This is a genomic window from Ruegeria sp. HKCCD7559, assembly GCF_013110575.1.
Taxonomy (GTDB): Bacteria; Pseudomonadota; Alphaproteobacteria; order Rhodobacterales; family Rhodobacteraceae; genus Ruegeria.
Genome location: NZ_WVQU01000010.1, coordinates 1 through 57671, shown reverse-complemented (window position 1 = coordinate 57671; position 57671 = coordinate 1). Strand labels below are relative to the sequence as shown.

44 protein-coding genes and 1 pseudogene (1 of these 45 running past the window's edge) are annotated in these 57671 nt (G+C 56.1%); 19 read left to right on the top strand and 26 right to left on the bottom strand.

Translation table 11 applies throughout. The annotated features are described in order from the left end of the window. Window positions 1-25, top strand: the final stretch of a protein-coding gene (locus GS605_RS18875; protein ID WP_171724973.1) for a TrbI/VirB10 family protein. The gene continues 1265 nt to the left of window position 1, outside the view; only the last 25 of its 1290 coding nucleotides appear in the window; its start codon lies off the left edge, out of view; its stop codon occupies window positions 23-25. A 100-nt stretch (window positions 26-125) separates the two neighbouring features. Then, window positions 126-2306, top strand: coding sequence for a type IV secretory system conjugative DNA transfer family protein (locus GS605_RS18870; protein ID WP_171724972.1), 2181 nt, complete (start codon window positions 126-128; stop codon window positions 2304-2306). Window positions 2307-2532: 226 nt separating this feature from the next. Here GS605_RS18870 and GS605_RS18865 read toward each other — a convergent pair whose 3' ends face one another. Next, a complete protein-coding gene (locus GS605_RS18865; RefSeq protein ID WP_170635080.1) occupies window positions 2533-2961 on the bottom strand; it encodes a helix-turn-helix domain-containing protein in 429 nt (142 codons plus the stop codon). 73 nt (window positions 2962-3034) lie between these two features. Here GS605_RS18865 and GS605_RS18860 point away from each other — a divergent pair, with 73 nt between their 5' ends. From GS605_RS18860 to GS605_RS18840, 5 genes and pseudogenes are all read left to right on the top strand, one after another. Continuing rightward, a complete protein-coding gene (locus GS605_RS18860) occupies window positions 3035-3439 on the top strand; it encodes a mercuric transporter MerT family protein (RefSeq protein WP_170635079.1) in 405 nt (134 codons plus the stop codon). 11 nt (window positions 3440-3450) lie between these two features. Next, complete coding sequence (locus GS605_RS18855; protein ID WP_170635078.1) at window positions 3451-3747, top strand: heavy-metal-associated domain-containing protein; 297 nt, start codon at window positions 3451-3453, stop codon at window positions 3745-3747. Between the two features lie 9 nt (window positions 3748-3756). Beyond that, window positions 3757-4026, top strand: coding sequence for a mercury resistance system transport protein MerF (locus GS605_RS21105; RefSeq protein WP_253283353.1), 270 nt, complete (start codon window positions 3757-3759; stop codon window positions 4024-4026). 11 nt (window positions 4027-4037) lie between these two features. Then, entirely contained in the window at window positions 4038-5471 is a 1434-nt protein-coding gene (gene merA / locus GS605_RS18845; RefSeq protein WP_170635077.1) for a mercury(II) reductase, read from the top strand. Window positions 5472-5683: 212 nt separating this feature from the next. After that, window positions 5684-5914: pseudogene (locus GS605_RS18840) on the top strand (copper-transporting ATPase); the annotation flags it as partial. 174 nt (window positions 5915-6088) lie between these two features. Here GS605_RS18840 and GS605_RS18835 read toward each other — a convergent pair. The 4 genes from GS605_RS18835 to GS605_RS18820 all read right to left on the bottom strand — a co-directional run bounded on the left by GS605_RS18835 (window position 6089) and on the right by GS605_RS18820 (window position 8942). Then, window positions 6089-6688 carry a DUF6647 family protein gene (locus GS605_RS18835; RefSeq protein WP_170635076.1) on the bottom strand — a complete coding sequence of 200 codons (600 nt, stop codon included), beginning with the start codon at window positions 6686-6688 and terminating at the stop codon, window positions 6089-6091. A 126-nt stretch (window positions 6689-6814) separates the two neighbouring features. Continuing rightward, a complete protein-coding gene (locus GS605_RS18830; RefSeq protein WP_170635075.1) occupies window positions 6815-7249 on the bottom strand; it encodes a cytochrome c in 435 nt (144 codons plus the stop codon). Window positions 7250-7480: 231 nt separating this feature from the next. Continuing rightward, a complete protein-coding gene (locus GS605_RS18825; protein WP_371807779.1) occupies window positions 7481-8380 on the bottom strand; it encodes a cation diffusion facilitator family transporter in 900 nt (299 codons plus the stop codon). 133 nt (window positions 8381-8513) lie between these two features. After that, entirely contained in the window at window positions 8514-8942 is a 429-nt protein-coding gene (locus GS605_RS18820; RefSeq protein WP_170635073.1) for a helix-turn-helix domain-containing protein, read from the bottom strand. 302 nt (window positions 8943-9244) lie between these two features. Here GS605_RS18820 and GS605_RS18815 point away from each other — a divergent pair, with 302 nt between their 5' ends. Further along, complete coding sequence (locus tag GS605_RS18815; protein ID WP_371807778.1) at window positions 9245-9640, top strand: DUF411 domain-containing protein; 396 nt, start codon at window positions 9245-9247, stop codon at window positions 9638-9640. Window positions 9641-9645: 5 nt separating this feature from the next. Next, window positions 9646-10134, top strand: coding sequence for a signal peptidase II (gene lspA / locus GS605_RS18810; protein WP_170635071.1), 489 nt, complete (start codon window positions 9646-9648; stop codon window positions 10132-10134). Between the two features lie 116 nt (window positions 10135-10250). On the opposite strand, the gene GS605_RS18805 is transcribed toward lspA, so the two are convergent. The 6 genes from GS605_RS18805 to GS605_RS18780 all read right to left on the bottom strand — a co-directional run bounded on the left by GS605_RS18805 (window position 10251) and on the right by GS605_RS18780 (window position 19188). Then, window positions 10251-11591, bottom strand: a complete 1341-nt coding sequence (locus tag GS605_RS18805; protein ID WP_253283352.1) for a TRAP transporter large permease subunit — start codon at window positions 11589-11591, stop codon at window positions 10251-10253. Between the two features lie 16 nt (window positions 11592-11607). Next, the gene (locus GS605_RS18800; protein WP_253283351.1) at window positions 11608-12030 is read right to left on the bottom strand and encodes a TRAP transporter small permease subunit; all 423 of its coding nucleotides are present in this window, start codon (window positions 12028-12030) and stop codon (window positions 11608-11610) included. A 154-nt stretch (window positions 12031-12184) separates the two neighbouring features. After that, window positions 12185-14518 carry a cation-translocating P-type ATPase gene (locus GS605_RS18795; protein ID WP_170635069.1) on the bottom strand — a complete coding sequence of 778 codons (2334 nt, stop codon included), beginning with the start codon at window positions 14516-14518 and terminating at the stop codon, window positions 12185-12187. Window positions 14519-14975: 457 nt separating this feature from the next. Then, a complete protein-coding gene (locus GS605_RS18790; RefSeq protein WP_171724971.1) occupies window positions 14976-15953 on the bottom strand; it encodes an ATPase, T2SS/T4P/T4SS family in 978 nt (325 codons plus the stop codon). After that, window positions 15950-18745 carry a relaxase/mobilization nuclease domain-containing protein gene (locus tag GS605_RS18785; protein WP_171724970.1) on the bottom strand — a complete coding sequence of 932 codons (2796 nt, stop codon included), beginning with the start codon at window positions 18743-18745 and terminating at the stop codon, window positions 15950-15952. The genes GS605_RS18790 and GS605_RS18785 overlap by 4 nt, the downstream gene beginning before the upstream one ends. Beyond that, complete coding sequence (locus GS605_RS18780) at window positions 18742-19188, bottom strand: MobC family plasmid mobilization relaxosome protein (RefSeq protein WP_171724969.1); 447 nt, start codon at window positions 19186-19188, stop codon at window positions 18742-18744. The genes GS605_RS18785 and GS605_RS18780 overlap by 4 nt, the downstream gene beginning before the upstream one ends. 520 nt (window positions 19189-19708) lie before the next feature. Here GS605_RS18780 and GS605_RS18775 point away from each other — a divergent pair. From GS605_RS18775 to GS605_RS18765, 3 genes are read left to right on the top strand one after another with little or no spacing between them, the layout of a single operon-like run. Then, entirely contained in the window at window positions 19709-20485 is a 777-nt protein-coding gene (locus tag GS605_RS18775) for a ParA family protein (RefSeq protein WP_256369031.1), read from the top strand. Then, complete coding sequence (locus GS605_RS18770) at window positions 20472-20924, top strand: hypothetical protein (protein WP_171724967.1); 453 nt, start codon at window positions 20472-20474, stop codon at window positions 20922-20924. The genes GS605_RS18775 and GS605_RS18770 overlap by 14 nt, the downstream gene beginning before the upstream one ends. Next, complete coding sequence (locus tag GS605_RS18765; protein WP_171724966.1) at window positions 20921-21166, top strand: hypothetical protein; 246 nt, start codon at window positions 20921-20923, stop codon at window positions 21164-21166. Before GS605_RS18770 ends, GS605_RS18765 begins: the two co-directional genes overlap by 4 nt. A gap of 255 nt (window positions 21167-21421) precedes the next feature. Here the strand turns inward: GS605_RS18765 and GS605_RS18760 are convergent, their stop codons facing one another. From GS605_RS18760 to GS605_RS18730, 7 genes are all read right to left on the bottom strand, one after another. Beyond that, entirely contained in the window at window positions 21422-22288 is an 867-nt protein-coding gene (locus GS605_RS18760) for a DUF932 domain-containing protein (protein ID WP_171724965.1), read from the bottom strand. An 866-nt stretch (window positions 22289-23154) separates the two neighbouring features. Continuing rightward, window positions 23155-23517: a hypothetical protein gene (locus GS605_RS18755; RefSeq protein ID WP_171724964.1), complete on the bottom strand. Its 363-nt coding sequence runs from the start codon at window positions 23515-23517 to the stop codon at window positions 23155-23157. 460 nt (window positions 23518-23977) lie between these two features. Then, complete coding sequence (locus GS605_RS18750) at window positions 23978-24520, bottom strand: hypothetical protein (protein WP_171724963.1); 543 nt, start codon at window positions 24518-24520, stop codon at window positions 23978-23980. Then, window positions 24517-24909 (bottom strand): type II toxin-antitoxin system VapC family toxin, encoded by a 393-nt coding sequence (locus GS605_RS18745; protein ID WP_171724962.1) that lies wholly within the window; start codon window positions 24907-24909, stop codon window positions 24517-24519. The genes GS605_RS18750 and GS605_RS18745 overlap by 4 nt, the downstream gene beginning before the upstream one ends. Then, window positions 24906-25163, bottom strand: coding sequence for an antitoxin (locus GS605_RS18740; RefSeq protein WP_247744402.1), 258 nt, complete (start codon window positions 25161-25163; stop codon window positions 24906-24908). Before GS605_RS18740 ends, GS605_RS18745 begins: the two co-directional genes overlap by 4 nt. 175 nt (window positions 25164-25338) lie before the next feature. Continuing rightward, complete coding sequence (locus tag GS605_RS18735; RefSeq protein ID WP_171724960.1) at window positions 25339-27201, bottom strand: ParB/RepB/Spo0J family partition protein; 1863 nt, start codon at window positions 27199-27201, stop codon at window positions 25339-25341. Window positions 27202-27452: 251 nt separating this feature from the next. Beyond that, complete coding sequence (locus GS605_RS18730; protein WP_171724959.1) at window positions 27453-27824, bottom strand: DUF3768 domain-containing protein; 372 nt, start codon at window positions 27822-27824, stop codon at window positions 27453-27455. Between the two features lie 759 nt (window positions 27825-28583). Between GS605_RS18730 and GS605_RS18725 the strand changes: the two genes are divergently transcribed. Next, window positions 28584-28988: a hypothetical protein gene (locus tag GS605_RS18725; RefSeq protein WP_171724958.1), complete on the top strand. Its 405-nt coding sequence runs from the start codon at window positions 28584-28586 to the stop codon at window positions 28986-28988. Then, window positions 28981-30255 (top strand): hypothetical protein, encoded by a 1275-nt coding sequence (locus GS605_RS18720; RefSeq protein WP_171724957.1) that lies wholly within the window; start codon window positions 28981-28983, stop codon window positions 30253-30255. The genes GS605_RS18725 and GS605_RS18720 overlap by 8 nt, the downstream gene beginning before the upstream one ends. A gap of 122 nt (window positions 30256-30377) precedes the next feature. Here the strand turns inward: GS605_RS18720 and GS605_RS18715 are convergent, their stop codons facing one another. Then, complete coding sequence (locus GS605_RS18715; protein ID WP_171724956.1) at window positions 30378-31736, bottom strand: hypothetical protein; 1359 nt, start codon at window positions 31734-31736, stop codon at window positions 30378-30380. A 636-nt stretch (window positions 31737-32372) separates the two neighbouring features. Between GS605_RS18715 and GS605_RS18710 the strand changes: the two genes are divergently transcribed. Further along, complete coding sequence (locus GS605_RS18710) at window positions 32373-37985, top strand: RecQ family ATP-dependent DNA helicase (protein ID WP_171724955.1); 5613 nt, start codon at window positions 32373-32375, stop codon at window positions 37983-37985. A gap of 48 nt (window positions 37986-38033) precedes the next feature. Here GS605_RS18710 and GS605_RS18705 read toward each other — a convergent pair whose 3' ends face one another. The 6 genes from GS605_RS18705 to repA form a co-directional block, all read right to left on the bottom strand. Further along, a complete protein-coding gene (locus GS605_RS18705; protein WP_171724954.1) occupies window positions 38034-41468 on the bottom strand; it encodes a YhaN family protein in 3435 nt (1144 codons plus the stop codon). Beyond that, complete coding sequence (locus GS605_RS18700; protein ID WP_171724953.1) at window positions 41468-42691, bottom strand: DNA repair exonuclease; 1224 nt, start codon at window positions 42689-42691, stop codon at window positions 41468-41470. The genes GS605_RS18705 and GS605_RS18700 overlap by 1 nt, the downstream gene beginning before the upstream one ends. Then, on the bottom strand, window positions 42669-48419 hold the full coding sequence (locus GS605_RS18695; protein ID WP_253283350.1) for a DUF3320 domain-containing protein: 5751 nt from the start codon (window positions 48417-48419) through the stop codon (window positions 42669-42671). Before GS605_RS18695 ends, GS605_RS18700 begins: the two co-directional genes overlap by 23 nt. 337 nt (window positions 48420-48756) lie before the next feature. Continuing rightward, window positions 48757-49872 (bottom strand): plasmid replication protein RepC, encoded by a 1116-nt coding sequence (gene repC / locus GS605_RS18690; RefSeq protein WP_171724951.1) that lies wholly within the window; start codon window positions 49870-49872, stop codon window positions 48757-48759. A gap of 177 nt (window positions 49873-50049) precedes the next feature. Beyond that, complete coding sequence (gene repB, locus GS605_RS18685) at window positions 50050-51009, bottom strand: plasmid partitioning protein RepB (RefSeq protein ID WP_171724950.1); 960 nt, start codon at window positions 51007-51009, stop codon at window positions 50050-50052. Next, complete coding sequence (gene repA / locus GS605_RS18680) at window positions 51009-52184, bottom strand: plasmid partitioning protein RepA (RefSeq protein WP_171724949.1); 1176 nt, start codon at window positions 52182-52184, stop codon at window positions 51009-51011. Before repA ends, repB begins: the two co-directional genes overlap by 1 nt. 379 nt (window positions 52185-52563) lie before the next feature. Between repA and GS605_RS18675 the strand changes: the two genes are divergently transcribed. The 3 genes from GS605_RS18675 to GS605_RS18665 all read left to right on the top strand — a co-directional run bounded on the left by GS605_RS18675 (window position 52564) and on the right by GS605_RS18665 (window position 55030). Further along, the gene (locus tag GS605_RS18675) at window positions 52564-52875 is read left to right on the top strand and encodes a helix-turn-helix transcriptional regulator (protein ID WP_253283349.1); all 312 of its coding nucleotides are present in this window, start codon (window positions 52564-52566) and stop codon (window positions 52873-52875) included. After that, window positions 52875-54107, top strand: coding sequence for a type II toxin-antitoxin system HipA family toxin (locus GS605_RS18670; RefSeq protein ID WP_171724947.1), 1233 nt, complete (start codon window positions 52875-52877; stop codon window positions 54105-54107). Before GS605_RS18675 ends, GS605_RS18670 begins: the two co-directional genes overlap by 1 nt. Before the next feature lie 257 nt (window positions 54108-54364). Further along, complete coding sequence (locus tag GS605_RS18665) at window positions 54365-55030, top strand: hypothetical protein (protein ID WP_050605729.1); 666 nt, start codon at window positions 54365-54367, stop codon at window positions 55028-55030. A gap of 4 nt (window positions 55031-55034) precedes the next feature. Here the strand turns inward: GS605_RS18665 and GS605_RS18660 are convergent, their stop codons facing one another. Continuing rightward, window positions 55035-56144 (bottom strand): transporter, encoded by a 1110-nt coding sequence (locus GS605_RS18660; RefSeq protein ID WP_170417865.1) that lies wholly within the window; start codon window positions 56142-56144, stop codon window positions 55035-55037. A gap of 236 nt (window positions 56145-56380) precedes the next feature. On the opposite strand from GS605_RS18660, the gene GS605_RS18655 reads away from it, so the two are divergent. Beyond that, window positions 56381-57671 (top strand): heme lyase CcmF/NrfE family subunit (locus GS605_RS18655; RefSeq protein ID WP_171724946.1); only part of this gene is annotated, 1291 nt, incomplete at its 3' end.

Below are 57671 nucleotides of genomic sequence, written 5' to 3'. Positions count from 1 at the left end.
CGTATCGCGAGACCTCTATATGTGACGGCATGAGCATCATTCCACGCGGGGCGCAACATGGGTTGTGCCCCGCAGCGATTTCGAGCTTTCCACTCCTTAAAACTCTTGTCCTGAAGGAGAATGCCATGAGCACCATACAGGCAAAGACCCACCTTCCTTACACGATTGCCGCTGGCGTCCTCAGCATCCCGCTCTGGGCCGCGCTTTTGATTGCGTGGAAGGTAAATGGCGACATTGAAACATGGCGGCCGTGGCTCCTGCTCAGCCAGCGCAACACGATGCACCAGAAGGATTGGGACCTGGTGCTTTGGGGTGGCATCACGCTCGGGCTGATGACAGGCGCGGGTCTGGCGTATCTCTTTGGCGGGATGGTGTTTGGCGTGACGGCTACTGATGCGCATGGGGACGCACGCTGGGCCACAGCAAAAGAAATCCGCGCGGCGCGTCTGGTCAGTGATTGGGGTCTGTTGCTGGGTAAGCTGGGCAAACCCGAGAAAAAGGCCCCTCACTTGCGCGCCCATACAGATGATCAGGGCACGGTGCTTGTCTCGGGTCCACCGCGTTCCGGTAAAGGTATCGGTATCGTTGTCCCCACCCTGCTCGACTACCCCGGTTCACTGATCGTCTATGACGTCAAAGGCGAGCTTTTCGAAACCACGTCACGGCGGCGGTTGGAAAAGGGTGACAAGGTGCGGGTTCTGTCGCCGTTCGACGTGCAGTTTCCGAACAACCCAGCCTGCTCCCTTGTCGGCCGATCGCACAGCTTCAACCCGCTGGTTGAGATTGCGGCAATGGATGACCTGGAAGACCGACTTGTGCGGATATCTGAAATCAGTGCCGCGCTGCTGGCGCCCAAAAGTTCAACCGGCGCTGAGGCGTCTTTGATGGAAGATGCGCAGGAAATCTTTGAAGCCGCGGCGGCCATCGTCTGCAATGAACCGGAACCTTCCCTCGGGCGCGTCCTGCAGGTGTTGACGCCGGATGTGGCAGGCGATGATGAGATACCGGATTACAAAGGCATGTTTGCCGCCCTCGCGTCGCGCGCGCCTGATCCTGTTTCAAAGGGCGCAATGCTGCGTATGGCAGGACAGGACAATAAGCAGCTGGGGATATACTTGTCGGTCCTGATGGGCGGTGGTCTGAACGCTTGGCGCAATCCTGCGATCGTTCGCACGACAAAGGCCAATGACTTCGACTTTGAATCGATGCGTTGGGAACCTCAAACTTGCTACATCTCGATTCCAGAGGCGCATAAGCAGGTGTCGCGGCCTTTGGTGCGTTTGTTCATCCAATGCGCCATCAATGCGTTGCGTCGTCGTCTCATGGCCTCGGGTGAAGATTTCTTGCCGGTCCTGTTTCTGATCGATGAGTTTCATTCGCTTGGAAAGATGCAAGGTGTCCTCGATGCCGTGACCACCCTGCCCGGGTATGGTGGCCGCTTGTGCCTTATTGTGCAATCGCCGGCCTCGCTGCGTGAACATTATGGGCCAGCTGGAGAGGAAATCCTGACAGAGAGTTCGCATCTGCATGTGTGGCTGACCCCCAATTCAGAGGAGACAAAGCAAAAGCTGTCCAAGGCGCTTGGCAACAAGACTGTGACGCAGAAATCCGTCTCGGGGCGCAACTGGTCGAAAGAGCCCGGCCGGTCTGAAAGCTGGTCTGAAAAAAGCCGGGCACTGCTCACCCCAGAAGAAATTGGCCGCCTCGGCAAGGAAGAGGTCATTATCACTGGCAAAGGTATGTTCCCGATACGGACAAATCGGGTGTCCTATTATAAAGACCATCGGTTCAAAGCGCTGAATGACAGTCAAAAGGGCAAACCCTGGCCGGATGTGCCTGTCGTGAAAGATGGCGTTGTGACTCGGTATGACGAGTTCCTGAAGGATGCGGGCACTTCAAAGTCGGCTGAGGCCGAAGAACAGGAACCTGAGCCGGTTGCAAAGCCGTCCTTGTCGCAGCGTGCGGCTGTTAGCGGCCCACGTGCTTTTGATCCACCCGAGCATGACGGATATCTTGATCAGGGCGTGGCAGGCTACGGGTACTTCGAAGATCCGCGCGAGACTGCCGATGATGAGGAAACAGCCGAGGACCGTCAGCTGACTCAGGCAATCAAAACGGTGAAAGCACCAAGCCTGGCGGTCAATCTCGGCAACCTCTTGAATCTGGCACCGGTCAGCCCGAACAGAGAACCCGAACTTGCCGATCTGGCACAGCGGCTCTCACCTGACGAGCTGGTCAACAGGTTGATGCCGCTGTTCAGCGGCGAAAGCATGATGAGCAGTGGCCATTCGCTGCGTGGGGCATGAACTGGCAAGATGCGGACAAAACCGACCTTGGGTTTTTTGCCTTCGCTGGCGCAGCATCACTTTGCACGTGCGGCGGGTTTTTTGCTGCGTCGCAGTCCAAGTCGCGGAAACGGCCTTTCCCAGCTGGCTTCGAAGACCTGATCCAAACCGCGCTTTCGCTGCATGGTGGTTGGACACGAAAGACGCGGACTAAACCGTCGTTCGTTCAATGCCCGCTTCGGTGAATTCATCCGGTTTCGGATACTTCAAACAAGGTATCCAGTATCGGACAGTCTGGCACATCGCCACGACTGCATTCTGCCGCCATCGCTTCCAGCGCATCTTCCAACCGATGCAGGGACAGTATTTTCTCTGTGACCGACGCAAGGTGATTGACCGTCATGCTGTGAACCTCACCGCAGGTGAAGTCGCGTCGATCCACCATTTCCAGCAACGCTCGGATTTCTTCAATGCTAAACCCGATCTCACGCGAACGCTTGATGAAGGATAGGCGCTTGAGCTGGTCGTGATTATATTGCCGGTTGCCGCCCGCTGTTCTGTCGGGTTTTGGCATGATCCCAATTCGTTCGTAGTATCTGATCGTCTCGATGTTTACGCCCGTGTGCTTCGACATTGCACCGATTGGATAGCCTCGCGCATTCGTGAACTCAGCCATCGAAAACCCCCTTGCTTCTGTAGTTGCTACAGATCGTATCTTGCATCTCGAAACTTGAAAAGCGGGTTCTTGAATGAATGACGTAATTGATGTCGATCTCAAACAGGTCGGCCCCAAAACTAAAAAAGCCCGCATGATTGCGGCCGGTGGTGTCCTTGGTGCTCTCGCAGCATCAACCTGCTGCGTTGTTCCATTGATCTTTTTCAGCCTTGGCATTTCCGGTGCATGGATCGGCAATCTGACAGCACTTGAACCTTATAAGCCGATCTTTATTGCGCTTACACTTGGATTCCTCGGCTATGGCTTCTGGATGGTTTATCGCAAACCCAAGGCCTGCGCGGATGGAGAAGCCTGTGCGCGGCCACTTCCAAATCGGTTGGTCAAATTCGCGCTTTGGGTCTCGACGGTTCTCATCTTGATTGCGTTGTTTTGGAACTGGATTGCGCCCGTCGTTGCACCCATTCTTCTTGGTCTGTGAAAGGAACCATAATGAAACTCCACACTCCCGTCTTAGCCCTCATCGGCCTATTGGCCGCTTCTTCCGTTTTTGCGGGAGAGCAAACCGTGACATTCTCGGTTCCCGGCATGCATTGTCCGAGCTGTCCCTTTATCGTTGAATCAGCGATGGGAAGCGTAGAAGGCGTCACGCAAGTAACGGCGGATGCTGACACGCTGACAGCCGAGGTCGTCTTTGATGACACCGTTGTGAGTGCTGAGGATATTGCTCTCGCATCAGCTGCAGCCGGATATGAAGCTGATCTTGTCGCTGTACCATCCGGTTCCTGATCGCCTCCAATGAAAGACGGATCGGCAGGTGGCATCCTTGCATTTATAGTTGCGGCCCCGGTGGTCGTGATCTGCTGCGGCGGACACGCCGCTGTCCTTGCATCTATGTTGAGCGGGGCTATCGGTACAGCAACCGGCCTTGATATTCTCACCATCCTGTTGATCGCTGTTGGAGTTGGTGTCGGCTATCTCGATTATGTTCTCATGCCTGCTCTGGCGGTGTTTGTCCTCATTACGATCTACGCGCTGATCCGCCGCGCACCAAACACCAATTCCTGAAAGGCTGCTCCATGTCAGATTGCTGCACATCTCCCAATATTGAAACTGACACCTTTGACCTAGTTGTGATCGGCGCGGGTTCTGCCGGTTTCTCCGCCGCTATTACGGCAGCGGATGAAGGCGCGCGTGTCGCCTTGGTTGGATATGGCGCGATTGGCGGCACATGTGTGAACGTCGGCTGTGTGCCTTCCAAGACCATGATCCGCGCCGTAGAAACGCTGCACACTGCAAAGGCGGCCAGTCGTTTTGATGGTATCGAAGCCGCTGGCCAAGTCACCGACTGGAAAGCGATGATTGCACAGAAACAAACGCTGGTTGATGATCTGCGAGCCGCGAAATACGTCGATGTGCTGCCAAGCTACGAGGCCGTGACCTATATCGAAGGTCAGGCCGTCTTTCAGGAAGACGGTTCGATTCAGGTCGGTGAACGTAACCTGAAACCCACAAAGGTCATCATTGCGACCGGATCATCCCAACATGTCCCTGACATTCCTGGTTTGGCTGATCTTGATTGGCTGGACAGCACGTCCGCCTTGCAACTCGATCAGCGGCCTGCGTCGCTAATGGTTATGGGCGGGGGTTATATAGGCGTCGAGATTGCGCAGTTCTTTGCGCGGGCGGGTGCGACAGTCACGATTGTGACCCGTCGCGGGCTGCTGCCCGAAGCTGAGCCCGAAATCAGCGCTGCACTTACGGAAGCCTTTGCAGATGAAGGTATCTCGGTTCTCGATGGGCTGTCCTATGATCGGTTTGAAACCACCGAGACGGGGGTACGTCTACACGCCACTCGAAACGGTCAGCCCCTGACTGTTGATGCAGAAAGGCTAATGCTGGCGACGGGGCGTGTTCCAAACACCAGATCACTGGCGCTTGATGTTGCCGGGATCGCCACGGATGCGCGAGGTGGCGTTGTGGTTGATCCTGCGATGAACAGTTCCCGCGAAGGCGTATATGCTGCTGGCGACGTGACTGGTAATGATCAGTTCGTCTACATGGCGGCCTATGGGGCGAAGCTGGCAGCAAAGAACGCCATGAACGGCAACTCGCTTAACTATGACAATAGCGTCATGCCCTCCGTGGTCTTTTCTGATCCCCAGATCGCCAGTGTCGGAGTAACCGAGGCGCAGGCCACTGCAGATGGCCATGAAGTCGTAACATCTGTGTTAGGTCTTGAACATGTCCCGCGCGCACTCGCGGCTCGTGACACCCGTGGTCTCATCAAGCTGGTGGCAGATAAGCAAAGTAAAAAGCTGCTTGGGGCCCATATTATCGCACCAGAGGGATCAGATACGATCCAGACCGCTGCGATGGCTCTGAAAATGGGCATGACCTACGATGACTTGGGCGACATGATCTTTCCCTACCTCACGACTGTAGAAGGGCTGAAACTGGCAGCGCAGACATTTGAGAAGGACGTGGCAAAGCTGTCTTGCTGCGCCGGATAATGAATCTTTTTGACCGCAGCCCCTACCTGGACTGGTCAGACGTGGCTGACCCCGTCGCGGATGACGCGCTGCGATCCCTCTTGACAGAAGAACGGATGCGTGACCGGTGGTTCGATCTGTCGAAAGAGACACGATCTGTTCACAGGTTAATTCTTGAGAGTTTTGTCCAATGTGCTCGGCCACCAACGCCACAAGAATTGTCAGAGTTGCGGTTGGGTGGTATCGTCCGGGCGCGGCGCCTGTCACTGGCCACGATGCGCAACATTCGCCAGAACCTGTTTTTCGCGATGATCTACAACACGGCCGGTGTGCCGATAGCGGCAGGCATTCTCTACCCATTTTTCGGATTGCTGATCTCGCCAATGTTTGCGGCTGCGGCGATGAGCCTGTCGTCCGTCTCGGTGATTGGCAATGCGCTCAGACTTCGGGGCGTGCAACTCTAGAACGAAGCTGCTCCGCAGCGATGGCGGCAAACAGAGCAAGCGATTGAACTCGGATTTTTGCTGAAAAGCCCCTTACGCCATCTCTGTCAGTGCGTCGATCACAGGATACTCCGGTACGTCGTCGCCTGTACACTGCGCCACCGTGGAAGACAAGACGTGCTTGATGCGCTCGCTTCAAAACCCGCAGTTCGTTAGTACAAATAGAGTAAGCTGGTCGATTTCAAAGCTCTCCTCAAGCGTTTTACCGAATAGCCCCAACCACCTCTCTTGGGCATCATATGCCAAGGCCTCCGCAGCGGCAGGGCAAGCATACGTGAGGTTGGCTTCCGCCTGAAAGTGATGAACCAGTTCATGCACGAACCTTGACAAGCTCAGCGGAGATGGACGCCAAGTTTCGGGAAGTACAATTGTCCCGTTCTTGCGATCATAGAGCGCTTCGATGTCGAGCACATTGCGTCCGGGATTTTGTTTAAGGCCCGGTTGATCACCAAATGCCAGATTAGGCATTGCCGCTTGCTGAATGAAGCGAAAGTTGGATGCTCTACCGGGTTCCGGCAATTCGGTGACGCATTTGACCCAGCACATCAAGGCATCAACGAGCTGCGGGGATGGCCTTTCTTGGCCGTCCAGTAAATCTTTGAACTGGATCACATAACCCGTTCCTGGGACGTCAAATTCTCTTTGTTCAATGGACTGGCCGGTAGCTGGTGACGGCACATAAAAGAGGAACATTTGCAAGACAAACAGAGCGGTGAGTGAACGGCACAGGTGCATTGGTTCTCTCCCTTGGGCATTTGGTGTATTCGGCTCCGCACGTAAGGACTATGGTTTCCCTGAACCGTATGGCCGGGATCGCCAACAAAGGGTGCCTTACGTCAGCGCAAATGGGACCGCGACGATCTACTTCTGGACATCGACCGTGGGAAATCCTGCACGCATGTAAGCCACAATCGTCCAAATCTCATCTGCGCTCAGTACGTCTTTGAATGGTGGCATGTCCGTTCCAAATTGGTTTCCTCCTTCGGAGATTGCCCAAAGCAGGTACTCGTCGCCAGCCATCGGCATCCGCACAAAGCGATTCAGCAATGCCGGAGACGGCACAAGGCTGCGGCCCGCCTCACCGTCGCCGAATCCTTTTGCGCCATGGCAGCTCGCACAGTTATCCATGTAAAGCTCGGCCCCTGTCTCAATCGTGTCTTGTGTGACCGTTACTGTGCTTCGAGCGCCTCGGTAGGCCGAAGGAACACCCTCATTCATGTAGGTCCAATGCCGCTGCATACGTTGGCGTTGTCCTGGGCGCATTCCGTTCCAGTCCCAGTTGTCCGGATCGTGCATGTGCCCTGATCCCATCCAATCAGAGCCCCACCTATCGTTGCAACACGATCCCCCTTGTTGCGCTCCAAGTGTTTGTGGAACCACAAACAGCACCAGAGCGAACAGGCACCTTTTTCTGGTTAATCTTCCGAACATGCCGTTTCTCCTAATCTCAGATTATGGCCTCAAATCGGTGTTCTCTGTTCACCAATCCCGGCCATCTTGCTCATTCATTGTACAATACCGTCGTCCTTACATTCCGTAGGCGTGGCACTCATCTAACTCTCTGTTTGGAGTTTCCAGTTCGAGCGTCGAATGCGCGATGCCAAACTTGCGAATGAGCATTGCTTCGATCCGATCTCTAACCGCCTCAGCATTTTGCCAGCATGTCGTTGAAACGACTATGTGGGCATCGAGAGCTACGCTTTGTGGGTCCAGCAGCCAGAAATGCGCATGGTGAACGCTTTCTACTTCGTCAACAGATTTAATCTGTTGAATTATTTCCTCTGCATCGACTTTTGGACGACCCTCCAACGTCGAAAAGCGGAGTGTTCTAGCAACCTCCCTAACTGAGGCCCACACGACCCTTGAAGCGATGACAATGGCAACAAAAGGGTCAAACCAACGAATGTCATATAGCATCAGCAGCGCGCCCCCACTTACGACTGCAAAGGTTGAAAGCGCAGAACTCAGTTCGCGGGAAGAAATCGAGCGCGCCGTGGCGCTGCCTGTCCCAGACATCCTGGTCAGCCAGTCTACAATCGCGTTAGCCAGCAGCACGATAGCTGCAACTACCACGACGATGCGTCCGTTGGTCGGAGCGGGTTCAATCATCCGAACAAGACTGAAGTAGACTAAGAACAGCCCGATGACAGGTGTCACTGAGCAGCTGACCAGGGCAGCGACTGTCTCAATTCGCCCATAGCTGAAAGATATCTCCTTCGTAGGCGGGTGGCGCGCAAGCCTGCGCCCGGCCAGTACAATCAGATGAGACGTCATCTCAGCGAGACCATTCAGTGCATTGGCTACGAGGGCCGTACTTCCAGAAACAAAACCTCCGACGATCTGAACAACCGAAAGCAACGCCCGTATCCAAGCCGCGGTGCCAGCGAGGCGACGTCCATCATTTTTTTGTGTTACATCGTCAGGAATAGTGCCTCACTCCGCACGCTTTGCTCCGATGGGCCTCGGACGCTCTACGACGTGAGTGTAATTCCTATAGCGGCTATAGCTTCAAGTAAGATTTCTCGTGATGGGCGCATTTCTTCTGGATTCTGACACTTTGCTACACCTTCTCGTTCCCATGATCTGTCAGGCATTCGGAGTGATCTCTTAGAACCTCAAGAATGCGGCACTCAGCGACGCTATCGCCACTGCACTCTGCAATCATGCGTCGAAGCTCGCTACGTAGGGACTTCAAACGGCGTATGCGGGATTCAACATGTTTCAGTTGCCTCCGTGCGATGTGGTCAACATTCGAGCAGGTCAGATGCGGTTGGTCGGAAAGCTCTAGCAACTCCCGTATTGCGCCCAACGGAAATCCAAGCTGGCGTGCGTGCCTAACAAATGACAGGCGGTCAACCGCTTCGTTCCCATAACGCCTCTGGCCACCACTGCTACGCCCGGGTTCAGGCATGATCCCAATCTGTTCGTAGTAGCGGATTGTTTGAACATTTGTTCCGGTACGACGCGCAAGCGCTCCAATTGATAGCATTCAATGCCCCCTAAACCTTCAGCAACTATAGAAATGAAGCCTTCAGGCGACAAGCCTTCGCGGCTTACTCTGGAAAAATACCTTCGCATCCTTATCTGCGAAGATTTTGCTTGAACCTATACCTACTAGAGCATGTAGAGATCATTTTGGGCCACCAATATCAAGCACCTCTGTCAATTCACAATTGATACGCCCTGACAGAAAACCCATGGTCGCGAACAAGACGGAATTTACCCATGCACCCCAGAAAAAGCACATCACTGCTGTTACCACTGATCTGCGCGTTGATCGCGTCCGCGAGCATGGCCAGCGCCTCGTCAATTCATGTGATAAAAACCAGGGGTTGTGGATGTTGCCTTGCATGGATCGAGCATCTGCGAGAAAGCGGCTTTGCTACCACCAGCGAGGACATGTTCGGTGGGCTACTGGTTCGGTTCAAGCTCGACAACGGCGTACCTCAACGAATGGTCTCGTGCCACACGGCACAAGTCGACGGCTATATCATTGAAGGCCATGTACCGGCGGCTGATATTCGCCGCTTGCTTGAAGAACGTCCTGATGCGGTAGGTCTTGCCGTGCCAAAAATGCCGTTAGGATCGCCCGGTATGGACTTTGGAAGTCGTCGTGAACCATATGACGTCATGCTGATCGGCAAGGACGGAAGCTTGGAAGTCTATAACTCATACCCCGCGAGTTGATCCCAATGGTCGGAAGATTGAAGTTGTCCTTGTTTTTTTCCAACAAGGCCCTCTTAGGATGTTTGGCAGTCATCGTCGCATTGATGGCAGATCAGGCATCCAAGGAAGCAGTGCTAGAAAACGCGCACCGCCTGTCTGCCGCTTTGCCGGTTGTGCCCGGCTTCAACTTGGTGTTCACGCGCAACGAAGGGGTCACCTTCGGGCTACTTAGTGGCATGCCGTGGTGGGTATTGACTGTTCTCGCTGTGCTGATTTGTTTGTGGATTTCGAGCGTAATGCTTAGGTCAAACCACAAGGTTGAAGTCGTTGGGTGCGGCCTGATTTTAGGGGGCGCATTGGGCAATATCGCAGATCGTGTCCGACACGGTGGTGTTACGGATTTCTTAGACTTTTATATCGGAAATTACCACTGGCCGTCTTTCAATCTGGCCGATGTAGCGGTTTTGTGCGGTGTATCCCTGTTGATCTTCCACCAGGTTCGCAACCCGGCGTAGCGGCTTCCATTGAAAATACCCGGATCAGATTGTTCAGACACCAAGCTTTTTGGAGGATTGCCGAGCCAAGAAGCTTTTCTGCTGCCGGGGACCAGCGCGGTTAAAGCTAGGTCAGCTCAATCAAAAAGTGGAGTATCAGCAGCGCTCAGTGCCTTTTCAGGGAGCCATGTGATGAGTTCAGGAAACCAGATCAAAGTCGCAATCAGAAGGACTTCCATGACGACCAAGGGAACGGCCCCACGGTAGATGTCAGCAAGACTTACGCCTTTCGGTGCGGCCATCTTCGCAAAGAAAAGCGCATAACCAAATGGTGGTGTCAGGAACGAAGTTTGCAACGACAGCGCAATCAGACCCGCCAACCACATCTTTGCAAAATAAGCGGAGCCCACATGGTCGGCAAAATCGAGTTGCGCGAAAATCGGCATCAGTATCGGCACAAAGACCAGCAGAACTTCGATCCAGTCAAAGACAAACCCAAGAACAATGACGACGCCCAGCAATATCGCGAGCATTTCCCACCGGGTGAGATCGAAGCCTGATATCCAATTGAAAATCACGTCGGGTCCGCCGACCAAATTGAAGCTGAGTGAGAATACCGTTGCGCCAACGACGATGAAGAACACCATTGACGTCATCGTGCTGGTCTGAACCGTCACCGAATTGAACATTGAGAACGACAACCGCCGACGGAACAGCGCGACAACAAGCGCGCCGAACACCCCAACTCCTGCGGCTTCGGAAAGAGTGGCAAGACCTGTAATGATGCTCAACGGGATTGACGCAATCACGACAACAGCAGCAATGACTGATGCGACATCGGCCCAAATCTTTCCATCGGAGACTGCTACGGGCGTTTCCACTTTTTTCCAGAGTGTCGTTGCGAAAAACAGCGAGAACGCGGTCACCATCAGGAATACCGGTACAATCAAAGCCACATACATCAACCCGATCCGCAACTGGAACAGGTTCGCCACGAAAAAGAGCAGCACTGCCGGTGGAAAAACCACGCCGAGCGCGCCGGAGGCTGCCACAGCCGCTCCGGCAGTTCGAGGCGCGTACCCAGACGCCAACATAGGTGCATATGCAACGAGGGCCACGGTAACGACCGACGCACCGATCACCCCGGCCGCAGGGGCAAGAACGAGACCAATCAGGAGTGTCGCGATCGCATAGCGTCCGGGGACACCTGACAAGACCCGCCCCAACAAGCGAAACATGGTTTCGGCAATACCGCTGGCGTTCAGGATCAGCCCCAGAAAAATCAAGAGCGGAACACTGGTAAACTGAACGCCTTCATTTGTTAGCACACCCCTGACCCGAAAATAGATCAGGCCCAGGTGTTGGAAATCTGTCATCCCCGACCATGCCGCTGCTGCAAATCCCAGGAAGCCTGTGCCAGCCAGAATTAGCGCCACCGGGAACCCGCTGAAAACGCCAATAGCCATGGTCAACAGCATCGCGATGGTCAGAATCTCACTCGCCATCGTGCAAGCCCCTGGCGGTCTCGGGCGCACCGTTTGGACGTCTACCCGCGAGAAACGCAATGTTGCGAGCGGCAACGATAAATCCGGCCAGCGCAAGTAGTATCGGACCAACGAACCCTGCGGCACGCCGAGCCCAGACCTGGGTATCGGCGTATTTCGTCGTGCGCATCAGCCCGTCCCAACCATAGTAGGTCAGGATCACGCCAAGCGGCAAAATCACAAAGAGGCATCCAATTAACTCAATCCACGCAATTCTGCGCGCCGACCAGTGGCGTCGGAAGACGTCTACCCGGACGTGACCATCGCGTAGGTAGGTATAGCCGAAGGTCATAAATATCAGGATGAACAACAAAGAAGTGGAAAGGTCTGGCAAATAGCCTGAGACACCCAATTGAAGCTTACGATCTAGCATCTGAAGCGCGCTGTAGGCGGCTATCAGAATTACAGTCGTCCATGACGCAAGGACACCGACAACCCGAATGCAACGGTCAAGCCAACTCAACAATCCCAAGTCGTTCCCCTTTTTCCCCGGGCGTTCTATGCGCCCCTACTCATTGTCTACAGGTTTACGCTGTGACAGCACTGCGGGCGCCTGCCTTGCGGTCACCATGCAGTTCCAGTTCCTCATCTTTTCGGGCTTTCAATAGTCGTAGTGCGTTGGTGACGACCAAAAGAGATACGCCTACATCTGCGGCAATCGCTCCCCACATAGAGGCCATGCCAAAGGCAGTCAGCCCGACAAACAACGCCTTGGTCGCAAGCGACAAGCCGATGTTCTGGCGGATAATTCCCATCGTTCTGTGCGAATGGGTAACAAGCCAGGGAACTTTTCCGATGTCGTCGGTCATCAACGCAATATCCGCCGTCTCAATGGCGGCGTCCGAACCAACCGCGCCCATTGCAATTGCAAAGTGCGCCCGAGCCATTGCCGGAGCATCGTTGACGCCGTCACCGATCATCGCAACCACGTCATGATTGGCTGTCAGTTCCTCGATTGCGGTAACTTTGTCTTCGGGCAGAAGTTCTGAGCGGACCTCATCAATTCCAACTTCAGCTGCGATCGCACGGGCGGTGCGCTCATTGTCACCGGTCAGCATGATGATCTTCGTCACACCTTGGGCATGCAGCCGGGCAACAATGCCCTTTGCATTCGCACGGATCTTATCCCGCAATTCGATTACGCCAAGCAATCGATCAGACGTGCCCACCACGACCATTGTGCTACCTGCCGATTGAATCTGATGCAGCAAGTCACAGGGAATGGTTTCTTGAAGCCCTTTCTCCGCAGAAAACCTGTCCGAACCCAACCAGATTTCCTGTCCCTGCCACTCTCCTTCGACCCCACGACCGGGGACGGTTTTCGTATTTTCCGCTGCGACGGGATCAATCCCGTCAGACGCTGCACGCTCCAAAATGGCTCGTGCAAGTGGATGCGAGGAACGGGCTTCCAATGCCACCGCTGCCTGCAACAGTTCAGCTTTCGTGGTTTTGCCTAGTGGCCGGAGGTTTGTGACTTCAGGTTTGCCTTCTGTAATGGTCCCTGTTTTATCCATAGCCAAAGCGGTCATTTGCGACGGGGCTTCGACATAGGCTCCACCTTTAATGAGTACGCCGTGTCGAGCAGAGGATGCGAGTGCTGCGACTATTGAAACCGGTGTCGAGATCACTAGAGCGCAAGGGCAGGCAATGACCAGCAACACAAGCGCATTATAAAACCAGTAGTTCCAAGCACCGCCTGTAAGAAGAGGCGGAATCACAGCGATCAGAAACGCCAAAATCATAACAATCGGGGTGTAGATGCGGGCAAACTTTGTCACCCACTGCTCCACCTCCGCGCGCCGCGAATGGGCATCTCCGACCATGCGGATGATCTTAGATAGGACAGTATCTGAAGAAGGCTTCGTGGCGCGGACGATGAGAGTTCCATCGCCATTGATTGTACCTGCATAAACCTCGTCGCCGGTTTCTTTCGGCACAAGTGCGCTTTCGCCTGTAATGGGCGCTTGATCAACCTCGCCACGGCCATCAATAACTTCGCCGTCCAGGGCGATGCGGTCACCGCCCCGCACGACAAACTTATCTCCAACGGACACATCTGCCGCAGCTATGTCATTCTCACGACCATCCTCCCGGATCACTCTGGCTGTGGGCGGTGCGAGATTAAGCAAGGCGGAAACTGCGTTACGCGCTCTTCCGACGCTCCAACTTTCCAAGGTCAGGGAAAGCGCGAAGAAGAATGCGACTGTCGCGGCCTCGAAAAACTCTCCGATAGCAATTGCGCCAGCAACAGCAATGATCATGAGAAGGTTCATGTCTGGAGAAAACCGTCGCAACGAAGACCATGCTTTTGGCGCAACCAACCAAACCCCCAAAATGATCGCTATAAGGAATGCGGAAACTTCGATCACTGGCATCTGTGTGTCGCCATGGCCGGAGAACAAACTGATTGCACCTCCCGCCCCTGTTTCGATCACGTGATATGTAAGCCCGGCGGCCCAGAAACAACCGCTCAGCCCTGTGAACAATCGTTGCTGCCTGAAATGCGATGCCTGATCTGCCTCGGCTGTCTCAGCGTCCCAGGGCTTGGCGCTCATGCCGGTAGAGCCAACAAGTCGAATGACTGTCTCATCCGACACCAGTTGCGCGCTCTCGCGCAAAATCATCCTGCCATTCAAAACATCAAAGGCCAGATGTTCTGCGCCTCCAACTCCGGGACCGACGACACGACTCAGGATCGCAACTTCTTCTGCGCAATCAAGACCTGTCACGCGAAAGCTTCGCCCTGCTTCGGATGCGCCCGGCGTCGCTATCGCTTCGCCACAAGAACTACCACACGCACCACTACTTTGCGTCTGGTTTTGGCTGCGTTCCGATCCACTGATACACTTCTCAACAGGCATGATTCGCCTCACTATTCGATTAATTTTGCGCAGACTAACTTCTATAGCTACTAGAGGTTCAACACATTTATTGCCAAATAGCTTTTTGGTGACGCCGCCTCTAAACCGTTGCATAGGTTTAGGTAAAAATGCCGGTTATCGAGTATGCGCATGCGCTAAAACTGAGATTGACGTGACTACATCGCGTTGGAGCCTTGTCGGTTTCCCCGGCATGTCGGTCGAACTATCGCCGCGTGTTTTCTGAACGGCCGCATATCATTCTGCCAAGCAGCGAGTACCATTTGGCGGTGCAGCAGGTAAGCGCTCTGCATGCACTCGCAGCAAAATTTTCTTGCACCGTTATGGGCTCCTTGCGGCCATTCTCCGCAGGATGCTTGAACGTCGGCTTGGCCTTGCGGACGATCTGCGCGACCGCAAAAACCTCTTTCGGCCACTTCCTCATCGGGCGTTCAAAAACCTATCCCGCTTTCTCCCTGAGCACTCTGACGGCCACTGGTCGCCTCTGATCCCCGGCTTTCCGAAACTGCACAATCACATCGATCATCGAGCGGCAGTATTCGAGAATCTCGGAATAGGTCAGGCCGGTATCCGCCTGCAGGACCATCAGAGCCAGGCGCGACAGGGCGGATTCCGGTGATGCTGCGTGCAAGGTGGAAATCCCGCCCGGATGACCCGAGTTGATGGCCGACAGAAAATCATAGGCTTCCGCTCCGCGCAGCTCCCCCATGATGATCCGCTCCGGTCGGAATCGCAGACAGGCTTTCAAGAGATCGCTGCTCGATGCGTTCTTGTTGACCACCAGAGAAACCGCATTGGGCTGGCTGGGCCGAATTTCCAGCACGTCTTCAATGGTCACGATCCGCTCGGAATGGTCGACTTCACCAAGACAGGCGCGCAACCAGGTCGTTTTGCCGGAGGATGTCCCGCCCGACAACAGGATGTTCCATTTGGCCTTGACCGCCGCGCACAGAAAATCACCAAAACCTTTGTTCTCGTAGGCATCGAACACAGCCTCATCGGCGGGATCAACGCCAGCCTTCAGATCATCCATGTTGGCGCCCAGATCCGGCAATCCCTGCATCAGATCATCGAGCGAAAGTTGTTTTGCCACGGCCCGGCGCAAGGCAAACGCAACGCCAGCCTCAACAGCAGGTTTGACCGCGACCTGCGCCCGCCACAATGACCCGTCGATTTCAAACTGCGATCCGGCCAGCGGCGTTTTGCTGGAAATGGGATTTTCACCGGCCAGGTCATGTGCGAGCGCCTCTGCATCATCCTCACCCATCGGCTCGTCCTGCAGACGCATGGCGGGCTCGCCGCTGCGCTCAATCCAGACCCGACCGTCCGGGTTCAGAACGATTTCAGACAGGAGAGGATCGGAGAGCAATTGCTCTCCGAACACCCGATTCAACGTACTTTCGAGATGACGGCTCATCGGCTCACGCTCCGGTCGCCCTTGGCGCGTTCTTCCCGTTCCCGACGCCGTTGCTCTTGCACCACCGGATCACGGTCAATCTGCCGATCGACGTTTTTCACATCCCAGGCCGTGCGGGTGACATTGACGCGCTCCGGTTCGTCGGTCTCGTGGTTCCGGCGTGACCGGGTGACTTCTTCTTTGCCCGCTTTGACGAACGTGGCTTTGTCACCAACCGAGATGTTGTTCCGTGCCATCTGGTCTTGCAGAGCGGTGCCCCAGATCCGTTCCGGTTCGTCTTTGCCCTCGACCTTCATATCCACATAGAACGACTTGGTGTTTGGATCATCGGGGCGCACCAGAGCCTCTTTGGCATCGACGATGACACCCGTGACGCCGGTTTCAACGGTGACCTCCTGCCGAACGGTGCGGTCCTGCTGGCCTTTTCCTTCGGGCCGGTCTTGGGGCGCATCCCTTTTGATACGCGCAGCCTCTTGTAGTGGCTCAAGTCCGCGTTGTTCCTCACGCGGTGCGCGCTCGATGTCAGTTGCTTTCCAGGCGCGGCGGTTTGCCTCGATGGTCTTCTCTTCGCCGGTCTTTGGATCGCTCTTGGTCACTGTCACTCTCTTGTAACCGTCATGGGCAAGTGTGGCGGTGTCACCGATGTTGAGATTTTCACGCTGCATCATGTCAGGTAGATCGACGCCCCAGACGCGGAAGGGTTTGTCCCGGCCGTCCACTTTCAGATCGACATAAGGCGACAGGCTGTCTTTGTCGTCTTCTTTGAAGAGCGCGTCACCAGTACCGATGATTTGCCCCCGCACACCTGCGTCCAGATCGGGACGTTGCGGGGCAGAGCTAACAGCTTTTGCATCTGGTGCCTGCCCTTGCCGTTTTGAGCCCGGGCGTGCGCCACCCTCATCACGATCCGATGCGCGGCCTGTCACACGCTCCTGCACCCGATCCTCAATCTCAAGCAAACGTCCACCGATCGCGGCTCGATCAAAACCCTGCCCCTTCATGGTCTGGATTTCGGTCTGAACGCCGGTCTTGATCTTTTCTTGCAGGAAGTCGTCTCCCCTGCCTTCTGCAAAGGCGCGGTTGATGTCACGGATCTCGCCACGGGCATCGCGGTAGGTCTCAGAAGCATCTTTATACGCGGCCTTCATGTCGATCCGCGCCTGGTTCTCGCTGAGCGAATGCGCGTTGGCCAATGTCCGCACATCCCTTTCGAACCAATTCTCGCGCGTTTGCCGGTCTACATCGGCGCCATTGCGGATACGCGACAAGACCAGATCGCCATTGATGCCCATCGCTTCGAACCGCTCGGCCACTTGCCTGTCGGCATCCTTCAGCACAGCCTTGGTGGCAGCAGCGCGCGGGTCGTTTGCATCGGCACGCTCCCGACCATCTGAGCCAGCACGCTCCTGTCCGATGGGCTTGGTGCGCGTTGGATCTGCTGCATCCCGTTCAGCTTCCCGGCGCTGGCGTGTCGGATCAACATCATCGCGGCCGACCTCAACCTCATCATCCCGTTCCAGCCGCTTGCCAAAGAACGTCTTGGTCTCTTCATCCATAAGCGGCTCGTAGTCCCGCAGGACCCGTGAAATCGCGGCCTCTGTCTGACTGCGCTTGTCCTCGTCCTGCATGGCTTCGGCCTTGGCGTCCATGCCTGTGATAAACTCACGGACATCGGTTCCAATGGCCTTCATCTCCCTATCAATGGCGGGGGCCTGTGCCGGGTCCATCTGGTTGGCGACTTGTTGATTCATGTCGATTTCCTCTGATCTGAGAACCCCGTCCGTCACCAGGATTGATGCTGCGCCGAGTACAGCTTTGCTAAAGGCCCCCAGGGTCTCGGCACGCCCTGGGTATTGGGTTGTGAAAATGCCCTGCTCAAAACCGGCGTGATGCGACCGGAGTGTTTCGCCAAGGGCGGCATAGTCTGCATTGCGTTGATCGCTCATGACCTGCAGCTGGTCCGGCGCGGCGACTTGCTGTCGGCCGATGCCAAAAAACGGAAAACCTCTGCGCTGCTCTGGGGCCGGCCGCTCGCGCAGATCCCGGCCGTCGCGCCTTGCATGAACCCGCGCGCTGCTTTCGCGTTCCGGGCGCAGGTTGCGGCTGAACCGGCTGGTCGCGGTCAGAACAATGCCGACGTCCCGAGCGGTCTCAACCTGCAGCTCTCGCAGATCTTGCGTTGTGATCCCGTAGCGGCTGATCTGAAGGGTCTTGCCAGACGCCCCTGCCCGGCTGATCACCAGGTGTGTATGCGGATGGCCGGTATCGTCGTGATGGGCCATCACATATTTGTAGCGGTCGCCGTATTCGCCATTCGTCAGACGCGCGCCGAAACTGCGCGCGGCCTGCTTCGCCGCCTCCCGGTCTGTGTCCTTGGGGTAGGACAGGATGACGTGATAGCTGTAGTTCGTGACCCGCGCGTCCATTCGGGCCCAATCCTTCGCCCATTCGTCCTGGACGTCGCGCAGACCCTCCATCCCATGCGTCAACTCGCCGGTATCGCCTCGTTCCATTTCGACGGTGCCCTTGCGCGTGATGTAAGACAGCTGGCCGCCCAGACGGCCGGATGCCGTGACACCGCCACCTCGGACAATCTTGACCACCGCCTGATTGGTCAGAAGCGCATTGGCAATCATGCCAGCCGCGCCACCTGACGAGCTCTGCCGTTGCGGTGACCGACGCCGCGACCGCGCGGGGTTTTGACCAGGGCGCGGCTTTAGGTTCGGGATAAGCTGAAACTCTCCAAAGAGCGCCTCCCAGGCCGGGTCATATGCCGTGGTCAGGCTGGTCATGATCTAACCTTCGCCTTTGGTGATACACGCGCCGCGCGCTGTTTTTCCGCAAGCCGCTCGATCTCTAATGCACGGGTAAAAGACCGCTGATGGGCGGCGTCGGAATAGTCCTCGATCAGACGGCGTAATTCCCGAACCTCTACTTTCATGTCCTCGATCTGTTCTTCGGTGCGTTTGTTGAGCCGGAACTTCCCGGCATTTGCGGCACGGGTCATCTGGTTGAGGTTGTTCGCCATGCCGACCAACTGAGCCAGGTGCTCTTTGAATTGCTGTGTTCGGAACTCTTCTTTCGACGGAATACCAAAGGCAATGCGGATACAGACACGCACCAATCCAGTCACACTGCGCAACTGCATGGCCTTGCTGCGTTGTTTGAGGAACGTCAATTCGTCCTCATCAAAGCGCATGGTTGTCGTGACTGATTTAGGTACGCCAGGTGGCATCGGGGCTTTCTCCACGATCAGAAATCGTGCGTGGCCCCGTCAGACCGCGCGTATGCTGTTTCAAGTGTAAGTTGAATTGATAGCCGACTGCAAGTCTATCAGATTGTCGATAGCACAATCTGTATTATCCCGCAAAGTAAGCGTAGGATGTAGACGGTCCGTAGCGGGAGCCACGACGGCTTGACGCCTACCACTAACCAAAATCCGTTTGGCGTCCGATCCGTGGCAAATGCCATTACGCTGTCGCCGTCTGGCTGGCGGGCTTTGCCAGATGGCACATGTCACCAGACCATTGGCAAGTTCCATATGCCTGATAATCGCCAACCATCTGGCATGTAGCAAACGTCTGTTGGCAATACCCTTTTGGCATTCCTGGTTATAGACGGTTGAGTATTGCTTAGAAAAGCAATAGCGTCTGTGTCAGCGCGGGTGACGGGTCGCGCGATAACTTGCAATCGCGAGCCCGGTTGTAGCACGCCGCTGCGCGGCGTGGCTTTCGGGCGCAGACCCGGAGACCAAATTGAAAATCTATGCCGCTGTAAACTCCAAAGGCGGAGCTGGGAAATCTTCCATGCTCGTCGCCTTCGCTTCTGCTTTGCACCATCAGGGCAAACATGTCCGTATCCTCGATCTGGATTCCCAAGGCACACTATCGGAATGGTTGATTCCGAACAACGGGTTGGACCCGATCCCCGCAGATGAACTTCTGATCGAGGCCGGGCAGTTTGCCAAGGAAGATGCGGAGAATGCCAAACTCGCTTATGCCCACATTCTTGAGGCAGAAAAGGCGGGAGGCTTTGACTACCTGCTGATCGACACCAAAGGCGAACCTAGCATGACGGCTGCAATGGCGATGGCCGTGGCCGATATGGTGCTGTGCCCGTCTGATGGATCATCGGCAGAATACAAGCCAATCCTGGTCACATACAGATCGTGTGAGGCGGCGATGCAGCAAATCGGCAGCACCGCAGACCCGAAAGAGAAGTTTCGGATTATGTTCACCCGACAGTCTGTTGCGCAGTCAGCCGGTATCCAGAAGGGCAAACAGGCTTTGGAAAAGCAGTTTACCTGCATCAGTGGCATTGCCGATTCCGCCGCGATGGACGACGCGCTTAGGGCGGGGACAACGATCGGGAGGCTGATGGGCTTCGCTGAAGAAGCCATGGAACAGGCGGATACGCAGTCAGCTAGGTCGAACGCCCGCCGCATGGCGGATCGCTGCCAAAAGGCGCTGAGCAATGCTGACTATGTCCTAAATGCTCTGAAGGAAAGCGAGGTGCAGCATGTCCCGGCCTAAGAGCATCGATAGCCTGCTGAACGGACCTGCATCCGACATCGCGCCGACCGTGACGGATCTTAGCAAGCGGGAACAGGGTGAAACTGCAACTGGCCCAAAGCCGGAACCTGAGTCTGCCAAAGGGGTGAAGACAGAACCGGTGGCAGACGCGACACCGACCGCAAAACCAAAACGGTTAAATCCGGCCCCTGCGAAACCAAAGCAGAAAGAACCTGCCCAGCCCGAAAACCTAAGTGCCGCAGGGCAACCGATCAGGGTTCAGATTTCCACATCAGACGGCAGTGAGATTGCGGCGGCCCTGGAAGAGGTCCGCGGCAACATACCTGCCGCCTTCCAGAAGAACTTTAACCTTGGAGCCTTTTTCAAAGAGGTCCTGCAGGGCAACGATGCCGCCATTGCGGCTATGATCCGGAACAACCTGAACGGGGATGCACAATGAGCAAGCGCAAAAAAGCAACAAATGAAACCAAGAGCGTCGTGCGGACTCCGATCCGGTTTCAGGTATCAGCCCTTGAAGGCGGTGAGGTAGAAAAGGAATTTCTGGACCTGCTGGAAGATGTGCCGCCGCCGCTGCGTGCGAGTGTGAATATCGGAAGTCTGTTCCGGCAAGTGATGCTGGAAAACGACAAAGAAATTGCCAAGACGATCAGAACAACGATGCAAGAAAAAGAGGTACATTGATCGCGTTTTGTTCCGTCGCGACAAACCTCCAATGTCACGCTGGCGGCCAGGGCAGCGCTGGCCGAGGACTACCCACAGGCTGACGCTGAGATATTCGGTGTCTCTGCTTACAGCCTGCTTCGGTCAGGTCAATTTCGCCCAAGGTTGAAATTGACCCGACTGGATAGCCCTCAGCCCCACCAGCGGAGAGGACATTCTAAACTCTTGGGTCAATGCTTGTTGTGAGAAATGAGCAAGCCAGGAAAAAGGGGGCGCTCATGCGCCACCCCCTTTCAATTCGGCCATTTTCTCGGTCAGCGTCCAAAGCGCGCGATTGAGCGCTTTGTTCTGGTCGATCCCGGCAACGGCACGGGTCCTCTGACGGCGGGTCCGACCATCGGCTGTGCGGACACGCCCATAAATCCCGCCTCGGATGACATTTTCCTGAACCACGTTGAACGCGGTCCACAGATCAGCCGAGCGGTCTGCGTTGCGGCGCGTGCTGAGCAACCGTGACGCATCAATCGGCGCGGGTTTTCCATCTTCTTTGGCCGCTTCAGGAAAACGCAACTGGTGTGCGGCTTCGGCCAAAATCTTCCGTTCCGCGTCGTTCACGGTGATGGCCTTGAAGTCTTGCACCTGCTCCGTGATGTCTTCGGCATCGTCCAAAACGGTAAACGCGCCTTCAATGACTTCGGACACCGCGTTTCCCGAGTGCCGCACCTTCACCTCGTTAAAGGTATCGCCCACCATCAAGCCATTGGCGCAGACAAACCGGAAATAGCCGGGGATCATCTGATAGCTGCTGGTCCCGTCATTGGCGTTGACCAGTACAATTTCGAAGGACTCGCCGTCGCTGTTGGTGATCGAGCGGTGACGAAGCCGCAGCATGTGCTTGGTAAACGCGGCCTTGCCCGGAACACGGGTGTTCGCCTGCTGGGCAAAGAACGGGTCAAACCCTTCTTTCCGCAGCCCGTCCAGAACGTTTACGGTCGGGACCGGTACAAAGCGGTCAGAGCGGCTCTCGTGACCTTCGGTTGCAAAAATAGACGGGACAGCTTGGCGCAGCTGGTCGTTGGTCAGCGCCTCCCCTGTCACCAGTCCGCCGCATGACATGCCCCGCATGTAACGATTGTAAGTCATCAGGAATATTCCTCTGTGGTGATGCGGTGGCCGATCTGCGCCCGACCTGTCCGCTTGCTGCTTGTTGTGAACACAGCAGGCCAAGGGTGAGGGCTTCACCCGAACGCCTGCTGGACTGACATCAGCCACCCTCGCCCCTCCGCGTTTTTCCCGGCGAAGGAGGGGGGCCGATGGAAAAGATCCGGATCTGATTGGAGGACTGGGGGTCAGGCTGAAAAACGGAAGGTTTGCGCGCTCTGCGCGTGAAAGCCGTTTTTCTGCTTGAGGCGCATGGGAATGAGAAATGTGAGCCGCGCCAGGGCGCGGGTCTCCCGTTGCGCCTTCCCCCTGGACCGGATCAGATACGAGAGCTTTTCGGCCCCGCGACGCCCGGGAAAACAAGCATCGCAGTCCGCTTGTCGGTCTGCGTTTTGCTCGATGTCTATCGAGCGTGGCCCTAGCAAAAGGCGAAGCGAACGGGCGTCACCCGAAGGGCCGAAACGGACGTGATCAGGCGACTTGCGGCTGCGGTGAAAGCTGGCTCGGATGAGACAGGTTTCACAGCCCTCGGGCCGCAGGGAGAATGGGCATGTCTGGTTCGGGGCGTAAGCCGGTAGGTCCGGCTGGAGCCAAGCACGCGGTCACGCGCTGAAGGCGCGTGATTTGCCCTGATCACTATGCTGACTCCCGGCCACTCAGTTACTTGGAAAAAACCTGCCCAAGACTGCCCGACGCGATCAGGCTATCAAGCGTTACAATTGATGCGTCGCCTATCATATTCCGGCACTTCTCTCCGGTGATAGCATCAAGATCACCTCCAGATGATCTTGATGCCGACCAGAAGCCGGAGCACAGAAAAGGGCGGCTTGCGCCGCCCTGCCCTTTGGTTATTCGGTTACACCGTCCTCGTCATTCCGTTTTGGGAAGGCCACCATTTCAACACTGGGGAACATACTGTGTTTGACGGTGATCGACTTGATTTCGCCAGAAACGTCGTCGGTGTTTACGAAGAGAACCCCGCAGCGGTCCCAGTAGTTTGTGCCATCTTTTTCACCGGCTTTGACGTTCAGTTTCAGAGTTTGAGTTGCCATTTTCAGATCCTCGCTTTTGAGTGTTTCGATGAACATGGCTTTTGCGAGCACTGAGGGGATGTCAGCGGCTATTTTGTTTCGCGATGCAAAGCCGGGCTTGCCCGGCTGCGGAAAATAGCCGTTGAAGCTGTTGATCTGTTGCCAGATCAGCAGCGCCAAACCCGACTGCTTGCATATGTTCATCTTGAAGAAACACGGGGAGCGAGGATCTTCATTGGCAACGGAGTGAAGACTGTCAGACCAGTGAAACGGCACGAACTACAGGGGCGGCTGCGAGCGAAAGGCTTGAACACCGATCCACATCTGATGGCGGCGAAACCAAGTCGATCCATCACATGCGCGTTGCTCAGTTCCGCGAGCTGGTGGCCTTCCTGAAATGGATTGACTTGCAGGAGATTGCGACAGTGCGGGGTGGCGCAAGTCGCCCTTTCCTGCCAGCGGAGGCGGAGGGCTGCAGGTGTTCTAGCGCCACGGTTCGGGGTTGCATCGGACGCAATAGCGGCCGTCACAGCCAAGCGACACCAGAGGAACATCGACGCTAGCACAATGACAAAAGAATGGCCCGACGATGCGGGCCACAAGTCTAACCGAAGGAAAGTCTCGAGGTATTGAAGTCAGATTAGCGCTTGCGTGCCCGATCGACAACGCCGTCATGCGTGATGGCCGCAATGCGATCGTCGGTACGGCGGGACATTTCGATCCCATCACCGGTCATCGTTGACTCTGCGTGCGGGGTCCATTTGAAAATACTGCCATCTGCTTCAACATGGGTTTCATCGTCGGCGGACCGGCGTTTGACCGAACCGTCATGCCGGATTTCAATGATCGTGTTATCGGCCATGCGGACGGTCACAGAATGATCGCCCATCGCAACACCCTGCCACCATTTATCGGCATCACGGCGCACAACGATCCGGCTGGGATGCAGTTTGATTTGCACATCCTGGGTGTCTTCAGCATCAGCTGCTTTGACGACAACGATGGCCTCCTGCTCAGCGATATCATCATGCAAGGACGCGCTGCCGTTCTTTGGAGGCCAAAGCTTCGGCTCCTCGCGTTTTCGCTTTTTCTGGTCCTTGTGGAACGCGATATACATCTGCGCAGATTTCCACACGCGGCGGATTGCGCTCTCTGCGGCGGTTGGCGTGGTGACTTTGGTCATGATTGCCAGTCCTCATAGATCAGATTTTCAACCCTGCGAAACTCTTTGACGTTATTGGTGATGAGCGTCAGGGAGCGCGAAACCGCCTGCCCCGCGATCAGAAGGTCATATGCCCCAATGGGCGTGCCTTTCTTGTACAGATCAGCGCGGATCAGACCAGCGGCTTTCGCATCGGTGGCTGACAGGTCAAGCACCTCGAAACGGAGCGCTTCCACACGCGCCACATTCTCAGCAACCTTCGCGCTTTTGTATGCGCCCCAATAGAGTTCATACATAACGACAGAGGGAACGCCGAAATCACTAGGCACATGCTCAGACAAGCGGTCAATCAGGTCGCGATTGCCAGCGATGATGCCAATGACGGCGTTGGTGTCGAGCAGGTATTTCACTTGAACACATCCAGTTCCGGGCGGTCTTGCGACGGAACATCTTCCTCGGCAGCCCGCGCCGCATCCTCATCAAGCGGACCCAGCTTGTGCAACTCGTCCAACCACTCCCAATCGTTTTCGATGGGTTCAAGAATGACCTTTGAGCCTTCGGCCCTGATCCGCACTTCATCGGTCTTGAACCGGAATTCTTTCGGCAACCGAACCGCCTGAGACCGGCCGGTCATGAACACTTTTGCAACCGCTGCATCTGGCATTGCTGCCTCCATGTGGTATCTATCATTAATATATATCATTCACGTATTGCTTTCAAGCTGGCACTGAATGAAGCTTAGGCATCATGGGCGGGATTCCGCGTCTACTTTCAACCTGTTATCGCTCGGTAGAATATGTCCGGTGTGGCAGGGCGCTTGCGCGCCCCACCTGCGGTGCTCAGACCATGCCTTCGGGCAGCCATGTGGCGATCCGCTTCTCGACCGCCTTGCTCAACTTCATCGCCTCGCGGGTCTCCGGGTCGTTGAACAGCGCATCCAGCTTCTTGCGCTTCTCGCCAACCTTGAGACTTTCGAAAGTGTTGACCTGATAGTTGCCCTCTTTGAGACCAAGAACGGTTTTCCAGATGTCATTGAGGTATGGCCCAGCGATACGGCTAAAGAAGTTCTCAAAGGTCGGTGTCCAGACCGCGCGAATGTCGGTCTTGACCTCTTTGTCGATCAGGGCTTTCAGCTTTTTGTCGCCGCCGCTCAGCAAACCCGCCAGATGCCGGATCAACTCAGCCTGAACGTGGTCGTCTCCTTTCTTGCGAAACTTGCGGAACGCCTTCGCCAGATCGCGGTCAAAGGCATCACCGTCCCATTCGGTTGATGTCGTCAGGCGTTCATCCAGCGCGTATCCGCTGTCCTCGGTGGTCGGCCAATTTGGCACATCACTTGCATTCAGGCCGATGGGATTGCTGTATTTCGCCCCACCTGAAACCTGAAAGGCCAGCAGGGCAAGGAGCAGGTCGGGATCGTTGACCGCCGCATGTTGGCGCGCACCTGTCACCACGCGGGCCAGATCATCAATCAGCGCCTGAGACATGCGCGGCTTACTGGACGTCTCAGTGACATCGGGCGTCTTGTGCTTCGATGCGGCCAACACACCGGCGGCAATCGCCGCCTCTTTGCCCTCTGGCTTCACCAGCCCTTCGATCACGCTCAACTCACCGGAGTTGGTGACATGCAGGATGATCCCGGCGCAGTCCTTCTGAACGTCTGTATATGCTCCGTCCAGAATGGTTTGCAGCGCCTGCAATTCGGCTTCGCCTGCCTCGTCCAGCACTTCGGCCTCTGCAAGCTCGGCCAGTTCGTCATAACGCTCTGCCTGTCCCTCGGTCAGTTGGCCTTGCTCGGCATAGATGCGGGCGCATTTCATCTGGTCGATATCATAGCCTCCAAAATGGCTATCCTTGACAACCTCAGCCCATTTCCAACCTTGTTCCTGCCGGATCGTGCGCGCGGCCACGGCCAGCTTGTCGGCAAAGCACTGGTCAAGGATTGCCTCATCGTCCAGCAAGGTCTTATCGGCAAAGAGGTCGCCAGACACACGTCCACCGGCCTCCTTGTAGGCGTCCAGGCCAACATATATTGCCCGTCGATCCGATGCGCTGACCGCATCCGGTTTCAGCATGTTCTTAATCTGGTATTCCGACAGGTGACCTTTCCGGGCCTGTTCCAGCACTTGCAAAATCAGGTCGGTATCATCGCAGATCGTAAACGCAGCAGCTTCGCCAAGGTTGATTTCCGTGGAAGCAAGTGCGTCGATCACCTGTTCCGGCAGGCCCGCCAGTTTCAAGCGTTTGTAAACATGCCCCTCGGTCACGGCAAAGGCGCGCGCGATGCCAGCGGCGGGCGCACCGGCCTTGTCCATCTTGCCATAGGCGCGGATTTCTTCGGCAGGTGACAGGTTCTTACGGGTGATGTTCTCTGCAGTCGCCCATGTCTGCGCCGTTTCAACATCTGGTGCGATCATCACCAGCGGGTTCGCCAGTTCGGGGCGGGTGCTGGCAAGGTCGTCGTGCTGTTCAGCCAGATATTGCAGTGCGCGCAGGCGACGCCCACCAGCGACGATTTCAGCGCCGCCCTTGTCGTCGGCCAGACCGGCGATGCTCTGGATCAGGCCAACGGTCCAGATGGACTCTGCCAGTTCAGCAATCTCGGCCTCCGGTACGGTCTGACGCGGGTTGATCGGGGAAAGTGTCAGCGATGCCAGCGGAAAGCGGGCCTCGGTTACAGTGATCTTGGTTTGCTTGGTCATAGGGGTAACCCTTTTCTCATTGTGAAGTTTCGTGGTAAGGGTGCCCTACCCCTCTCGGGGTAGAGCGAGGCCGCTTAGGCGGCTCCGTGATGTTTCAAGAAGGCGCGGGCGATCTTGCCGGAGAGGCCGCCCTTCTTGAGGTTCTTCCAAGCCAACTTGCGTTGACGCTCAATGGTGTATGGGTTCATGTACTCACCTCCTTTCCTGCGCAGGTTGCGCATCCAGCCCCGACCCCATGGCCGGGACCGAACTCAATAATCGCTGAGGAAAAGGATGGTCAGGACGCGGCGCGTCTTGCTCAAATCGGCGGGGGCCGGTGTCCCATACTGATAGGTCTCGTCGTACAGATCGATTTTGAAACAGACCTTGTGACCCATGATGTCCATGAACCCCATCTCGTGGGTGCCGTAGGGGTCGTTGTCCTCGTTGAAACCGTCATAGGTGACGATCTGGTTCAGGCATTCTGCAACAAAGCCGGGACCCATGTTGTCGATAGCGGTGGTCTGAACGATGATCCCCTCCCCGCCCTCGGGCAGACGCTTGCGGAAAGCGTCATTTTGCTGAGCGATGATTGCATAATCGACCTGACCTGTTTCCTCGGTCTGTTTTGCGATTGCAGCCATAGTGGACCTCTCTTTCGTGGTGATGCGGTGGCCGATCTGCGTTTGGCCTCGCCGCCCTTGTTTCGGTTTGTTCCATCGGGTCACGGCAACGACCCGATGGCCTGAACATCAGCCACCCTCGCCCCTCCGCGTTTTTCCCGGCGGAGGAGGGGGGCCGATGGAAAAGATTCGGATCTGATCGGAGGACTGGGGGTCAGGCTGAAATCGGGCAAATCTGGGAGGGACCCGCGCGCGTCGCGTGGGAGGAACCGGGATTTTCACGATTTCTGCTTGAGGCGTACAAAAAAAAGAGACATGCGAGCCGCGCCGCTGGCGCGGGTCTCTCCTCACGCCTTCCCCCTGGACCGGATCAGGTACGAGAGCTTTTCGGCCCCGCGACGCTCGGGAAAACAAGCACAGCAGACCGCCATCAGCGGGCTGCTCAGCCAATCATGAGAATGTCAGGGTTGGGGTGAGCGCGCGAGGCGCGTCGATCCCCTGCCCTGTCAATGGATCAATGTGAGCCGCGCGCCGCGCGCGGGTCTCAACTGACTTCCTTCAAGGATTAAGTTCTTTGATCAACCGACGTTTACTGAAGACGCCACATCTAAGTCTCAGAACACGCATCCGAAAGACCAAGATTTGATTCTGTGACTTGCGGCCGACAAGACATTTTTTGATTGACAGATCAGGAAAGCTACACGCCATGAGACACCTAGTAGTATTGCGCATGCAAGCAAAAGTGGTATTGATTGTGAATTGAGAGAAGGATTTGAAACCATGGAATTAATAGTTGAATTTGATAGCCAGATTGCTGCGGAGAAGGGTGTTGTCACCGAAGACATGTTAGCTGATTTAGAAGCAGAGATTGATGGTTTTGCTAAGCATGTCGGGGCTTCTTCCATAGGCCAAAGTAAAAAACCTGCTCCCGACGGCGCTCAAGGAGAGTTGGAGCTTCTGCAATTTTTGATTGAAGTCGCCAAAGAGCCGATGGCTATCAAGGCCGGGATTTCATCTCTGGTTTATGCGTTAAATGAGATTGCGTCAGCGAAAGGAAAATCTGCTGTAGATGATCCGGCGGAAAAAAAGGTCGCCAAACTGAAAGTACTTGGTAAGGAGATCGTTCTCCCCGCTTCAATTGCTGTTATTAAGCAATTCATCGAAGAAGTCACACGCGATGATTGATATCGATCGTAGGTTGCTAATTATCGGCCACTGGGGTCCTGATGGCACCACTCCCAATCATTCTCGAGTCCAGGGGGTAGTTGGTCGCCTTCAAAAGGCCCTAGGACAAAACGGTCGTTACCCCTTTCGTCCAATGTCAGGAGAAACGGGTGAGCCGGATGTTCTGTACAATCCTAGTGACGCCGAAGTAACCGCGAAGCTAGCCGACGAGCCAATTGGCGTAACAGATGGAACGCTATTGTTTGTGTACTACGTCGGACACGCCGTTGGCGCGCAAGAAAACGATCTACGACTAAGACTTAGATACAAAACAAAAGAAAGCGGCCCGTCTCACAAGAACCTGAGTACGTTACTGAACCAAATCCGCGATGCCGGGTTTACAAAACTGGTTCTGGGTCTGGATTGTTGTCATGCAGGAAGATCGCTCGGGCTTAGCAACGAATTTCCAGTCACTTCTTTTGTCATGCTTGGAACTGGAAATGGGTATGCGTTTAATTGTGACTTCACAGAAAGCTTGCTGAACACATTGGAGCGAGCGCCATCCAAAAGGGATCAACGGATTGACCGAGTGCGTAAGGGCTTCACATACGAACGACTATTTGAAGGCGCAAGGGCTCCATTTGTTTCCCGAGCTAGCAGTGTTAACCAAATACCTCAGAAATACGATGGAGGATTGGAACACACGCTGATTGCTGAAGCGCCTGTGACGATAACGACCGACTACAATCCGTTAGTCCCAAAGCGAACCGTTTATGGGCGAGTTTTCATATGCTTGAGGCTTCTGCAAGAACAACCGGTCCTCAAGTTTGAATTTCCAACTGTGATCAAATCCAGGAACGAGTTCTTGGTCCAGCGAATTGAAGATGGCGACGATCGGTATTTGAAACCAGAACGAGCATTAGAATACTGCGAGTTTTTGATCCAAAGCGGGCTCGTTGTAGAACAGAACTCAATGTTAAGCTTGACACAGATGGGTGAAGACGCGCTGAACGGTAGGTTCAATGAAACTCTTCTAAACGCTATTTCGGCAAATATTCTTCCGGGAGATGTTGACTACGATGACTTGGATCAGGCGGTGGATTCGCTCATACGCGACATGATTCCCCCAACTCCTGCAATGATTGCGGAACGTCTGTTGATCCAGGGGAAGTCAATTTCACTCACCGTAAGTATGAGGATCGCTTTGTTGTTGCTCCCCTCCACCGGACGTTTCCTCAAAAGTGCTGCAGACGCCCTGTTTCCATCCGACCCGGAATTGGTTGGGTGAAACGGATGGCGATAGCTGCACCTTTAGTCTGCCAAGCACTTATTCTCATTAGGTCCTTCGGAGAGGAAAAATCAATCTGCCTTCAATTCTCCGTCTCGCAAGTCTGGATATAGCTCGGTCACTCAGCCTTCAAAGTCCTCTGCATCTTCTGCGATGGCGTCAATGGACACATCCTCAGCGGTCGGTTTGTCCTGTTTGATCCGCGGCGCTGCCTTCTTCCAGACAGAGAGGTTTGCGCCGACTTCGCCATAGAACAGAGGAACAACTTCCTCTAGGTCGGATATGAAGTTGGCCTGCTGGGTAAACCGCCCACCGAGACGTTTGGATAGGAAAACGTGGAAGCCGTGCGTTACAAGGTGATCCTTACCTTCTTGGCAGATTTCAATGTTCTCCCGTAGATCTGAAACAAGGTGCTGTGTCGGCTCGCTGGCGCCTGGCCAAAGCAGACGTATATACAGCCCCTCCATGTCATCGATCTTTATTTGGCGGAGAAGCCAATTCAGACGAGCTTTTGTCGATTTCTTATCTTCAGGAGCCCTGATGGTCATCCCCACGTCGACACACCGCCGCTTCAGATCTGCAGTGACCTCGATAGGAGCGGCCGTGTCCGGCACATCCAACGTGCATTGCAATTGATGTTGCTCGCGAAGCAACAGCAGTTCATCTTTTTTCCGCTGCGCCGGATCATTGATATGCTTTCGCGACAGTTTCTCACTGACAGATGTTTCCACCAAACGGCTGAGTATTAGCGACAGATCACGTGTTTCCTGATGCCAAGCGTCAATTACGATCTGCGCCTCAGGCGACCGGGCCGGAATAACGCCGCCTGAAGACACTAGTTTGTTAATATCGCCCCATTCCTTGGGCATCCTATGGAAGCCCTGCACCCCAGCGCTCTCATGGTTGAGGAAACGTCGAAGCTCATTCAACAACAGCAGTTGGTCCTTGTCCTCGACTTGCTCATTGCTGATCAGCAACTCCGCGGTCGTGACCACATGCATCCATGACCAGTGATACACAGGAACCTTAGACCTACTCTTCCTGACTTCCTCGACCGGGTGAGCGGTCGGTGTAGTAGCAAACTGATTGGAGATCGTGATGACACAATCCATGCCGTTCTCTTTTGCGAGAGCGCGGTATCTTTCAATTTGCTCAGCATCGAGGGTGTTGTTCCCAACTTTGGTTTCAACAAGAGCCTTCCACTCTCGGGACCCAACCTTCAGAACAATCAATCCGTCTGGCCGATCCTTGATTGCCTTGGATTGGTTCTTGAACACAACCTCGGTGAAAGCATGAACCTGGGCTCGTTTTCCGCGTTTCTGGCCTATTGATTGCAGCAGCGCAGCTCCCAGCTCTTCAATCTGAACCATACAGGCCAGCACAATGGACGTTGTGCGGCCTTCCTTTGACGTGGTTGAGAGAACGGGGAACAAACGGGCAGCTTCGCCTTGAGCCAGGTAATCTGGCAACTTTTCAGTCATCTAAGCGCCTACAACTTGATATTGAATGTCATGTCTCAAATAGACAGTCGCCACAGCTTTCCGTCAAGTTTTCAATGAAGTAGGTAGTCAGAATACACGAAGCATGGATTGCCACACCACAAGGTTGATACTCAAAAATCCTATCATTTTTACATGATTTCAACAGTACATTCTCGTAGGAAAATTCGAAGCCTGTCACCTGTCGATAGACCCATGCGAGCTGCACCTCCGTGAAGGTCTCAGCACGATAACTTTCTGACACCCTCGGTTGTTGCGTGCTCTAAAACGCTTCCAATGGAGTAGACCGCAGATCAACAATATTTAGTAGTACAGATTCTCACAGACACAATATGTTTGCATTTTGGCAACTATGACGTTGTACTGCTGTGTTGGCAGAACCTCAGATGCGGTCCCGCCATACATGCGACACTGTCTTTCAGGAACTATCGGGGTGAACAGTGTTCTCCCTTCGAAGACCGGAGTTTGTACCTGCTGGACCGTATGCGGAATTGGTATGATTGCCGTCGACCGTATCTTCACCGCTTAGGTACTTTGATTAACTCTTCCCGCCCGGGTTGTGCATAGTCTCAAAAAGGTATTCTCTGACTGCAGTGTTTGAATAGTTGCGCATCACAAATGAACGGTCGACATACCGATTTACTTTCCAATTGTCTGTCCATCGATTTGGAGGTGGATCCAAAAACCGCGAAGGTATTTTCCTTTGCCGCCGTCCGAAACGATGAGCAACCGGCTTTGACATCGAAATCCAGCACGCTGGAGAAAGATCTCGACCGCCTGGAAGAGGCTATCGCAGGTGTCCCACATCCGATTGGTCACAATTTCCTGCACCACGATATGGAACACCTAATTTCTGCCAGACCACGTCTGACCCAGATCATGCGGGCACCAATTGATACACTGTGGCTGAACCCGCTGGCCTTCCCACGCAACCCGTACCACCATCTGGTCAAACACTATCACGACGGGCGGCTGGCTGCAGGGCATATCAATGATCCAGAACTTGACGCTCGGCTTGTTTTTGAGGTGTTCGCTAACCAGCTCGATGCCTTTCAAAACCTTGCCGAAAGCGAACCGGATGCGCTTGTAGCCTATCACTTCCTGACCACCCGAACCGAACAATCGGAAGGGTTTGATGCGGTTTTCAAGTACCTAAGAAAAGCCAATTGCCCGGCGCAGGATGAAGCCGTTGCCGCCATCCGTCGGATGCTGGACGGTCGGGCTTGTTGTAAACGGGTCGAACAGACTCTGGGAAGACTTAGCAATCCCCGAAACGGATGGCCTATGGCCTATGCGCTATCCTGGATCACCGTAGCGGGTGGGGACTCGGTCATGCCGCCATGGGTTCGGGCGCAATTTCGCGAGGCATCTCTGATTGTCCGGCATCTCAGGGATACGTCCTGCAAAGATCCCGCCTGCCAGTGGTGTGCTGAACAGAATGACCCGGTCCGTGCGCTGAACAGGTGGTTCGGGTTCGACAGTTTCCGCCCACAGCCTGTGGATCCAGATGGTCGCCCTCTGCAGGAACGCATTGTCGATGAGGCCATGTCCGGAACAAGCCTGCTCGGCATCCTACCAACAGGCACTGGAAAGTCCGTGTGTTATCAGGTGCCCGCTTTGTCGCGGTTCGACAAAATCGGGGCGTTGACCGTCGTCATTTCCCCATTGGTAGCGCTGATGGCAGATCAGGTTCAGGGTATGGAGCGCGTAGGCATTTCTTGTTCCGTGACCGTGAATGGTCAGATGTCCATGCCCGAGCGACAAGAAGCCCTGGACAAGGTTCGCATGGGCGATGCGGGCATTTTGATAATCTCGCCCGAACAATTGCGCGGCACATCAATCCGGTCGGTACTGGCTCAGCGCGAAGTTGGCCTGTGGGCAATTGACGAGGCTCACTGCGTGTCGAAATGGGGTCATGATTTCAGGCCGGATTACAGATATCTGGGCAGGTTCATCAAAGAGTTCTCGGGCGATCAAGCCCCTGCCCCAATCCTATGTCTCACGGCCACCGCCAAACCAGAGGTCGTCGCCGATATCGTCGAGCATTTCCAATCTCGCGCCGGGGTCGAGCTGCTCTCCCTTGATGGTGGAGCATCGCGGAAAAACCTGACATTTGATGTCAGGCCTACCACTAAGAACAGCAAACTAACCGATGTCCTGAACGTGATCGAAGAGCTGCTACCCGCTGAGGGCCGATCCGGCGCCGTGATCTATTGCGCGACGCGTAAAGAGACCGAGCGCGTCGCCAAGTTTCTAAAATCACAAGGTATGGACGCGGCACATTTCCACGCTGGACTTGGGTCCGATGACAAACACGACGTCCAGGAACGCTTCCGGGTCGGAGACCTGCGGGTGATCGCAGCCACCAACGCTTTTGGCATGGGCATCGACAAACCCGACATCAGGCTGGTGGTGCACGCAGACATCCCAGGGTCCTTGGAAAACTACCTGCAGGAGGCTGGGCGCGCCGGACGTGATCGGGAAATCGCCGATTGCGTGCTTCTGTACGCGGGGGATGATGTAGAGCGCCAGTTCAGGCTGTCCGCGGGTTCGCGTTTGGCACGGCATGAAATCGGAGCCATTCTCAAAGCCCTACGCCGGATCGACGAGCGCACACGCAAAACTGGCAAGATCGTCGCCACTGCGGGTGAGATTGTCCGGTTCGAAAAAGATCAAGAATTTGAACGGGACAGCGCGACTGATGACACACGAGTCAAGACAGCCGTATCTTGGCTTGAAGAAGCGACACTTGTTTCGCGAGAAGAGAACCGTGTTCGTATTTTCCCTTCTTCGCTAACAGTCCGCACACTGGACGAGGCGAAACAACGCCTTGCGGATGCAGAGATCACTCAAGCGCATCGCAAACAATTGCTGGCCATCGTGCAGCATCTGATCTTGGCCCCGGCGGATGAAGGGGTCTCAACCGATCAGCTCTGCGGCGTCAGCGGTTTGACACCCGGCGCGCTGACCAAGGCGATGGCCAATCTCGAAAGCTCGGGCATCGCGCGCAACGACGTAGAGATAACGCTCTTCATCCATGTCGGTGTGGCGCAGTCTTCCTCCGGGCGCCTCACAGAGGCCGCAAACCTGGAACGGGATTTGATCGCGTCGATGCGAGAGCTGGCACCGGATGCGGACAAAGAGGCTCCAATACCGCTGAACCTGCAGGAAACCTGCCAGCATCTGCGCAATCAGGACCACGCCGATGCCCGCCCTGATGTCATCGACAGGTTGATCCGGGGCATCGCGCGGGATGGCAGGGGGCAGGATGGTGGCACCGGCAATATCCGGTTGCGAAAGATAAGCCGGAACACTCTAAACGTGATGCGGATAAGATCGTGGGACGTCATTGCCCAGACCGCTGAGGTTCGGTGGCAAGCGGCCGGGATTCTTTTGACGTTTCTGACGGGTCGCCTCGACAAAGGCGCGCGAGGCAAAGACCTGCAGGTCGAAACCACCGTTGGGGACCTTCTGGCGGAGCTCACACAGGATGCCGTTCTTAAATCCAGCGGTCTGCGCGATATGACCAAACTGTTGGAACGCTCCCTGCTTTGGATGCATGAACAGGGCGTGCTGACACTGGGAAAAGGGTTGACCGTATTCCGCCCCGCCATGACCGTTTTCCTCAATCCCAAAGGTGGTCAGTTCACGCAATCGGACTTCCTTCCTCTGGAAGAACATTACGCCGAACAGACACTTCAGACCCATGTCATGGCAACTTATGCGGAAACCGGTCTCGAGAAGATCACAGACGCCGAACGCCTATCGGAAGACTACTTCCTGCTCAACAAAGAGCAGTTCATGAAACGTTGGATGCCGGGCATGGCACGAGAAGTCAAGCGACAGACAACCAGCAAGTCCTGGACCGCCATTGTCGAAGATCTGGGCAACAAGGTACAACAGGACATTGTCGCGGACGATCGGGACCAGACCAATGTGTTGGTTTTGGCCGGCCCCGGATCTGGGAAGACCCGTGTTTTAGTGCACCGGATCGCTTATCTATTACGAATGAAGCGCGAAGACCCGCGCGGTATCCTGGTACTGGCCTATAATCGCCATGCCGCTGCCGAAATCCGTGTTCGCCTACGAGCGCTGGTGGGCGATGATGCGGCGGGGGTTACGATCTCGACTTGCCATTCGCTTGCGATGAAGCTGGTTGGCGCCAGTTTTGCGGGGGTTCAGGCCGCGACAGAAGACTTCGACAATGTCATTATGGAGGCGGTGCGCCAGCTCAACCCCGAAGGCCTCACAAAAGCCGAAGCAGAGGCGCAACGCGAGAGCTTGATTCAGGGGTTTCGCTGGATTTTGGTGGATGAATACCAGGACATTGGTCCGGAGGAATACGCGCTCATTTCCGCCGTGGCTGGTCGTTCTCTGGAAGATGCCGAGCTTAAACTCAGCCTGTTTGCCGTGGGCGATGATGACCAGAATATCTATGCCTTCAACGGGGCTTCTGTCGATTTCATCCGCAGATTTGAAGAGGACTATAGGGCCAGACCATCTTTTCTGATCGAAAATTACCGGTCGACGGCACATATTATCGAGGCCGCCAATCAGGTCATATCCAAAGCGCCTGATCGGATGAAAACAGATCATGAGATAAGGATCAATCAGGCGCGGGCATCACAACCCAAAGGTGGACGTCTGGTGCAGGCGGATTCCATTGCTCATGGGCGGGTCCAACTGCTTGATGTCCCGCCAGATGACATGGCGCAAGCCGCAGCAGCCATTGATGAGCTGATCCGCCTGTCCTGTCTGGATCCCAATTGGAGCTGGTCGCGTGCGGCCGTGATTGCCCGCAACTGGAAATCATTGGATGCAGTTCGGACCTACGCCGAAGCGCAGGGGCTGCGCGTGGACATGGCAAACGAAGACCTTCCAAATGTCTGGCGGCTGAGGGAAACGCAGAGTCTGGTATCCGGGCTGCGGAGGAAACAGGGCGATCTGCTGGGTATTCAGGACATTCTGACTGTCCTCAACGAACAGTCTCGCAACAAATGGGTCGATCTGCTGGCCGAGGGTGTGGCTGAACTGGCCCGGGAATTGGGCACCAAAACAATGCCGGTGCCCGACATCATCGAATGGATCGCCGAATGGTCCCGGGACACACGCGGCGAACAGCGCGGACTTCTGTTGCTGACCGCGCATCGGGCCAAAGGGCTTGAATTCGACCATGTTGCAATCCTGAACGGCGACTGGACACGGGTGTCGAAAGAGGAGGATAACGAAGCCCCTCGTCGCCTGTTCTATGTGGCAATGACCCGCGCACAGCAAAGCCTGACAGTGCTGACATCCGGGGCGCACCCCTTTCTGAAAGCGGGTTCAGATTCAGTTCTGATCAGGCGAGTGACGCCCGATCTCGACGAAACCTCGCTGCCCGCAACAAAGTACCAGATGCCTGCGCTAGATATTGTAGATTTGTCGTTCGCCGGTCGCCAAGGGGATGCACATGACGTGCACAACGCCGTGCGCTCAGCCAATGTCGGGGACTCCCTTTCCCTTGTGTTTCAACAACCTCATTGGGTTTTGCTGGACGCGCAAAACCGTGTTGTCGGACGTATGGCGAAATCGTGGAAACCACCCAGCGGGCATGTGTTCGCCTCTGGCCAGACCGGGGCCATCATCAACTGGCGCAAGATCGACAGCGGCGAAGACTACGCCCACTACCATAGGCGCGATAGTTGGGAGACCATACTACCAGAGTTGATCTTCCGACATGAGAATGCCAAAGCCTCGCATAGTCAGCCGACACCAACAGCCCGAGAGGATGATCAGACGGACCGTGTCAGGGACAATCCATATCGACAAACTGCCTACCCTTCGGCAAAGGCATTGGATACCTCGGTTCCAGAACCACAGGAGATTGATAATCCGCCGGAACTCGACCTCAAAGCACTCATCCGCAAATCCATTGACGACACACGCTCCTGGGGTGAGCTTTCGGCAGCGCTGAAAGATAAAGATATAGCACTGGCTGCCAAGGGCGGCGGCCTTGTGGTCAAAAACGCCTCAACCGGCGAGGAGATCGGAAAAATATCTGCGCTTGGGTTCAAATATATCGATCTGATCCGCCACTATGGCGCAGGTTTCCCTGATCACCATGCGACATGGTTGGTCGAGAAGGCGTTAAACGACAACTACGTACCCAAAGGCCCAAGACGAACCAAGAAAGCAAAGAACCGCAAAAGAAAACCGGGCGATGGTGAAGATTTTTCGCTGATCGAAGATTGACAAATGCGCGGCTGAAATATCCGCGCAACGCCTCTCACCCTGCGCTGCTCAATCCATCAGATTGTGGATCACTGGTGGGTTTTCGCACACTTCTTTGGCGATCTCGACCACGTGGCGATGATGGGTCAGATAGATCGCTTGACCGTTTTGCCCTATCCTCTCCATCAAACGGCACGCAGCACGCGTTCGGTCTTCATCAAATGTTTCGAATATATCATCGCAGAAAAACGGCAACTGAACGCCCTGACTGACCATCTGCTCATATGCCGCCGCACGGAGCGCCAGATAGAGCTGAAACCGTGTTCCCTTCGACATATCCCCAACCTGCTTCGACGTGCCATTGCCATCAACCGCCAACAATATTTCCGACGCTCCTTCCGGCTGGGTCAACAGTTTTTGATAGGCCCCGTTCGTCAATTCAGCGAATGCGCGTTCAGTCGCGGCCATCATTTCACTTCGATGGCGGTCGCGGTATCGGCGGATAGCCTCTTCGGCGACGCGCAGACCAAGATCCCGCTCGACATAGTTCAAAATGGCGTCTTCGATCTGAAGGTGCAGTATCGCGCGACGCTCAACCAGTTCGGCAATTTCCGCGCTGCCGGAAATCGCCCCGAGGTCTTTTTCAGCATTCGCGCGTGCCACCGTCGTTTCTGACAGGGTGTCTTCCACCCGCTTGAGATCACCCGCCAAAGACTGCGCTCGGGCCTCAAGAACAGGTAGCGTGTGCTCCCCAGCTGCGATTCTTGCCTCATCCAGTGTCTCTTTTGAAAGATCGCTGAGGATTTGCTCCTCGATTTCAGCAACCTGCGCTCGGACCCTAATCACGTCTTTGGCCGTGCCTACAGCGTTCCGAAGAGCCTCAAGTGTGCTGACGTCAACCGTATCTGGAAATACGGCCCCAAGTGTCGTCACCGTTCGGTCAATGTCCGCCAATTTGTTACGGCAGTTTTCTCTGAGTTCGGTATGTTCGGCTTTTTTCCCGATCAGCTCAGTGTATCGTCTCTGATCGTCTTGCGCTTTTTCAGCGATTTGCCTGAGCCGGGCAAACGCGTCCAAGGAAGTGCTTTCACCAATTGCAAATTGGGTACTCAGCTCGGCTACCGCCGCCTCGAACTGTCGCTGATCCTCCTGCATCGCAAACACTTGCCGCGCAGCGCTTTGGCGTGTCGCATCCCACTCGCGCAGGTGGCCCAACACGCCCGGAGACGCCGCAAGCCTGTCAGGCGATACCCGTGTGCCGAACAAATCGCCAACCTTGGATCGCCAAATCTCCCCTGCCCGCTCCAAGGCACTGCCAAGATCGTCCTGGCCGCTCTGGCGGCGCTCAAGCTCGCCCTGCAGTTCTGTCAGTTTTTCCGAGGTTTCGCGCAGAACATCTTTGTACGCGCGCTCGGAATCCGCCATGTCCCGGGCCGAAGCCAGCGCAGCATCAAATGTCGGGTCTTCCAAAGGAAGAAGCGGCGCAAGTTGCTGACGTAGACGCTCGGCGCGCTCAATCGTATCCTTGTGTTGCTCGGCAACCTCATTTCGCCGCCTGTGTGCTGCCAGCGCCGCTACGTGCAAATCAACCCAATTCGCAATAGCACGTGGTGACAGTTCGGGTAACCCGATTTTATCGGCGTAATCGATTATTCGGTCCTCAAATTCCTTTGCCTGCGCTGCCCATCCTTCGCGCGCCAACAGGACCCGTTCCTTGCGCGCCTCGGTTTCTGCCTGATCCTGAGTCATCTTCCGAAGCGCACCAAGTTCGGCGGCATGGACCAAACGGCTTGCGTTGATGTCATCCACCCGCGTCATCGCAGGCTCAAAGAGCGCCGCACTTTGTGCTGTCAAATCCGTGCAATGGGCCTGCCACAAGGCATCTCTTTGCGCCTGCGCCTCTTGCGCCTCAGCATCTCCAACAACAGCGGAACCCTCAGCCAGAGCAGATATCTGGGCGGCTTTGATTGCGATAGATTCTTCGTAGTCTTCCAGCCTCTCATCAAGGCGCGCTATCTTTTCCGTAAGCGATCCATGTTGATCGGCGAGGTCCTCTGCGGTTGATCGATCTACCGGGCAGGCAGGCAGCGCCGAAAACGTGCAATCGCCAACCGTAAGTGCGTTCAGGGCATCCCTGGCAGATGCTTCCGCGGACAACATGGCTTGAGAAGCCGTTGCAAATGCAGGGGCCAGCCTATCGGCATCAAAACGCACAAGCAGTTCATGCGCACCGCTTTGAAGTGGCGCGGCTTCTTGTACCTCGCGCAGAGTCTTTTCTGCCTGCGCAACGCGCAGCGCACACTCTCCCAACTCGCGCGCACTGCTATTGCGGGTGGTTACTGCATCCCGCATGTTGCCCCGCAGTTCTTCAAGCGCCGTAATTTCGGCTGCGGACACAACAAAATCACCGACATCCGCATCCTCCGGCGCCCCAAGTTCTGCCACCACCCGTTTCATGTCCGCCTCAACCTCGTCCAGCCTGCGTTGGCGCCGGGGAATGTCCATCGCGGCTGTCAACGTACGGCTGCGCAGCTCGTCAAGGTCGTCCAGCTTTTGAGACAGGTTCAGACGGCTTTCGTCCGGAGGCAGATTCTCGAGTTCCTTTTCGGCTTCGTTCAGGTTGCCTGTCAGGCGCTCCAAATCCGTTTCTGCTTGGCCCCGATCGGCCAGCAGTTTGACCAGCATTTCAGGATCTATGTCGATCCTATCGGGATAATGCGCCTTATCCGCAATCTCGGCTACAAGCCTGTCCAGCTGTGCCAATCTGGGGATCACGCGACGCAAAGCATCGGTTTGGGATTGCTCGACGCGTAGGTCATCGCGCACCTGACGCGCATTTTCCTCGGCGGCCTGAGCAGCCGCGAGCCCATCTTTCAGCTTGCGCCAAGCGGCGGCGCTGACATCCAAGTCCCGAATGTCGCGGTCGATTTCGCTCAACTCTCGTTTCAGTTCGGCAACGCGTGTCGAACTGGATCGTTTTTTGTACAACGCATTTGCCTCAACCCGCGCCTGATCCAGAACCGTATTCAGATCCGCAACACCTGCCGCGGCCGAGAACAACAGCTTGCCGATATCACCACGGGCATTTGCAATCTCTTCACCACCCTTCTCGATTGTATCATCGTCCAGACACAACAGGCTGCGGTAGTCATCGGCCGACAGCCCACCCAAATGCGCGGCAATCGCGGTCTCAGGCAGTATCGCGTCCGCGTCACCCCGCAAGTTGCTATTGCGGGATGGCAACCGGGTGAACAGGCGGGCGTCTCCGTCGATTTCCAGCAACCCCGACACCTTCAGGTTCGCGCGCTGATGTTTGAACCCATAGGTGTCACGATTAGGGAAACCGTAAAGCAACCGCAGATAGGCTTCCATCGTCGTCGTTTTGCCCGCTTCGTTTGGCCCGTAGATCAAATGAAAATCCGATGTGCGGCCAGCGGCCCCGAAGTCCAGAACCTTGCCTGAAAAATGGCCAAAAACATCCAAAGCCAGTCGTTGGATACGCATCAGGAAGACGCCCCCTTCATCTTCGCGATCAGCCGCTGCGCACCGCGTTCGGCAAGATGCAGTACCAGACGGTTGGTTTCGGCTTCATCTGGCAACAGCTCTGTCCGGCGCTGCGGTGGGATTTCTTTCAGAACATCTTCCAGTTCAGTGCGATAGTTTTCCGCAAACCCAGCTTGATCGCGGATGGTCTTCATGATTACGGCCAGTTCATCCGTCGCGCTGTTTGCCGCCTCGTCATTCGCAGACAAATCAAAGACGATCCTGTCCAGCCACAACACCCCGGTTTCGCGGGCATATTGCGCCACAGTATCCATCCAGACATCTTGATCGCGTAAAAGCTGCCAGCGCCGCGGCGTGCGCCCCGAGAGCTTCAGTCGGATGACCGCATCGTCTGAAGCCAAACCGTCGGCGGCGTCACGCAACTTGCGGCGCAGCAGATCACGCAAGGCATCATCCGTTTCGAGGTCCTTCACGTCGACGGGCATTTCCAGAAACTCAACAACCGAAGTCGGCAACTCCTCGATGGTGATTTCGTCCGTGATGCTAATCAGCGTCGCGGATTTTGGCCCGGTTTCACCCATATCCCGCCCCTGCGGCATTCCGGGCATCACCACCCAAGGTGTCTGAGAGTGAATCTGGCGGCGATGGACATGACCCAGCGCCCAATAGTCATATCCTGAAGAGACCAGATCGCCGACACTGCAAGGGGCATAAGGATCGTGCCCCTCGGCCCCGGCCAGCGAACTGTGCAACATGGCAATGTTGACGGCCCCATCCACAGGGCCGGGAAATTTGGGCAGCAAGCTGTCAGGCGCATGGCGGCTGGCGAAACTGACACCGTGAATCCAAACCTCGGGCGACACCTGTACCTTGCCGCCGCGCCCGTCGAATACATGAACGTTGTCCGGCAGGTTCAGCTCACCCGTGACCGGGTTTTCAGCATCGTGGTTACCCTTGATGTAGAAAACCCGGATTCCACATTCGCGCAGACGCTCCAACTGTATCACCAGAAAAGCCGCCGTACGGGCGCTGCGCTCGGCCCCGTCAAACAGGTCTCCTGCAATCAACAGGGCGGTCACTTCTTCAGCAATGGCCGTGTCAACGATCCTGACAAAAGCGGCCCGGCTGGCAGTCTGTACGCGTTCACGCAATTCCGGGTCGCGCAGGGCCAGAGATTTCAGCGGCGAATCCAGATGAACGTCAGCTGTGTGCAGAATCTTCATTGCCCGTCTGGTCCTCGTACCACCGAATGATCTCCTCAATCTGTTGACGCGCTGACCCGCTAACCCGCGACAGGCCAAGGTGGCGGGCCAAATCCCCCGCCGGATCCTCTGACGCCTTCAGGTCCGCGCCGATCTCATCCAGTACAGCAGCGACCTCGGTGCGGGACACATCGCGGATGGCGCGGTTTTCCAGCCCGCGATACGGAATTCGATCCTGATAGGTGCCTGCCAGCCAGACAAACGGAGTGCCGAACTCATCATGCAGTTCAGCCGCACCAAGCGCGTGTTCTACTCTGTCCATAATCCGGCGCCCGGTGCGCTGCCACCCGTGGCGATTTGCGACCTCGCGACCCAGATTGCGCAGCGGCATCGGGGCTTGATCGACCAAAACCTCGTGAACGATCTGCCGCAGAACCCCCAAATACCCAAGATCGAAAAAACGGTCCGGGTCAGCCTTTGGCCCGTCATCTTTGTGCAACTCGGGCGCTTGGACCCTCGAAGCGAAAGTCTGAGACCCATCAACCTCTTCCGGCTTGGGTTCCGGCGGCACGCTGTCGGCCTGAGGCGGCTCGGGCGCGGGCAAGGCCCGCACCTCTGGCAGATCTTCTTCCGCAACCTCAAGTTCTGCTTCCTGCCGCGCCGCGCGGTCTTCCTCCAGCAGTGCCTCCAATCTTTCATGTAATCGGTCAACCACCGCCGCCGGGTCGCGGAACCAGTCGGTCGACCAGATGCGCAGGATCGTCCAACCCAATCCTTCCAGCACCGCCTGCCGCACCTTGTCCCGATCCCGCGCCGTGGCAGAGCTGTGATAGGTGGCCCCGTCACATTCGATCCCGGCCAGATAGGCCCCTGCCCGATCCGGGTTCACGATCCCAAGATCAATGCGGAAGCCCGAGACACCGATCTGGGTCCGCACCTCCCACCCTTTGGCTCGGAACGCCTCGGCAATGGCCTGTTCAAACGGGTTTTCAGCCGGTCCAAGCGATCCTTCCTCGCGCGCGGCCAGCGCAACCGGGCCACGCTCGGCATAGTCCAGAAAGGTTTTCAGATCACGCACCCCGGTCGCCCGGGTGCGCGACAGATCAATCTGATCATGGGTCAGCGAGGCGAACACATGCAATTCGCGCCGGGCCCGCGTGACGGCAACGTTCAGACGCTTTTCGCCGCCATCCGCATTCAACGCGCCGAAGTTCATCGACAATTTACCTGCAAGGTCCGGAGCGAACGTGATCGAAAACAGCATCACATCACGCTCATCCCCTTGAATATTCTCAAGGTTTTTCACGATCACCGGCTCTTCACGCTCTTCTGCAAAGAACCATTCAAGTTCAGGTGCATCGCGCCGCACTTTGTCCAGGAGGTCCAGGATCAGCCCCTGCTGCTGCGCGTTGAAGGTGATCACACCCAGCGTTGGCCGATCCTCCTCGGGGTGGTTCAGCCAAGCGGTCAGACGCTGGCGGATCAACGCCACAATCGCCTTGGCCTCATCCGCATTGGTCCGCCCTGCCCCGCGCGCATAGGTGCCGTCGATCTTGTGGAACGTCACAGCTTCGCTGCCCGTGCTGGGTGCAGGAAAGGTGACAAGGCCACCATCATAGTAGAAGTGGTTCGAGAACGCGATCAGCGCCTCATCCCGGCTGCGATAGTGCCAATCCAGCCTGCGCGTCGGGATCCCTGCGGTCGCCACCTCATCCAGAATTGAAGGCATGTCGCCAATCATCCCTTCGGCGTCCTCCTCAGCCTCATCGCTGCGGCCAAAAAAGTTGGTCGGCGGCAACTGCTTGGGATCGCCTACAATGATCGACTGTTTCGCCCGCGCGATTGCTCCGATGGCATCCCAGGTCGTGATCTGCGACGCTTCGTCAAAAATCACAACGTCGAACGTCGCCTGACCTGCCGGAAGATACTGCGCAATCGACAACGGCGACATCAGCACGCAAGGGGCAAGTTTGGGCAGAACGTCGCCCAGATTCTCCAGCAGAGGCCGGATCGCCATCGAGGGGCGTTTCAGCCCCAACTGATGCCGTAGAACACCCAGTTCCGATTTTCTGGGCACCCCGTCCCTCGCGGGCAGGCGGTGATGAATGCGTCGCATGACTTCGCGCGGAGCATGTTCGGCGACCTCGTCATCCAGCTTACGGAAGGCCGCAACGATATCCTCATGCTCCCAATGCGCGAACTGGCGCAGCGGGTCCGAGGCATCCATAGCCAGAGGCAACCACCATCGGGCATATGCGCTGCGGCATTCGGCGACGGGATCACCTTTCAACTGATCCGCCTCAATTGCATCGACCAGAGGCGTCAGCCCCGCGGCTTTGGCCTTGTTCCGAATGGCAACCCAGCGGGTCCAGTCCGCAAGCCGCCCGCGTTGCGCCAGTGTCTGATCCACGGCCTCCAGAAGATCGCGTAAGGGCAGATCGGTGTCCACCAAGCCGCCAAGCCCAGCGAACTCGGTGATTGTCGCATTCAATGCGCTGTCCGCCGCCTGCCAGTCCTCCATTGCCTGTCGCAACTCGCCCGTGGGTCCTTCCTCCAACGCAGCGATAGTGGCACCGAACGCAACAGTATCGTTGATCTCAGACTGCGCACCGGCCAATGTCGCTCGCAACGAGATCGCCTGAGCCACCCGCCCCTTCAATCTGTGCAGCGACCGGTCTGCGCCGGCGGTATCGGCTACCGGGCTATCCTGCAGCACTGCCAGCTGTTTGCGGCACTCTTCCAACGCTGGCAAATCCCTGCCCGGTTCAACCTGTCCCGAGCTGGCATAGGTTTGCAGCAACTTGCGGGTCTTGCGCTTTTTCAGGGCGGAAAATGGCCAGAACCCCGCCACACCCGCGCGCCATTCCGCATCCAGCTGATCCAACGGCAGGCGTTTCATATTGTCTTCGGTGTAGGACGCGCTGCATTGGTCCTGCGCGTCCATGAACGCAACAAGCGCGGTCTCGAATTGATCCACTTCGGCGTGCAGGTCGCGCTCTGACAGGCGCGGCACCATGCGCAGATCGTCCGCGTCGGGATCAATACGGCGCGACAGACCTGTCAGCAAAGCGCGTCGCTCCGGCATCAGCGTCCGGTCCGGGCTCAATGCTAACTGCCCTGCAAGATCCGAAGATGATCGCATGGCGCGGTCGATACAAGTCCTCAGGGTTTTGACCTGGTCAATGATCTGGTCTTCCCAGGCATGTGACCATTCGGCCTCACCGACCAATGGCAGCGGTGTGCCACCACCTACAGCCATATAGGTACGGCCAAGTTCCTCAGTGATCTCAAGCAACCGGTCAAAGCTGTGCTGATCATGGGCATCTTTATCCGCAAAGGACAGTTTCAACCCTTTTGGCGCTCCCGCCGTCCATGAAATCGCGTCAAAAACCGAAAACCCTTGCGCGCCCTTGGCATGAACCGCCTGCACATAGGTGTTGAGCTGGTCGCGTTTGATCCGCAGCTTCTCGGTGATGTCCAGCCAGTCCTGTTCATTGGTGGCCGAGGCCCTGTCCCATCCCCGGCCAAGCTGCGTCAGAACCCGCTTGCGGTCGGTCTTGTTGGAATGCAGTTCAAGCACCGCGTCGCCCAATCCGTGCGCCTCAAGCCTGCGTTGCACAACATCCAAGGCTGCGGCTTTCTCAGCGACGAACAGCACCGTTTTACCATGGGCAAGACATTGGCAGATGATATTGGCGATGGTCTGGCTTTTGCCGGTGCCCGGCGGGCCAATCAGTACGAAATCCCGCCCCTCAGCCGCCGCAACTACGGCTGACAATTGCGAGCTGTCAGCGGGCAGAGGCGTGACCAGATCCTTGGGCGCAAGCTTGTGATCCATCTGTTCGGCTGGGATCGCGTCCCCTGCCCCGCCCTCAAAGGTCTTGTCAGGGTTGTCGACCAGATGCGCCACCAGCCGGTTATTGCGCAACTGATCGGTGCGCTCGACCAGATCTTTCCACATCAGGTATTTCGAGAAGGAAAAGGTCGAGATCGCGATCTCTTCCACAACCTCGAACCCCGGCACTTCGCGCACCCGCTGGCGCATCCATTCAAAGATACGCGGCAGGTCGATGCCACTGTCGTCGCGGGGCAATTCGCCCTCAAGCTCGGGCAAGGTCAGGTCGAAATCACGCTTGAGAAATTCCAGCAGGGTCGAGTTGAACCGAACCTCGTCTTCATGGTGCAGGATTCTAAAGTCCGACCGCGCCGATTTGCGTTCCAGCTTGATCGGGATCAGCAGCAGCGGCGCGCGATAGCTTCGTTTTTCGCCCTCTCGCTGCCAGCGCAGGAACCCTGCTGCCAGAAACAGAGTATTTGTCCCACCTTCCTGAAGATCGCTCTTGGCTTTTCGAAACAGGGTCAGCAGGCGGTTGTCAGCGTCCTTGCGATCCAGCGGCATCGTGATCTGGCCGCGCTCGAACGCATCTTTCGTTGCGCTGGCGATGATCTCGTCCCTGTCCTGCCGCGACAGCTGACGCTCGCCAATGGGATCATCCTCCATCAGCGGATAGGCGCGGAACGCCTTGTCCGCGGCCAATGCATCCTCCAAAGCGCCAACATCAGGCACCAGGCAAGGCACAGTCTGTTTACTTGGCTTGAAGTTCAGCAGCCGGTTGCGCAGCGACAGGTCCAACAGCTTCGCCTGCCAACGTTCGATCCGTCCTTTGGGCGTGTCGGGAACTTGTTCGATCACTTCGGACGGCAACAGGCCAAAGTCGATAGGGTCCGGTAGTTTCGTGGGGGCAGCCTCAATATGCTCGGCCACACCGGCATCAGCCGCCACGTGGCTGGCCAGCGGACGGATCCGGGCCGAGCGCGCGCGGGTGATGTCAACAGCCATCAGGAATTCCTGCTCACGATCCTCGGACACACGGGACCGCCCGGCTTCGACCGCCTGTTCAAATCCGGCAGTCGGGCGTTGGGTCAACAGGGTGGTTTCAACCGGAATGAACTCTTTCGCGTGAGTCGCCTTGCGCACGGTGATCACGTCCGGCTCGGTCACGTGCCCAAAATCCCGATTGGTGATCCAGACCCCGGCCCAGGCGTGACCGCGACTAAACAGGACAACAGGATGCAACCCCGCCTGTTCCCACGCAGCGGCCAATAGCAGCGAACTGTCCAGACACGTGGCCAGCCCCTCGCTGCGAATTCGTTCGGGCGCACGGATTTTCTGCCCCTCAACCTCGAACGATGCAGGCGGGTTGGCATAAGTCAGCCCCATACCGGTCACGGCCGACCAGATTGCGCCAGCGATCATCCATGCGCGCTGCGGGTCACCGGATTGATATCCCTCAAGCGAGCCATCGTGCCCACTGCGTTCCAGCAACAGCGACGCCTCCTTGAGGATCGCCGCCACCACGGGATCGTTCGGAGATACAAAGGCTGCCAGCAGCCGGTCCATGTCACCCAGCCCGCCCCATTGATCGCGGGCCAGCAGCTCCAGAGGCAGAGTTTCTGACGACAACGGACCATCGTCCGTCGAAGCCGTCAGGGTCAGAGATCCGATTTCCGTTTCATTGAGACCGGCCAGTTTCTGTACGTCCAGAGGCGTCGCCAGATCGCCCAGTTCAAAACTCCCCATCGGGGACAACCGGTCGATGATCCAGGTCCTCGATTTTATCACAGCGGGCTGTGCGGTGAGGGTTATCTGGATGTTATCCAGCGGGCCATCGGTCATATTGGTGATCGACAGCGTCTTGAGAACGGGGATGTCATTCTGTGCAGAGGCGAAGTTTACCTTTTTAGCCATGTCAAATTGCAGGCTGGTAGAAGGGGCTATCGTCTCGATTGTTTCGGCCGAAGTGTTGTCAGCTGTCGAGGATTGAGAATGATCTGTGGTCATAAGTCTTTATGTTTAAATTTTCTGATGCGATCGAGAAACGCGCTTGCCGATCTGGAATGATGGTAAATAACCTGTAATACATGTATCACTCTGTAACTTTGCGCAGGATACGTGGGGAATACCGTTGTGCAAGTGGTAAGCTCTTGAAATCCAATTCATAGTGGCCACAAAAGCGCTTGAAAATCTAGCTTCGTCAGTTTCCCTGCCACAATAATAGCTTACACCATTGTTTTTACGGCATTTTTCAAGTTGTCAGCTGACAATTCTCCGATTTCCCTTTGTTTTCCAAGGCCTTCAGCATTGGTATGCATGAAAATGTGCCCTTCTGCGCTTTTTGCGTCAGCTTGCGCAAGTAGGCGCCAGGGCTTCGGATGTCTTGCAGACGTTCAAGAATGCAAAGGACAGATATTGCCGCGGTTGCAGCTCCCATACGGACTCGCGCTTCGTTGAAGACCGGAGGATCAATCCCAATCATGGGCGACAGTTTCTCAGCAACTGTTACCAACTCTGCCCATCCCGTGATCGGCTTGGGATAGTAGTCCTGAAACTCGGTGCATATATCGAGAACGATATGAAGATTGGCGTCATCGTTTTTTTTGTCAGCCGGAATTTGCGAGTCCGAGGCCTGTTCTTCAGAGTCAAATTTAGATTCAGATGAATCCTGTATGTGCCGCTCATTTTGATTGTCAGGGCCGCTCAATTGAATGGTTCGCAATTCAGGCTGGTGGATAGCATTGCCTGTGTTTTGGTCGGCTGTGTCTTCCATTTCCTGGGTCAATTTATGCAGCGATTGTTCGGAGGACTTGCGACGCAGGATCAGGCGTGCGTTTTCGATCAGCGCGGTAAAGCGGCTGTCATTCAGAGCAATCAGCTGTTGCCGTGCCAGAGCGATCCGGTCACGCAGAGTTCTAATGCGTTCAGCGCGGCGGGTGGCGCGTTCAGCGGTCAGGAAAATCTGATCGGCATGACCGTTCAGCGGGGACAGGTCAAAGCCGAAAGCCAGTTCGACCCCCTGCCCTACCCGTCGGGCATATCGTTTGCGGTTGGGGCTGTCGTGACGGTTGACAAGACCCAGCTGCACCAGCCGCGCCAGATGGCGGCGCAGGGTGCTTTCGGGCATCCCGTTCAGGCGTTCGGACAGGGTGCGGTTCGCGGGAAACACAACCGCCCTGCCCGGTTCGGTCGGAATGTCCCGGTCTGGCAGAAAGGTCAGCAAGGCTTTCAGCACAGTCAATGTACGATGAGAGATGTCGAAATCCGCTGAGGCCGTGGTCAGCGCGGACAGCACTTCCCATTTGTCGACAGACGACAGGGCAAAACTTGCCCCTCGCCCAAAGTCACTTTGGGACGCATGTTTCATATTTTTTTCACGAAACACAAAAAATCCCTGCCCCGCGCAGCGCGCAGAGTTGACAGGACCGATTCGGAGGGGCTATTTCAAAGGTGCTAAGATTGAAAAGGGCCTTCCGGGATCATCTGTCCTGGGGGGCTTTTTTTGTGGTCTGCTCGTGCCTCCTGTGGTTGCTTCTCTGTGGTCTTAGTCTTCCGACCGTTCGTTTTTCCAGCGGTCGTGAAGTTCGGTGATCAGGGTCTCGGCATTTGTTTCGAACCAGGCGTCAAAGCCGTCTGCCGTGCGCGACGGAATGTTCAGGGTCACGCCGCGATTTGTCAGCCGGACATCGGCCAGAGCCTTGCCCGCGGCGTCACGCAAAGTGCGCGGTTTGGCTGCTGCTGGTTTGCTGGCGCTTGGTTTCTTCTGCACGTGTTTCAGGACCGCCTCAAACCGTTGATCCGAGTCCAGTGTCAGAAACTCGGGGCGGTTCATGAAAGTGCTGGCGCGGCTGGTGGCGGCTTTGTCTTTCAGGGCCTCGGCCAGTGTCATCCAACGGTCGCGGCCAATTTTGGGCGCAGACCCGATCTGGCGCAGGAAGGGCAAGGAGAATGCCGTCCCAACCTTGAGCATGCGCGTCACCATCGGCTGGTCGATCGACAGGGCCGCCGCGATGGTCTCGCGGTCGTAATCAGCCTCTTTCAACTGCGCGGCAAAGCTGGCCTTTTCGATAAAGGACAGATCCTGACGCGAGGTGTTCTCCTGTCCCTGCGCCAGAACCAGCGCGTGGTCGTCCAGTTGCCGGACCATCGCCTTGACCGGCTGGCCAAGCTCTTTCAGCGCCATCAGGCGGCGGCGGCCATAGACGATTTCGAACCGGCCCGGTTCTTTGGCGTGCGGTCGCAATAGGATCGGAACCTGCTGCCCATAAGTGCGCAGGCTTTCGACCAGTTGTCGCTGTGCCTCGCTGTCCATCCCCAACCGGTCTTTCAGCCCAGCATCGTCGATCAGGGCGCAGTCGATCTCTTGCACCGCGTTTTCCTGTAGTTTCGACAAGGAAGACTGCAAGGCGCCAACCGCGCCGCGTGGCATCATCCGGGGCTTTTCGGGTTTTGCAGCCCCGCCGGATTGGTTCAGGTTGGTTGTCAGAATGCCTTTACGTGCCATCAGCGCCCCCATGCATGTTGAAGCAACGACTCGATCTCGTCATTGACAAGATTCAATGAGTCTACCGCACGATCATAGGTGTTGCGGTGAAATTGGCTGCGTTCGACCTCGTATACCGTCTGCTGAGTTAGTCCAGCATCGGAAATCGCGGTGGATTTCAGCATCGGCGCAACCATGACCTCATTTCCGAACAACTGCCGCAGGAAGGCGACAACCTGTTGCTGGGGTCCGTCGCTGGGTTCATAGCGATTGATTAGAAACCGCAGAAAGTCGAAATCCATCGGCGCACCCGCTTCGGCGACCACGTCCAACAACTCCGCGCTCATTTGCAGGAACTGGGACATCGAGGCGATGTCCAGCATATTGGGCACGACTGTAATCAGCACCCCGGTCGATGCACACAGCGCGGACATGGTCAGATAGCCCAGTTGCGGCGGGCAATCGAAGATGATCACGTCGTAATTGTCCTCGACTTCCTGAAGGGCGGTCGCCATCCGGGAAAAGAACGCAGGCTGCACGTTGTTCAGCAATGCCTGCGGGGTCTCGTGCTCGAATTCCTGCAGGATCAAACCGGCCGGGGCCAGATCAATACCGGTGAAAAAGGTTTTCTGGATGATGCTGGAGAGGGGCAGGGGGTCTTCGTATCGGATGGCGTCGTAGATCGTACCTGATTGAAGAAAGTCGTATTCAGGGCGATAGCCAAACAGAGTGGTCAAAGACGCCTGAGGGTCAATATCGACGGTAAGAACCCGGTATCCTTTCAAGGCCAAACGCTGTGCTGTGTGGATTGCACTGGTCGTTTTGCCCGATCCGCCCTTGAAGTTGAGAAAGGACAGAACCTGCACCTTGTCACCCGTCTGGCGGCCTTTCAGATAAGTCCCAGTTGTCTTTGCGGTCGACTCCAGCTCTTCGCGTATGGTTAGCAGGTCTTCAGCGGAATAGTGGCGACGACCACCTGGGGTGGTATGTACATCAGGGATTCGGCTGTCGAAGTGCAGTTTGCGCAGAAAGCTGGGTGAGATACCCAGCAGACCGGCGGCTTCTCCGGCGCTGAACAGTCGAAGCTCTTTGCGCGCGTCGGGCGCAAACACTGTCATCATGTGGCTTTCCAAAGCCGCAGTCAGATTCTCAGCGTTCTCGCGAACACGCTGATTGATGTGGATAGGTTCAGCCACGTCTGCCCTCTTTCAGTAACGCTGTTTTTCGCCAACGCTGTTTTTATCGTTTTTTACGCAAGAAGGGGGTGGTTTGGCAACAACTTCTTCAATGTCGAGATATCGCAGGGTCTGCAATATATAGTAGAGGAGCGGCTTTTCAAAACAATACACGACGCAAAGCATTGAAAGGAATAAATAATTGTGAATCCCCATGGAATTCATGGAAAATCTCGTGAAACATCAGTGATAGTCTCGGATCAAGCTTTGAAACAGACGTTCGGGAATCATCCTAAGGCGGGGAAGAGGGCGAACACGGGCAGGATTCGCAGGTTTCCTTTGGTGGCAAAAGACATTATATTATCCTTAGATGATAAAATTAGCGCGAAAGGGCAATATATTGACCTTTAGCTTTGAGACCCCGACACCTGGCTCGGTGCAGGACAAGATTCGTTTTTCTGCCCGCGGTCTGCGCCTGGCTCATAACATGACACAGCAGGCTTTGGCCGAAAAATCGGGCGTGCCGCTGTCGACACTGAAACGGTTTGAACAAAGTGGCGAGATTTCACTGGCGGCACTTTTGGCGATTGCCGGGGCGTTGGGCGCGCTGGACGTATTCGAAGATCTGTTTCCAAAGCCAGCAGCTTCGTCACTGGAGGAATTGGGGTCCGCAAGGGCTGACCGCAAGCGGGCCGGAAAAAGGCAGGGCTGATGGCTGATCGTCTGAACATCGAACTGGACTTTGGAGATCATCGGCGTGTGGTTGGACAGGTGGCGTGGGTCAAGGACCAGCGACGTGCCGCCATTGAATGGGCGCCGGAGTTCGTCGCAAACCCGTTGCCGATTTCGCCATATGCGATCCGATCCTGGCAGGGGTTGCATTTTGGCGACCATACTCCGTTTGATGGGCTGCCGGGTGTCCTGGCGGATTCACTGCCTGATGGCTGGGGCCGCTTGCTGATTGACCGTGAGATGGCACGGCGGGGCAGGGCGGTTCATGAGCTGACGCCAGTAAACCGTCTGGCCATAGTCGGCCAGTACGGCATGGGGGCGCTTTGCTATCATCCCGAAGAGGAACTGACCAAACAGGAAGATATCGACCTGGATTGGTTCGCTAAAACTGCCCAGCATATCGAACAGGACTTGTCTGTCGAGGACCTGTCCCGGCTTCGCGCAGGCAGTGGCGGCTCGGCCGGGGCGCGGCCAAAATTTGTCGCCTTGGTGAACACAGAAACCGGCATGTTGCGGGATCATCGCAACGGGGCAGGGGAGGGGTTCAGCCATTACCTCATAAAATTCCGATCCTCGTCCGACCCGTCCAGCGCCGCGCGTGAGGAACAAGCCTATGCGGAAATGGCGCGCGCGGCTGGAATCAACATGTCGGACACACGATTGCTTTCGACCGGTTCGGGTGAAGACCTGTTCGCAACCCTTCGCTTTGATCGACCCGAGGGTCGGCGGCTGCATATGCACACGGTCGCGGGTATTCTGAACGCCGATTTCACCGCACCGGTTGTGGACTATGAAACCTTGTTGAAACTGACCTATTTCATGACCAACCATCAGGGTGACGTTGAAGAGATGTTTCGGCGTATGGTCTTCAACGTTCTAACCCACAACCGCGATGACCACATCAAGAACCACGCCTTCCTGATGGACCATCACGGAACATGGCGCCTGACGCCCGCATATGACCTGAGCTTTTCCGACGGCCCTGGCGGCGAACATCATCTGAGTGTGAATGGAAACGGCAGGAACCCGACTCATGAAGATTTGGTTGCAGCAGGAGAGGGGTGCGGCATTCGAAAACGACGCGTGCTTGAAATCATCGAGCAAGTGCGCCATGCGGCGAAACAGTGGCCAGTCTTTGCAGATGTAAGTGGAGTTCCTGAAGAACGAAGTAGAGAGATAGTAAAAAGACTGAATTCGGTCGGCAAAAGTTGATCAAGGCGGCCCCGACTTCTTTGGTGTGATTGCAGCTCTGTGCGCATTTCCTCGCAAAATCAATTAAACATGATAAGCGATACTTATCGAGTGTAACTTGAAACTGATAGCGCAACAAAAGTAACGAGCAAAAGTAACAGATTTTGCGCGTAAAGTAGGTAGAGGGCTTGCGGAATAATAAAATCGGAGGTTCTGTCGCAGGTCTGTAAACCAATTGGCATCGACATTGCGCTGGAACCGTTGGCAAACTAAATGAAATGAACAGATATTTTGCCACTGAATTGCCTTTCTGGAAGTTTGCCAGAAACACGCTGATCGTCAGTTGCCTTGCGTTGTTTCCGCTGTTGGCCATCTTCGTTTTGCGCACGCCGGGCTTTGCGACGCACCTCCTGAACAGTGGTCCCGCGTTTGTTCGGTTTTTGCGTCAGGTGGTGACGAATGGGTTGCCGGTCGTTTTCCTTTTAAATTATCTCAGCTTTTTTCTTTTCGCCGTTGGGGTAAGGGCGCGGGGCAGGGGGGCCATCCCGGCCCGGTATCTGCTAATTGACCTGCTGCTACGGGCCGTCCTGTTCATCGCGCTGCACGCGCTGATCTACGCGCTTTCGGCAGACTGGTTCGGGTCTTTCGGCGGTGATCCCGTAGTGGCGTTGCGGGTAGTCGGTCCGACGCTGGTACGCTCCGCCTACTTCGAGAACATCTCAGGCGTTTACCTGTACGCCACGCTGGTCGGAGCGCTGCCGCTATACCTATCCGTCGTTCAGAGCCAGATCGCCCACGGTACTGGATTTGCAGCCCAACTGGCACGTCGCGTACCTGGGCGCGGCGGACCTGTGACATTGGCCCTGCTACTGATGGCGGTGTCAGTGGTCGTTCTGACCACCGCGGCGGCGCTGATTGTCCGTTTACAGTCGGTTTGGGGCTGAAGGGTCAGAACGCCCTGCGTATCGCGAAGGAGACTGCGTAATCGCGTTCAAGCTGGGGCCCATCCAGATCTTGATACACAGGGATCACGCCCTCGATACCCAGGCGCGTGCCCGCCAAAACGCCCGACCCCGGCACAAGGTAATTCACTCCGATTCCGATACTCAGAAACTGGCCGCCGCGCAGGGTCGGATCAGCGGTGGGCACCATGCCTGGGTTCAGGCGCGCATCCGACCCGTCAATGTTTTCCACGATGTCGCCGACCACCCGCAACGAGGAGCTGAACTGGTCATTCCAGCGCCGTGCACCCCAAACTGTTGCTGAATAGACGTCACCCAAGGTGTAACCGGCATCATTCTCACCCATCCGGATCACGGCGGCCAGCTGGGCGCCCCAAGACCAATCCGCGTTCTGGCCCGTATAGGTGACGCCCGGCAGCAGGTCGTAGGTGCCTGAACCCAGTTGCATGGGGTAGGGCAGCAGCTGGTCCGGCCCAGCTGGCGTGGTGTCGGTCTCGTCTATCGAGCCAGTCGGCAGACTGAGGCCAAGAGATAGTTCCAGCACCTGCCCGTCGGATTTGTAGATATCATATCCGCCGATGATCTTCAGATCGCCAAACCCCTGTGCCCTGGTCTTAAAGGTCTGGCCCATGCGGGTCTGGTGCTTCATCGTCTTGCGGGTATAGGGCAGCATCGCCATCACCGAGATCTCGTCGGTCACACCGTACATCAGGCCGACCATCGCCATGTTCATGCTCATGCTGAGCGGCGCGATCGGATACTGCGACAGAACGTTCGAGGTAGACAGCGACTGCGTTCCGGTACGATTTCCGTCCATCTCCATGTTCATGTAAGAGAACACAGGCATCAAAACACCCTCGGGTGGATGCATACCGCCAACGACACCCGTTGGCGGCACCGCGTCGGGGCGCATCATCCTGGACATGCTTCCCATACCTGACATGTTGCTGGAGGCTTGCGGGTTCATCGCCACGTTGTCAGCCGGACGGGTTTCCGGTTGGGCCATGGCAGTTGACCCAAGGCTCAGCCCCCCAGCCAGTATTACAGCCTGGAGGCGTTGCCAGACGCACGTAATCTTGCTGTTGCTCCGTGTCATGATGCCCTCGTGTTCGTTTGTTTCCTGAGTCCCTGCCCTGAAAACAAAGTGTTCGGTACGTCCATCGGTGAAGTCGAAATGGTGGGGGTCTCCAGCGCTGGAAGGTCAAGGCCGCCGGCCAGATTTGCGCTCGTCAAGCATGCATCAGCCGAAGGGGGTGCGGCAATAATGCGCTTGACCCTCCAGCGCTGGATTGTCGGACAAGGCCGCAAAACCGGAAATCCGGAGGGATTGGAATGATACCGGAAATCGGGCAGTTCGCCCTGGCGCTTGCCCTGGCCGTGTCCTTGGTGCAAAGCGTATTTCCCTTGATTGGAGCAGCACGGAACAATGTCATGTGGATGCGATCGGCATCTGCGACCTCGGTCCTACTGACAGCGCTGGTTGCTATCGCCTTCGCCGCTCTGATGTGGTCCTTCGTGGTCAGCGATTTCACTGTGCTAAATGTGGCCAGCAATTCTCATTCGCTGAAACCGATGCTTTTCAAGGTGGCTGCGACCTGGGGTAGCCACGAAGGGTCGCTGCTGTTGTGGATTCTGATATTGGTGATTTTCGGGCTGGGTGTGTCTCTGTTGGCTCGGAACATCCCACTGAAACTCAAGGCGCGCACTCTGGCAGTGCAGGCCTGGATCAGCGCGGGGTTCCTGTCATTCATGCTGTTCACCTCGAACCCGTTTGACCGGGTGTTTCCGGCACCGCTGGATGGTCAGGATTTAAATCCGCTGTTGCAGGATGTCGGCCTGGCTATGCACCCGCCGTTCCTATACCTGGGTTACGTCGGCTTCTCTATCGTATTTTCTTTCGCCGTGGCTGCCCTGATTGAGGGGCGGGTCGATCCGGCATGGGCGCGGTGGGTCCGACCCTGGACATTGGCGGCCTGGGTGTTTCTGACACTTGGTATCGTTCTGGGCAGCTGGTGGGCCTATTACGAACTGGGTTGGGGCGGCTGGTGGTTCTGGGATCCGGTCGAGAATGTCTCGTTTATGCCCTGGCTTGCTGGCACAGCGCTGTTCCATTCGGCCATTGTGACCGAAAAGCGCGGCAGCTTCAAAAGTTGGACGATCCTACTGGCCGTTTTGACCTTCTCGTTGTCCTTGTTGGGGACATTCATTGTCCGCTCAGGCTTGCTTACATCGGTCCATGCGTTTTCGGTCGATCCCGAACGCGGCATTTACATCTTGGCGCTGTTGGCTGTCGCGATCGGTGGTTCATTGACGCTGTTTGCCATACGCGCACCGGAGATGGAGGGCGGCGGTCTTTTTGCCCCGATCAGCCGCGAGGCCGGTTTGCTTATTAACAACCTGCTGCTGGCCACCGCAACGGCGACGGTTCTATTCGGTACGCTTTATCCGCTTTTGCTTGAGGCTGTGACAGGTGAAAAGATTTCGGTTGGACCACCTTATTACAACGCCAGTTTCGTGCCGATCATGCTGGTTCTAGTCGTTGTAATGGGGATTGGGCCGCTGTTGTCATGGAAGCGGGCGGATTTGCGCGGTGTTCTGTCCCGGCTCAAATGGGTGGCCGGGG

What these genes read in the sequence shown, in the direction of transcription:
- GS605_RS18870 (WP_171724972.1), top strand. Translation starts at nt 126, where the DNA reads ATGAGCACCATACAGGCAAAGACCCACCTTCCTTACACGATTGCCGCT.
- GS605_RS18865 (WP_170635080.1), bottom strand. Translation starts at nt 2,961, where the DNA reads ATGGCTGAGTTCACGAATGCGCGAGGCTATCCAATCGGTGCAATGTCG.
- GS605_RS18860 (WP_170635079.1), top strand. Translation starts at nt 3,035, where the DNA reads ATGAATGACGTAATTGATGTCGATCTCAAACAGGTCGGCCCCAAAACT.
- GS605_RS18855 (WP_170635078.1), top strand. Translation starts at nt 3,451, where the DNA reads ATGAAACTCCACACTCCCGTCTTAGCCCTCATCGGCCTATTGGCCGCT.
- GS605_RS21105 (WP_253283353.1), top strand. Translation starts at nt 3,757, where the DNA reads ATGAAAGACGGATCGGCAGGTGGCATCCTTGCATTTATAGTTGCGGCC.
- merA (WP_170635077.1), top strand. Translation starts at nt 4,038, where the DNA reads ATGTCAGATTGCTGCACATCTCCCAATATTGAAACTGACACCTTTGAC.
- GS605_RS18835 (WP_170635076.1), bottom strand. Translation starts at nt 6,688, where the DNA reads ATGCACCTGTGCCGTTCACTCACCGCTCTGTTTGTCTTGCAAATGTTC.
- GS605_RS18830 (WP_170635075.1), bottom strand. Translation starts at nt 7,249, where the DNA reads ATGCACGATCCGGACAACTGGGACTGGAACGGAATGCGCCCAGGACAA.
- GS605_RS18820 (WP_170635073.1), bottom strand. Translation starts at nt 8,942, where the DNA reads ATGCTATCAATTGGAGCGCTTGCGCGTCGTACCGGAACAAATGTTCAA.
- GS605_RS18815 (WP_371807778.1), top strand. Translation starts at nt 9,245, where the DNA reads ATGGCCAGCGCCTCGTCAATTCATGTGATAAAAACCAGGGGTTGTGGA.
- lspA (WP_170635071.1), top strand. Translation starts at nt 9,646, where the DNA reads ATGGTCGGAAGATTGAAGTTGTCCTTGTTTTTTTCCAACAAGGCCCTC.
- GS605_RS18805 (WP_253283352.1), bottom strand. Translation starts at nt 11,591, where the DNA reads ATGCTGTTGACCATGGCTATTGGCGTTTTCAGCGGGTTCCCGGTGGCG.
- GS605_RS18800 (WP_253283351.1), bottom strand. Translation starts at nt 12,030, where the DNA reads ATGCTAGATCGTAAGCTTCAATTGGGTGTCTCAGGCTATTTGCCAGAC.
- GS605_RS18795 (WP_170635069.1), bottom strand. Translation starts at nt 14,518, where the DNA reads ATGCCTGTTGAGAAGTGTATCAGTGGATCGGAACGCAGCCAAAACCAG.
- GS605_RS18790 (WP_171724971.1), bottom strand. Translation starts at nt 15,953, where the DNA reads ATGAGCCGTCATCTCGAAAGTACGTTGAATCGGGTGTTCGGAGAGCAA.
- GS605_RS18785 (WP_171724970.1), bottom strand. Translation starts at nt 18,745, where the DNA reads ATGACCAGCCTGACCACGGCATATGACCCGGCCTGGGAGGCGCTCTTT.
- GS605_RS18780 (WP_171724969.1), bottom strand. Translation starts at nt 19,188, where the DNA reads ATGCCACCTGGCGTACCTAAATCAGTCACGACAACCATGCGCTTTGAT.
- GS605_RS18770 (WP_171724967.1), top strand. Translation starts at nt 20,472, where the DNA reads ATGTCCCGGCCTAAGAGCATCGATAGCCTGCTGAACGGACCTGCATCC.
- GS605_RS18765 (WP_171724966.1), top strand. Translation starts at nt 20,921, where the DNA reads ATGAGCAAGCGCAAAAAAGCAACAAATGAAACCAAGAGCGTCGTGCGG.
- GS605_RS18760 (WP_171724965.1), bottom strand. Translation starts at nt 22,288, where the DNA reads ATGACTTACAATCGTTACATGCGGGGCATGTCATGCGGCGGACTGGTG.
- GS605_RS18750 (WP_171724963.1), bottom strand. Translation starts at nt 24,520, where the DNA reads ATGACCAAAGTCACCACGCCAACCGCCGCAGAGAGCGCAATCCGCCGC.
- GS605_RS18740 (WP_247744402.1), bottom strand. Translation starts at nt 25,163, where the DNA reads ATGCCAGATGCAGCGGTTGCAAAAGTGTTCATGACCGGCCGGTCTCAG.
- GS605_RS18735 (WP_171724960.1), bottom strand. Translation starts at nt 27,201, where the DNA reads ATGACCAAGCAAACCAAGATCACTGTAACCGAGGCCCGCTTTCCGCTG.
- GS605_RS18730 (WP_171724959.1), bottom strand. Translation starts at nt 27,824, where the DNA reads ATGGCTGCAATCGCAAAACAGACCGAGGAAACAGGTCAGGTCGATTAT.
- GS605_RS18725 (WP_171724958.1), top strand. Translation starts at nt 28,584, where the DNA reads ATGGAATTAATAGTTGAATTTGATAGCCAGATTGCTGCGGAGAAGGGT.
- GS605_RS18720 (WP_171724957.1), top strand. Translation starts at nt 28,981, where the DNA reads ATGATTGATATCGATCGTAGGTTGCTAATTATCGGCCACTGGGGTCCT.
- GS605_RS18715 (WP_171724956.1), bottom strand. Translation starts at nt 31,736, where the DNA reads ATGACTGAAAAGTTGCCAGATTACCTGGCTCAAGGCGAAGCTGCCCGT.
- GS605_RS18710 (WP_171724955.1), top strand. Translation starts at nt 32,373, where the DNA reads ATGAACGGTCGACATACCGATTTACTTTCCAATTGTCTGTCCATCGAT.
- GS605_RS18705 (WP_171724954.1), bottom strand. Translation starts at nt 41,468, where the DNA reads ATGCGTATCCAACGACTGGCTTTGGATGTTTTTGGCCATTTTTCAGGC.
- GS605_RS18700 (WP_171724953.1), bottom strand. Translation starts at nt 42,691, where the DNA reads ATGAAGATTCTGCACACAGCTGACGTTCATCTGGATTCGCCGCTGAAA.
- GS605_RS18695 (WP_253283350.1), bottom strand. Translation starts at nt 48,419, where the DNA reads ATGGCTAAAAAGGTAAACTTCGCCTCTGCACAGAATGACATCCCCGTT.
- repC (WP_171724951.1), bottom strand. Translation starts at nt 49,872, where the DNA reads ATGAAACATGCGTCCCAAAGTGACTTTGGGCGAGGGGCAAGTTTTGCC.
- repB (WP_171724950.1), bottom strand. Translation starts at nt 51,009, where the DNA reads ATGGCACGTAAAGGCATTCTGACAACCAACCTGAACCAATCCGGCGGG.
- GS605_RS18670 (WP_171724947.1), top strand. Translation starts at nt 52,875, where the DNA reads ATGGCTGATCGTCTGAACATCGAACTGGACTTTGGAGATCATCGGCGT.
- GS605_RS18665 (WP_050605729.1), top strand. Translation starts at nt 54,365, where the DNA reads ATGAACAGATATTTTGCCACTGAATTGCCTTTCTGGAAGTTTGCCAGA.
- GS605_RS18660 (WP_170417865.1), bottom strand. Translation starts at nt 56,144, where the DNA reads ATGACACGGAGCAACAGCAAGATTACGTGCGTCTGGCAACGCCTCCAG.